Source organism: Streptococcus sp. CCH5-D3, from assembly GCF_001556435.1.
In the GTDB taxonomy this organism is placed as follows: domain Bacteria; phylum Bacillota; class Bacilli; order Lactobacillales; family Streptococcaceae; genus Streptococcus.
On record NZ_LSIW01000129.1, the window covers coordinates 1 to 48312 of the forward strand.

The 48312-nt window shown below is 41.6% G+C and carries 36 protein-coding genes, 18 tRNA genes and 3 rRNA genes; 4 read left to right on the forward strand and 53 right to left on the reverse strand.

The features are described from left to right. Positions 1-227: 227 nt before the first annotated feature. From spx to AX662_RS07895, 8 genes are all read right to left on the reverse strand, one after another. Positions 228-626, reverse strand: coding sequence for a transcriptional regulator Spx (gene spx, locus AX662_RS07860; RefSeq protein WP_002886328.1), 399 nt, complete (start codon positions 624-626; stop codon positions 228-230). Between the two features lie 168 nt (positions 627-794). Further along, positions 795-1934: a recombinase RecA gene (gene recA / locus AX662_RS07865; protein ID WP_002889600.1), complete on the reverse strand. Its 1140-nt coding sequence runs from the start codon at positions 1932-1934 to the stop codon at positions 795-797. Positions 1935-1974: 40 nt separating this feature from the next. Continuing rightward, the gene (locus AX662_RS07870) at positions 1975-3240 is read right to left on the reverse strand and encodes a competence/damage-inducible protein A (RefSeq protein ID WP_060972115.1); all 1266 of its coding nucleotides are present in this window, start codon (positions 3238-3240) and stop codon (positions 1975-1977) included. 96 nt (positions 3241-3336) lie between these two features. Beyond that, the gene (locus tag AX662_RS07875; RefSeq protein ID WP_060972116.1) at positions 3337-3891 is read right to left on the reverse strand and encodes a DNA-3-methyladenine glycosylase I; all 555 of its coding nucleotides are present in this window, start codon (positions 3889-3891) and stop codon (positions 3337-3339) included. Positions 3892-3899: 8 nt separating this feature from the next. Continuing rightward, complete coding sequence (ruvA, locus tag AX662_RS07880) at positions 3900-4490, reverse strand: Holliday junction branch migration protein RuvA (protein ID WP_013989915.1); 591 nt, start codon at positions 4488-4490, stop codon at positions 3900-3902. A 157-nt stretch (positions 4491-4647) separates the two neighbouring features. Further along, positions 4648-4869, reverse strand: a complete 222-nt coding sequence (locus AX662_RS07885) for a hypothetical protein (protein WP_013989914.1) — start codon at positions 4867-4869, stop codon at positions 4648-4650. A 130-nt stretch (positions 4870-4999) separates the two neighbouring features. Then, positions 5000-6937 carry a DNA mismatch repair endonuclease MutL gene (mutL, locus tag AX662_RS07890; RefSeq protein ID WP_060972117.1) on the reverse strand — a complete coding sequence of 646 codons (1938 nt, stop codon included), beginning with the start codon at positions 6935-6937 and terminating at the stop codon, positions 5000-5002. Positions 6938-6988: 51 nt separating this feature from the next. Continuing rightward, positions 6989-7294 carry a hypothetical protein gene (locus tag AX662_RS07895; RefSeq protein ID WP_060972118.1) on the reverse strand — a complete coding sequence of 102 codons (306 nt, stop codon included), beginning with the start codon at positions 7292-7294 and terminating at the stop codon, positions 6989-6991. Positions 7295-7472: 178 nt separating this feature from the next. On the opposite strand from AX662_RS07895, the gene AX662_RS07900 reads away from it, so the two are divergent. Together AX662_RS07900 and AX662_RS07905 are read left to right on the forward strand one after the other, a co-directional pair. Continuing rightward, positions 7473-7910, forward strand: a complete 438-nt coding sequence (locus AX662_RS07900; protein WP_060972119.1) for a LytTR family DNA-binding domain-containing protein — start codon at positions 7473-7475, stop codon at positions 7908-7910. Then, complete coding sequence (locus AX662_RS07905) at positions 7907-8362, forward strand: DUF3021 domain-containing protein (protein ID WP_060972120.1); 456 nt, start codon at positions 7907-7909, stop codon at positions 8360-8362. The genes AX662_RS07900 and AX662_RS07905 overlap by 4 nt, the downstream gene beginning before the upstream one ends. A 33-nt stretch (positions 8363-8395) precedes the next feature. Here the strand turns inward: AX662_RS07905 and mutS are convergent, their stop codons facing one another. Genes mutS through argR form a run of 3 tightly spaced genes read right to left on the reverse strand, consistent with a single transcriptional unit; the run spans position 8396 to position 11734 of the window. Next, the gene (mutS, locus tag AX662_RS07910; RefSeq protein WP_060972121.1) at positions 8396-10954 is read right to left on the reverse strand and encodes a DNA mismatch repair protein MutS; all 2559 of its coding nucleotides are present in this window, start codon (positions 10952-10954) and stop codon (positions 8396-8398) included. Beyond that, positions 10947-11306: a YlbF family regulator gene (locus tag AX662_RS07915; protein WP_049545554.1), complete on the reverse strand. Its 360-nt coding sequence runs from the start codon at positions 11304-11306 to the stop codon at positions 10947-10949. Before AX662_RS07915 ends, mutS begins: the two co-directional genes overlap by 8 nt. After that, positions 11306-11734: an arginine repressor gene (argR, locus tag AX662_RS07920; protein WP_171963598.1), complete on the reverse strand. Its 429-nt coding sequence runs from the start codon at positions 11732-11734 to the stop codon at positions 11306-11308. Before argR ends, AX662_RS07915 begins: the two co-directional genes overlap by 1 nt. A 154-nt stretch (positions 11735-11888) precedes the next feature. Between argR and argS the strand changes: the two genes are divergently transcribed. Then, positions 11889-13580, forward strand: a complete 1692-nt coding sequence (gene argS / locus AX662_RS07925; protein WP_045772358.1) for an arginine--tRNA ligase — start codon at positions 11889-11891, stop codon at positions 13578-13580. Positions 13581-14454: 874 nt separating this feature from the next. Here argS and purB read toward each other — a convergent pair. The 7 genes from purB to purD all read right to left on the reverse strand — a co-directional run bounded on the left by purB (position 14455) and on the right by purD (position 22970). Beyond that, complete coding sequence (purB, locus tag AX662_RS07930; protein WP_060972122.1) at positions 14455-15753, reverse strand: adenylosuccinate lyase; 1299 nt, start codon at positions 15751-15753, stop codon at positions 14455-14457. After that, a complete protein-coding gene (locus AX662_RS07935) occupies positions 15750-17489 on the reverse strand; it encodes a KAP family P-loop NTPase fold protein (RefSeq protein ID WP_060972123.1) in 1740 nt (579 codons plus the stop codon). The genes purB and AX662_RS07935 overlap by 4 nt, the downstream gene beginning before the upstream one ends. 216 nt (positions 17490-17705) lie before the next feature. Then, positions 17706-18275: a hypothetical protein gene (locus tag AX662_RS10780; RefSeq protein ID WP_197414693.1), complete on the reverse strand. Its 570-nt coding sequence runs from the start codon at positions 18273-18275 to the stop codon at positions 17706-17708. Positions 18276-18891: 616 nt separating this feature from the next. Then, positions 18892-19842, reverse strand: coding sequence for a ketopantoate reductase family protein (locus tag AX662_RS07945; protein WP_060972125.1), 951 nt, complete (start codon positions 19840-19842; stop codon positions 18892-18894). Next, positions 19843-20934: a 5-(carboxyamino)imidazole ribonucleotide synthase gene (gene purK, locus AX662_RS07950; RefSeq protein ID WP_060972126.1), complete on the reverse strand. Its 1092-nt coding sequence runs from the start codon at positions 20932-20934 to the stop codon at positions 19843-19845. After that, complete coding sequence (gene purE, locus AX662_RS07955) at positions 20921-21412, reverse strand: 5-(carboxyamino)imidazole ribonucleotide mutase (protein WP_006150912.1); 492 nt, start codon at positions 21410-21412, stop codon at positions 20921-20923. The genes purK and purE overlap by 14 nt, the downstream gene beginning before the upstream one ends. Before the next feature lie 295 nt (positions 21413-21707). After that, a complete protein-coding gene (purD, locus tag AX662_RS07960; RefSeq protein ID WP_060972127.1) occupies positions 21708-22970 on the reverse strand; it encodes a phosphoribosylamine--glycine ligase in 1263 nt (420 codons plus the stop codon). A gap of 306 nt (positions 22971-23276) precedes the next feature. On the opposite strand from purD, the gene AX662_RS07965 reads away from it, so the two are divergent. Next, positions 23277-24116, forward strand: a complete 840-nt coding sequence (locus AX662_RS07965) for a CHAP domain-containing protein (RefSeq protein ID WP_060972128.1) — start codon at positions 23277-23279, stop codon at positions 24114-24116. Between the two features lie 192 nt (positions 24117-24308). On the opposite strand, the gene purH is transcribed toward AX662_RS07965, so the two are convergent. The 35 genes from purH to AX662_RS08140 all read right to left on the reverse strand — a co-directional run bounded on the left by purH (position 24309) and on the right by AX662_RS08140 (position 48141). Next, complete coding sequence (purH, locus tag AX662_RS07970; protein ID WP_060972129.1) at positions 24309-25856, reverse strand: bifunctional phosphoribosylaminoimidazolecarboxamide formyltransferase/IMP cyclohydrolase; 1548 nt, start codon at positions 25854-25856, stop codon at positions 24309-24311. 75 nt (positions 25857-25931) lie between these two features. After that, positions 25932-26486: a phosphoribosylglycinamide formyltransferase gene (gene purN / locus AX662_RS07975; protein WP_060972130.1), complete on the reverse strand. Its 555-nt coding sequence runs from the start codon at positions 26484-26486 to the stop codon at positions 25932-25934. Continuing rightward, entirely contained in the window at positions 26486-27508 is a 1023-nt protein-coding gene (gene purM / locus AX662_RS07980; RefSeq protein WP_060972131.1) for a phosphoribosylformylglycinamidine cyclo-ligase, read from the reverse strand. The genes purN and purM overlap by 1 nt, the downstream gene beginning before the upstream one ends. A gap of 211 nt (positions 27509-27719) precedes the next feature. Then, positions 27720-29159, reverse strand: coding sequence for an amidophosphoribosyltransferase (gene purF, locus AX662_RS07985; RefSeq protein ID WP_060972132.1), 1440 nt, complete (start codon positions 29157-29159; stop codon positions 27720-27722). Between the two features lie 154 nt (positions 29160-29313). Beyond that, positions 29314-33039 (reverse strand): phosphoribosylformylglycinamidine synthase, encoded by a 3726-nt coding sequence (locus tag AX662_RS07990; RefSeq protein WP_060972133.1) that lies wholly within the window; start codon positions 33037-33039, stop codon positions 29314-29316. Positions 33040-33105: 66 nt separating this feature from the next. After that, entirely contained in the window at positions 33106-33813 is a 708-nt protein-coding gene (gene purC, locus AX662_RS07995) for a phosphoribosylaminoimidazolesuccinocarboxamide synthase (protein ID WP_037599463.1), read from the reverse strand. 262 nt (positions 33814-34075) lie between these two features. Further along, a complete protein-coding gene (locus AX662_RS08000) occupies positions 34076-34321 on the reverse strand; it encodes a phosphopantetheine-binding protein (protein WP_060972134.1) in 246 nt (81 codons plus the stop codon). Then, positions 34321-35325 (reverse strand): phosphate acyltransferase PlsX, encoded by a 1005-nt coding sequence (gene plsX, locus AX662_RS08005; RefSeq protein WP_060972135.1) that lies wholly within the window; start codon positions 35323-35325, stop codon positions 34321-34323. The genes AX662_RS08000 and plsX overlap by 1 nt, the downstream gene beginning before the upstream one ends. 211 nt (positions 35326-35536) lie before the next feature. Then, on the reverse strand, positions 35537-36310 hold the full coding sequence (recO, locus tag AX662_RS08010; RefSeq protein ID WP_060972136.1) for a DNA repair protein RecO: 774 nt from the start codon (positions 36308-36310) through the stop codon (positions 35537-35539). Beyond that, the gene (locus AX662_RS08015) at positions 36297-37472 is read right to left on the reverse strand and encodes a pyridoxal phosphate-dependent aminotransferase (RefSeq protein ID WP_060972137.1); all 1176 of its coding nucleotides are present in this window, start codon (positions 37470-37472) and stop codon (positions 36297-36299) included. The genes recO and AX662_RS08015 overlap by 14 nt, the downstream gene beginning before the upstream one ends. Positions 37473-37563: 91 nt before the next feature. Further along, positions 37564-38529 (reverse strand): ribose-phosphate diphosphokinase, encoded by a 966-nt coding sequence (locus AX662_RS08020; RefSeq protein WP_002886286.1) that lies wholly within the window; start codon positions 38527-38529, stop codon positions 37564-37566. Positions 38530-38740: 211 nt separating this feature from the next. Continuing rightward, entirely contained in the window at positions 38741-40252 is a 1512-nt protein-coding gene (locus AX662_RS08025) for a PcsB-like coiled-coil domain-containing protein (RefSeq protein ID WP_037599470.1), read from the reverse strand. An 84-nt stretch (positions 40253-40336) separates the two neighbouring features. After that, positions 40337-40861, reverse strand: a complete 525-nt coding sequence (gene mreD / locus AX662_RS08030) for a rod shape-determining protein MreD (protein WP_060972138.1) — start codon at positions 40859-40861, stop codon at positions 40337-40339. Position 40862: 1 nt separating this feature from the next. Next, the gene (mreC, locus tag AX662_RS08035; protein WP_060972139.1) at positions 40863-41693 is read right to left on the reverse strand and encodes a rod shape-determining protein MreC; all 831 of its coding nucleotides are present in this window, start codon (positions 41691-41693) and stop codon (positions 40863-40865) included. A gap of 58 nt (positions 41694-41751) precedes the next feature. After that, positions 41752-41839, reverse strand: a tRNA-Ser gene (locus AX662_RS08040). Positions 41840-41843: 4 nt separating this feature from the next. Further along, a tRNA-Ile gene (locus AX662_RS08045) sits at positions 41844-41917 on the reverse strand. Positions 41918-41949: 32 nt separating this feature from the next. Next, positions 41950-42020 (reverse strand) — tRNA-Gly (locus AX662_RS08050). A 9-nt stretch (positions 42021-42029) separates the two neighbouring features. Beyond that, a tRNA-Phe gene (locus AX662_RS08055) sits at positions 42030-42102 on the reverse strand. 3 nt (positions 42103-42105) lie between these two features. Then, positions 42106-42179: transfer RNA gene (locus AX662_RS08060), tRNA-Met, on the reverse strand. A 9-nt stretch (positions 42180-42188) separates the two neighbouring features. Then, a tRNA-Ser gene (locus tag AX662_RS08065) sits at positions 42189-42278 on the reverse strand. Between the two features lie 19 nt (positions 42279-42297). Beyond that, a tRNA-Ile gene (locus tag AX662_RS08070) sits at positions 42298-42371 on the reverse strand. Positions 42372-42387: 16 nt separating this feature from the next. Continuing rightward, positions 42388-42461 (reverse strand) — tRNA-Met (locus tag AX662_RS08075). A gap of 5 nt (positions 42462-42466) precedes the next feature. Then, positions 42467-42540 (reverse strand) — tRNA-Pro (locus tag AX662_RS08080). A gap of 6 nt (positions 42541-42546) precedes the next feature. Beyond that, positions 42547-42620, reverse strand: a tRNA-Arg gene (locus AX662_RS08085). 14 nt (positions 42621-42634) lie between these two features. After that, positions 42635-42720, reverse strand: a tRNA-Leu gene (locus AX662_RS08090). Between the two features lie 6 nt (positions 42721-42726). Further along, positions 42727-42798 (reverse strand) — tRNA-Gly (locus tag AX662_RS08095). Between the two features lie 6 nt (positions 42799-42804). Then, positions 42805-42877, reverse strand: a tRNA-Thr gene (locus tag AX662_RS08100). A gap of 12 nt (positions 42878-42889) precedes the next feature. Beyond that, a tRNA-Leu gene (locus AX662_RS08105) sits at positions 42890-42971 on the reverse strand. A gap of 5 nt (positions 42972-42976) precedes the next feature. After that, positions 42977-43049 (reverse strand) — tRNA-Lys (locus AX662_RS08110). A gap of 19 nt (positions 43050-43068) precedes the next feature. Then, positions 43069-43141, reverse strand: a tRNA-Asp gene (locus AX662_RS08115). Positions 43142-43143: 2 nt separating this feature from the next. Beyond that, positions 43144-43216 (reverse strand) — tRNA-Val (locus tag AX662_RS08120). 5 nt (positions 43217-43221) lie between these two features. Beyond that, positions 43222-43337 (reverse strand): 5S ribosomal RNA (rrf, locus tag AX662_RS08125). Between the two features lie 83 nt (positions 43338-43420). Further along, positions 43421-46320: ribosomal RNA gene (locus AX662_RS08130) — 23S ribosomal RNA — on the reverse strand. Positions 46321-46466: 146 nt separating this feature from the next. After that, positions 46467-46539, reverse strand: a tRNA-Ala gene (locus AX662_RS08135). Positions 46540-46593: 54 nt separating this feature from the next. Further along, a 16S ribosomal RNA gene (locus tag AX662_RS08140) occupies positions 46594-48141 on the reverse strand. The 16S, 23S and 5S rRNA genes sit together here with 18 tRNA genes alongside, the layout of an rRNA operon. Between the last annotated feature and the right edge of the window lie 171 nt (positions 48142-48312).

A 48312-nucleotide genomic window follows, 5' to 3' on the forward strand; every position in this document is an offset into this window, starting at 1 on the left:
TTACTTCTCGTGTTCGCCGCCCCTTCCGAAACAGCTTATTTATAATATCATCTCTCACTTGTCTTGTCAATAACTTTTTTAAAGTTTTTTTCAATCTTTTCCAGTTACTGAACAATTTCCTTGAGACTTTATTAGTCTATCAAGTTTGTGAGCCAATGTCAATACTTATTTTCTATGCAATAAGTGAAAACAAAAAGAAGATCTCTAGTATCTCCTTTTTTCATTTTTTATAGAGCTGCTCGCATGCGAGCTTGTGAATTTTCGACATTTCGTATTGAGCGCGGTAAGAACGCACGGATGTCGTCTTCTTTATAACCCACTTGCAATCTCTTATCATCAATTAAGATTGGACTTTTCAAGATTCTTGGGTTTTCTTGAATCAAATCAATCACTTCACTAACACTGAGCTCGTCGATATCACAATTTAGAGCTTTAGCATAGCGATTTTTTGATGAAACAATGCTCTCAACACCATTCTCTGTTTTTGATAGGATGTTTAAGATTTCTTCTTTTGTAAGTGGTTCTTTACCAAGGTTTTGTTCTTTATAAGGAAGTTGATGGTTGTTCAACCATGTTTTTGCTTTTTTACAACTTGTACAACTTGAGATTGTATAAATCTTAATCATGTTAATTCTCTCTTTCTGTCACATGATACTATTATCTTATCATTGTCCTTAGTTTAAGAAATCGGTCTAGCGACCTATTTTGAATCTAAGGGGACTTTTTCAATTATCATAGATTTTTTTTGCTTAGATTAAATCAAAGAGAAAAAGAGCTCTTCGGCTCTTTTACACTTATTCTTCAATTTCAATGGTTGAATCAAGGTCCAAAACAAGTTCATCAGACGTTTCTTCAACTTGTGCTTCTTCAACACTATCCTCTTCATCTGGTTCAATCAAACCATAGTGTACACGTACTTTATGATCAATTTCTTCAAAAATATCTGGATGATCTGCCAAATATTTTTTAGCATTTTCAGATCCTTGACCAATCTTCTCTCCATTATATGAGAACCATGCTCCGGCTTTTTGAATAATTCCTAAATCACTAGCGATTTTTACAAGCTCACCTGTTTGTGAAATCCCTTCACCATACATAATTTCGACAAAGGCTTCTTTAAATGGTGGGGCAACCTTGTTTTTGACAACCTTGATTTTAGTTTCCTTACCAACATTTTGATCTTTTTTATCACCAGTCCCTTTGATTTGCGTATTTCCACGTACATCAAGACGTACTGATGCATAGAATTTCAGAGCACGTCCACCAGGGGTCGTTTCTGGATTACCAAACATAATACCAACTTTTTCACGCAATTGGTTAATAAAGATAGCAATTGTTTTTGTTTTATTAATAGATGCAGATAGCTTACGCATGGCTTGACTCATCATACGCGCTTGAAGCCCAACATGACTGTCACCAATATCTCCATCAATTTCTGCACGAGGTACCAAGGCTGCAACTGAGTCAACAACAACCAAATCAACTGCACCAGAGTCAATCAGCTTACCAGCAATTTCGAGACCTTGTTCACCTGAATCAGGTTGTGATAAAAGAAGCTCATCGATATTAACACCTAGGGCTGCCGCATAAGCAGGGTCAAGGGCATGTTCTGCATCGATAAAGGCAGCAATTCCACCTTCTTTTTGTGTCTGAGCAACAGCATGGAGGGCTACAGTTGTTTTACCTGATGATTCTGGTCCGTAAATTTCGATAATACGACCTTTAGGATAACCACCTGCACCAAGAGCAATATCCAAAGCTAGCGAGCCTGAGCTCATAACCTGAACCTTCTGCTCTGCACGCTCACCAAGACGCATAACCGCACCCTTACCAAAATCTTTTTCAATATTCTTCAAAGCATCATCAAGTGCTTTACGACGCTCATCTCCAAATTTCTTTGTAATTTCTTCTGTTTTCTTTGTTTTCTTAGCCACTTATTTTCCTCTTCTTTCTATAGTTAAAGACAAACTTAAATCAAGTTGTCTCTTGTAATAAAGCTTGGCGAACTAGGTTAAAGGCATAGAGGGTACTAATATATCTAACGTCAGAACGACTTCTTCCACCTATAACAACCTTGATTGACCTTACTTGATTCCTATCAGCAATACCAATAAATACTGTACCTGCTGGGTGTCCTTCTAATGAATCTGGTCCAGCTACTCCGGTAAGTGCAATTCCGTAATCGCTATCTGTTTTAGCTCGGGCACCTTCAGCCATTTTTTCTGCAGTAAAATGACTGACAACACCATGTTTTTCTAGTTGCGACAAGGGAATATCCAACATTTTAGATTTTTCTTCAATGCTGTAAGTAACAAAGCCGCCTTTAAATACTTGTGAGGCTCCTGAAAAATCAGCAATACTAGCCTGAAATAAACCTGCTGTTAGGCTTTCAGCTGCAGTGATAGTCTTGCCATGGTTCTTAAGCAAACGAAAAGCTTCAAAGGCTAAACTATTAGACTCTCCATACCCATAAATAAAATCAGATAAGGATTTGCCATCTAGAGTTTTAGTAGAACGAATTTGTTTTTCTAAAACATCTAGTTTTTGATCCGCTTCTTCTCGTGAAGAAGCCTTTGTTGACAAGCGAAGTGTTACTTCTCCCACTTTAGCGTATGGAGCTATGGTTGGATCTGTTTGGTTAACAATAAAATCCTTCAGAATAGTCACCAATTGACTTTCTCCAACGCCAAAGAATCTTAGGACTCTCGAATAAAGACTTGCGTGATTCCCAGTAAGTGCTGGAACAAGTTCCTGATTCACCATAGGTTTAAGTTCACTTGGTGGCCCAGGTAGGACTACATAGGTCACCCCTTGAGTAGTAATGACACCTCCAACTGCAAGACCTGTAGGATTTTGCAAGGGGATAGCCCCCTCAACAATTTGCGCTTGACGTTCATTATTAGGCGTTCGTGTGTGTTTAGGACGAGTAGCAAAGAAACTGTCCAATTTTTTACTTGCCTCTTCATCAAAAACGAGTTCTTTGCCTAAAAACTTAGCCAGTGTTTGCTTGGTTAAGTCATCCTCAGTAGGACCAAGTCCTCCACAAAGTATGACTAAATCACTACGTTTACTAGCTTGTTCTAGAACTGAGAGTAGGCGGTTTTCATTGTCTCCTACTGCTGTGTGAAAATACACATCGATTCCTAATTCAGCTAGTTTCTCAGATAAAAATTGGGCATTGGTATTGGTGATTTGCCCGGTTAGGATTTCGGTTCCTACTGCAATCAATTCAGCTTTCATTGGTTCACCTATATTACTATTCGTAAAATAATCTCAAAAACATGTTCGTTTATAAACTAACATGTTTTTCTCGTCTTGTCAATCAAATCTACTCATTTATTTGAAGTCACAGTTATTTTCATGATCATTCACAAATCCTGCGGCTTGTAAAAATGAATATATAGTAGTTGGTCCTAAAAATTTGAACCCTCTCTTTTTTAGATTTTTGGCAATCTGTTGGGATAAATCAGTTGATGATGGGACGTCCCTATATGTTGGAACATTATTTATCAAGAGCTTTCCGTCAAAGAACTGCCAAAAATAATGGGACAGGGAGCCAAATTCATCTTGGAGTTTTAGTACTTGTTTGGCATTATTTACGGTTGCTTCTAGCTTAAGTTTGTGACGAATAATATCCGGATTTTGAAGCGCTTCTTCAAGTTCACTTAGTCTAAACTGGGCAACACGCTCAATATCATAGTTATGAAAAACACGATTAAAGGCCTGACGTTTATTTAAAACAGTTAACCAAGAAAGCCCTGACTGATAACTTTCTAAGCAAAGTAGCTCAAAAAGTTTTTGATCGTCACCAATAGGCTTTCCCCACTCCTTGTCATGATAATCACAATATAATTTATTGTTTGTTGGAACCCAACGACAACGATTGACCATTGCTTACTTCATTTCATCAACATCTTAAGAGCTGATTTAATGTATTGCTCTGCCGTTTCATTAGTACCTTCGAAGAAGGCTTTGATTTTCTTAAGTTCTGCAGCTTTATAACCAAGAGCAAGCAAGGCTTCCATAGCCTCATCCAACTGATGATTCCCTTCAGGTTGACTTGGTATCGTCTTGGTCGTTTCTGTTGGTAACTCTGCAAATTTCCCTGCCAAGTCTAGAACCATTTGCTGGGCTGTCTTTTTACCAATCTTTGGAAACTTCATCAAGTACTTGATGTCACTATTATCAATGGCAGCAACCAAGCCTTGATTATCATCTACAGCAACAATGGCTAGAGCAGTCGTCGGACCTATTCCAGAAACTGAAATAAGCTTAAGGAAGACCTCTTTTTCATCTTCAGTATGGAAACCAAAAAGAAGGTGGGCGTCATCCCTAATAACCTGATGAAGGTAGACTTGGATAGTCTGATTCATCTGGTCAGAAAAACTATATGGGTTCGCTACAGTAACAATATAGCCTAAGCCGTTTGCTTCTATAACAATATACTTGGCGGTAATTTTCACTAGAGTTCCCTTGATGTAATCATACATAGCGTGTGATTTCCTTTCTCGTTCGTATCTTCAACGGATTGCTTTGTTATTTTATACTTATAAGATAGTTGTCTTGAGTGTTTATTTTGTCACCTCAAGCACTGCTGTACTATTGTAACAAAAAATCCACTCGAAAGTGGATTCTGTTTGCTCTATTTTAAGGATGACTACTCGTCTTTAAAGTATCTGTAATCATCTTTAGACCTAATAGAATATATGTTACAACGCCTAAAGTAAAGGCAATGCTAGAAACATTTACTAGGGTATTCTCCAAACTTGGTCGACCTAACCAAGCCAAAATATAGAAAATCAAGCTAGTCGCTAAAAACGTTAAGCCAACAAGTAAAAAGTGTTTATTAGTTGTTGTTAGGTGTCTCATCACTCTACCTCCTAACTTAAAAATCAGTCAACTATCCTACAATGATGTGCTAAAACATTAGAAGATTCCTTGTCTTCATCACTATTATAAATCTAACGTTCCTATTCGTAAAGTAAGACGAAAAAAAGTTTTAATACTTCCCTAAGTCACGTAGACTAGTATGATTTTCTTGAATTCGACGGAACATTTTTTCCATATCAGACTTTGTAAAATTGACAAGTACAGGACGTCCGTGAGGGCAATTGTAGGGGTTTTTACACTGTGCAAGCTGTACTAGAAGGTCACGCGCAGAGTAATCATCGAGAGCATGATTGGCCTTGATTGAACGTTTACAACTCATCATGATGGCTAACTCAGCACGGTAGGTCTTAACAGACACTTCATTCGTCAAAAGAAGCATGTCGCACATCTCATAGACTGCAGATTCAATCTCTTCTTCCTTCATCCAGATAGGATGTTCACGAAGAATGAAGGTGTTATTCCCATAAGGCTCTAAATAGATACCAACCTGATTAAGAAGAGGCATTTTTTCTTGTAAACTAATGTAATCCGAACCTGAAAATTCAAAGAGATAGGGAACCAAAAGCTGTTGTAAACTACTGTCAACCTCACCAATATTTTCGCGATAGTACTCATACTTGACACGTTCTTGGGCAGCATGCTGGTCAATGATGTAAAGTCCACCTTGTCCTTGAGCAAAGAGATAGGTTCCATGCATTTGACCAAAAAACTCCAACTCAGGGAAGGTTGAGGTTTCCTCATTGTCCAGATTTTCAAGCATGCGCTTCATTTTCGACTTGTTTTTATAATCAAGTTTTTCGTGTTCACTATCACTGTCATCTGCTAAACGTTGTGCTTGTTTAACAGAAGGTTGCGGTTTGTTTTCTACCGATGAAACTGGAGACTCTGACACGAGTGGTTTGATATCCTCTTGGACTGTCTCTGGTTTGACAAAGAAATCATTACGACTGCTATCATAATAAAGATTGGTTTGTTTGAGTGGAAGACTGGTTTGAACCGGCTTAGTTGCACCTCTAGTACTAGACTTGGCTAGATTTTCAAGGGCATCCGGAATCAAATCCTGCTCTCTAAGGCTTTGAGCAATGGCAGAGCTGATGAGGGCCATAAGCTCCTTTTCTTTAGAGATACGTACTTCCTGCTTTGTTGGGTGAACATTGACATCAGCCAAATAAGGATCAATCTGAATATCAATAACCGCAATAGGGAAGCGCCCTACCATAAGTTTAGAACCATAACCATCAAAAATAGCACGGTTAAGTAGGAAGTTTTTTATATAACGTCCGTTAATGAGAATCGTGATGTAGTTACGATTCGCACGGGTCAACTCAGGGAGACTAACATAGCCAGAAACTTCAAAATCAAGATCAGAATTTGAAATTTCCACCATTTTTTTAGCCGTTGTCAAACCATAAATCCCGGCAATCGCTTGGCGGAGGTCTCCAGTACCTGAGGTCTGTGTCAACTGACGACCGTCATTAAGCAAGGTGAAGGCAACTTCGGGATGAGCTAGACTCAGACGATTGACAACATCAACAATATGAGCCAACTCAGCCTGTAAACTCTTCATATACTTGAGACGAGCTGGGGTGTTATAAAATAAGTTTTCAACGGTAATCTTTGTTCCAACTGGTGTTGAAATAGGATCCTGACTCTCAATTTCCCCACCCTTGGCAACCAGTTTAGTCCCATAGGCTTCTCCATCAGCCGCCGTCACAATGGTAAGATGACTGATAGAAGCTATTGATGGCAGGGCCTCACCTCGAAAACCAAGAGTTCGAATACGAAAGAGGTCTCCTTGATTTTTGATTTTACTTGTTGCATGACGGCGCAAACTCATAGCTACATCAGATTGAGCCATTCCTTCACCATTGTCTGTGATTTGAATTTTTGAGAGGCCTGATTCTTCAACTTCAATGGTAATCTGGGTGCTACCTGCATCAATAGCATTTTCCACCAACTCTTTGACAACACTGGCTGGGCGCTCTACGACCTCTCCAGCAGCAATCTGGTTGGCTAGAACTTCAGGCAATTCGATGATTTTTGGCATAATTATTTTTTCTCCCTTCTAAAAGGTTGATAAATTCACTGGTGCTGACTGTTACTGATGCTTCCTATACAACCATAACTCACACACAACTGTTAGCCAAGATAAGGCTGTGGCTATAACAATCATATCCCCATGACGAAGGTTGAAGCAAATGAGCCCAGAAAAAATCAAGAGGTAGATGATTTGGAAAATCCATTGGTAGGTTTTAGGCGAGCTTGTAGAATCCATAAACTGCTTAACAAAGAAATAAAACAAGAGCAGGTTCAGTGTTAGTGCCTTTTCAAAAGGTGTAAAAAGACTCAAAATCAGACTGCAGGCAAGAAAAATTCCTGCTAACCATTTCATTATAGATTTCATGTGATTACCTCGTCAGTACGTTTTCATTAAGTATAGGGGTTTTCTAAAATATTTTCAACCACTTAAACACCATATAGGACCACATAGACAAGTGCTATTGCTGTGGGCTAGTAAATAGTGTTTAATAAAGGTGTGAAAGGGAGGAGGCCTCCTCAATTACAAACAAGAAAGGATAGTTATGAAAATAAAAGTTCATATTGACTCGGTATTTCAAGAAGAGACGTTGCAGATTCAGGCACCTAGTCGGACGCCAAAGATTCAGCAAGTCGTCGAGTTTGTCGAAAGTTTGGATGACAACCACCGACTCAAAGGAAAAAAAGATGGAGAAACTTATCTTATCGAACCCAAAGCTATTTCCAGAATTTACATCGAAAATCGACAAGTTCTAGCTGAAACTATTCAAGGAGAGTACCCCTTAGGCTTACGTCTCTATCAAGTTTTAGAAAAACTGCCATCTTACTTTATCAAAATTTCACAATCAGAGATTGTCAACCTCAAAGAAATTGAACGCTTCAACATCACCCCTAACGGCCTCGTAGAAATTCACCTTAAAAACAAGGAAACTACCTACTCATCACGTCGTTACCTCAAAGCAATAAAGGAGAAATTACAATGAAAAAACAATTTTTTAAATCAGGCACAAGTGGCATCCTTATTGGATTAGCTGTATCTATGATTATGTCCCTTATCTGGGCACCAAGCTACATGCCTCTAAATCCTCACTCAGCCATTGGACAATGGATGACGTCACATCAGGTTCACGGATCTATAGTATTGGCCTACTGCCTCATCACTTGGTTTGCTATCGGTATTCTTTTTGAAATCGCTAGTTATATTTTCCGTAAAGCTGAATGGAGTTTGCTTCGTGCAACCCTCACTCACTACGCCTTGACCTGTCTAGGTTTCATTCCACTAGCTACCCTCAGCGGATGGTTCCCTCTACGTTTAACTTTCTACTTGGAGCTAGTCATTGAATTCAGCCTTATCTATCTCCTCGTTTGGGTCTTCTCTTATTGGAAAATGAAAAAGGATATTGAACAACTCAACCAAGAATTGAAACACCTATAAAAGACAAGAAGCCTGTCAATTGACAAGCTTCTTTTATAGTTTCTGTTTTAAATCTGCTACAGCCATCATGACCTGCATAGGTGTCATGTTGTAAATATCTAAATCACGCAACTCTTGAAGAACTGGATTTTCAGTAAAATCATCAAAGAGAGAGATTTGCTCGTTGACATGCGTTTCTGTGGCAGATTTCTCTTGAGGCGATACCTTTTCCTGAGGTTGGATGGTAACTGTATCGCCCTCTAGTTGTGTCAAGATGGTGTCAGCACGTTCCAGTAAATCTGCTGGTAAACCTGCAATCTTAGCTACATGAATACCATAAGATTTGTCGGCTGGTCCATCGACAATCTTGTGAAGGAAAGTCACTTCACCGTCCTTTTCAAGTGTCGCCACATGAACGTTTACAAGGTGTGTCAAACTGTTTGACAGGGCTGTCAACTCATGATAATGGGTAGCAAACATGGTCTTAGCCCCCACCTTGTCATGAATAAACTCAATAATAGACTGAGCTAAGGCCATACCATCATAGGTAGCTGTCCCACGTCCCAACTCATCAAAAATAATCAAGGAATTAGGTGTCGCCCGCTTAATGGCCTGATTAGCCTCCATCATCTCAACCATGAAGGTCGACTGACCTGAAATCAGATCATCTGCAGCACCAATACGTGTATAGATAGCATCAAAAACTGGCAAGTCAATACTATCTGCTGGCACGTAAGACCCCATCTGAGCCATAACTACTGACAAGGCTAACTGACGCATATAGGTGGATTTACCACTCATATTTGGTCCTGTGATGAGCTGAATATTGGTCTGACTGTCAAAGGTAATGGTGTTTGGAATGTATTCTTGAACGCCCATAACCTTCTCAACCACTGCATGACGGCCTTGATCAATAACAATACGATGCTCATCATTGAACACAGGACGAACATAATGATTAGTCTCTGCTACAACAGCTAGACTCTGAAGCACATCGACTGTCGCAATAGCCTTAGCCAAAGATTGCAAACGGTCAATATAGCGTTCAACCTGCTCACGGACACGCATGAAAATATCATATTCCAGCGTTGATGATTTTTCACGCGCCTCAAGCATTTCACCTTCTATCTTAGCCAACTCAGCAGTTCCAAAGCGCTCTGAATTTTTCAGGGTTGCCTTGCGGAAGAAATGGTCAGGAACCAAGCTAAGGTTAGAGTTGGTCACATGGAAGTAATAACCATCTTTACGGTTATAATCAATCTTTAGTGTTGTAATACCAGACGCTTCACGTTCCTTGGCTTCGATATCTGCGATCCATGAGGTTCCCTCACTCATCACCTTGCGATACTTGTCCAAGGTCTCATCAAAACCAGCACGGATAATGCCACCTTCTGTAATGGTTGCAGGGGCATCAGGATCAATAGCCGACCGAATCAAACTCTCTAATTCTGGCAGAGCATCTAACTCTTGTAAAAGACGTGACAAGGCATCGTCATTAAAAGACTCCAAAATCGCCTTAATCACCGGTACTTGAGCCAAAGTATGACATAGCTGAATCAAATCTTTTGGATTAGCCTTGCCAAAGGAAACACGACTGGCCAGGCGCTCAATATCGTAAACACCTTTTAGACTCTCAGTCAAGTCACTACGCTCAAAGAAATTGTCCAAGAAAACTTGGATAATATTCTGACGCTCGGTGATAGTGGCTTGATTCACTAAAGGACGATCAATCCAAGTTCGCAAGAGACGCATTCCCATAGCTGTCTTGGTTTCATCCAAGAGCCAGAAAAGAGATCCGTGTTTCTTGCCCGTTCTAGCATTTTCAAGTAAATCCAAACTTGACTTGGTCGCATAGGACATCTGCAAGTAATCCTTAATCTCATAGTGCTGAGCCTTTTGTAAATGACTAAGCTCACGCATCTGAGTACGGTGCACATACTGGAGAAGTTTACCAGCCACACTGCTTTCCAAATCTGTCAAACTAGTGTCAATCAAGTGGACATCATTGTAAACCTCTGTTTCCTTGGAGAGAAGCAGGTTGAGTTGCTTCACCAAAACTTGTTCATCAGCTTCAGGTAAATCATACCCAACGACTACTTCACGTGCCTTAAGATTCTGAATTTCACTGCAAACTGAACTAAAATCATCCAACTCTGTCGCAAAAAATTCACCCGTTGATACATCCATATAGGCTAGGCCGAATCGACTTCCAACCTTGTCAATGGCTACTAAGAAATTGTTGGCATTATCAGGTTTAGAGCTGTCAACCACTGTCCCTGGCGTGATAACCTGAACTACCTCACGCTTAACCACGCCAACAGCCTGTTTAGGGTCCTCCATCTGCTCAGCAATGGCTACTTTGTAGCCCATCTCAACCAAGACATCAATATAGGCTTGAGCCGAATGATAAGGAACACCTGCCATAGGAATGGGATTATCTGCGTTCTTATTACGACTGGTTAGGCTAATTTCCAAAATTTGAGCAGCCTTAACGGCATCATCGTAAAATAATTCGTAAAAATCCCCCATCCGAAACAGCAAAAAAGCATCTGGATAATTTTCCTTGATATCCAAATACTGCTGCATTCCTGGAGATATTTTTTCCTTAGCCATGTCTTAACTCCTCGTTAATCTTTTCTTCGATTGACTTGGTCACATATTGAATCAAGTCACTGGCATCTTGCATCTTTTGACGGTAATCCTGAACAATGGGCAAATTTTCCAACTCATTCTGAATCAAATCTGCCTGCTCACCTGCCTCCTCATAGGCACGTTGTTTCTCAATTTTTTGAAAAAGCACCGCTTCTTGTTGATAGGCCTTCATCTGTCCAGCCAGAGAACTAATCTGAGGGATCTGTCCAATAGCTTTCTCAGCCTCTTGAAAAGCAAGAACCGCCTCATGGTGTTTGAGGAGGTCGATTAACTCTTCTTTGGCTTTTTGGAAATCCTGATGGGGAGTCTTCATCAGTGAAACTCACTTTCCAATCTTTCAGCAACCACTGCGTCCTTACAGATTACCAATAGGGTATCTGCGCCAGCAACGGTTCCTAAAATTTCAGGATTGCCGTCACTATCAATCAGGTTAGCCAAAACATCTGCTTCACCCAATTCTGTATGGAGAACCAGCATAAACTGGGCACGGGAAACTGATTTGACATAGTCCTTAACCGTAGGATCCAAACTTGAAAGCACATGCTCAGACAAACTATAGTAAAGTTTACCTTCCTCATCACGAAGCTTCAACAGGCCAATCTCACGCAAATCACGTGACAAGGTAGCCTGTGTAACCGTGATACCTTCCGCCTCTAGGCGTTGCTTAATTTCCTCTTGTGTCCCAATCTTATCTCTTGAAATCATCTGTTTGATAACAGCTTGACGATCTCTCTTCATTATCTTTCCTCTTTTTATGTATATTCCTTGCATATTATAACAGAATTTTTGTATTTTTTCATGAAATACTTCCTAATAGATGCTTTCTTGTCCCTACCCTATTAACTAAAATAATGGTAAAATAGGTATGAATGACAAGATTTGAAATGGAGTACCTATGAATACTAAAGAACTCATTGCAGCAGAAATTGCCAAAGTTGTTCCCGAATTGGAGCAAGAAAACATTCAAAATCTGCTTGAAACCCCTAAAAATGCTGACATGGGGGACCTTGCCTTCCCTGCCTTCTCATTGGCAAAAGTCTTGCGCAAGGCCCCTCAAATGATTGCAGCAGACATCGCTGAAAAAATTGATGCTTCAAACTTTGAAAAAGTTGAAGCTGTTGGTCCTTACATCAACTTCTTCCTTGATAAATCAAAAATCTCGGCGGACGTTCTTGGACAAGTCATCGCTCAAGGCAGCCACTACGCTGACCAAAACATCGGTCACGGACGTAACATTGCCTTTGATATGTCTAGTCCTAACATCGCTAAACCTTTCTCTATCGGTCACTTGCGTTCAACAGTTATCGCTGACGCTCTTGCCAACATCGTGGCTAAACAAGGCTACAAACCAGTCCGCATCAATCACTTGGGTGACTGGGGTAAACAGTTTGGTATGCTTATTGTTGCCTATAAGAAATGGGGTAGCGAGGAAGCTGTCAAAGCCAACCCTATCAATGAACTTCTTCAACTTTATGTGCGTATCAATGCTGAAGCTGAAGAAGACCCTTCTGTAGACGAAGAAGCTCGTGAATGGTTCCGTAAATTGGAAGCTGGTGACGAGGAAGCAACTGCCCTCTGGCAATGGTTCCGTGACGAAAGCTTAGTAGAATTCAACCGTCTCTATGATGAACTTGGTGTTTCATTTGATAGCTACAACGGTGAAGCTTTCTACAATGATAAGATGGATGAAGTCGTTGACATCTTGACAGAAAAAGGACTTCTCCAAGAATCTCAAGGTGCCCAAGTGGTTAACCTTGAAAAATACGGTATCGAACACCCAGCCCTCATCAAAAAATCAGATGGTGCAACTCTTTACATCACACGTGACTTGGCTGCTGCCCTCTACCGTAAACGTACTTACGACTTTGCCAAAGCCATCTATGTGGTTGGTAATGAACAATCTGCCCACTTCAAACAGTTGAAAGCTGTTCTTAAAGAAATGGGTTACGACTGGTCTGACGACATGACTCACGTTGCCTTTGGTCTAGTAACTAAGAACGGTAAGAAATTGTCAACTCGTAAGGGTAACGTTATCTTACTTGAGCCAACTATCGCTGAAGCTGTTAACCGTGCTCAAGCTCAAATCGAAGCTAAGAATCCAAACTTGCCTAACAAGGAAGCTGTTGCCCACGCTGTTGGTGTCGGAGCTATCAAGTTCTACGACCTTAAAACAGACCGCATGAATGGTTATGACTTCGACCTTGATGCCATGGTATCCTTCGAGGGAGAAACTGGACCTTACGTACAGTATGCTCACGCTCGTATCCAATCTATCTTGCGCAAGGCTGACTTCACGCCATCTGCAGATGCCACATACAGCTTAAACGACGTTGAAAGCTGGGAAATCATCAAACTCATCCAAGACTTCCCACGTATCATCAACCGTGCATCAGATAACTTTGAACCATCTATCGTTGCTAAATTTGCTATCAGCTTGGCCCAAGCTTTCAACAAATACTACGCGCACACACGTATCTTGGACGAAAGCCCAGAACGTGACAGCCGTTTGGCTCTTTGCTACGCAACAGCAACAGTCCTCAAAGAAGCCCTTCGCCTTCTCGGTGTTGAAGCTCCAGACGAGATGTAAGCCATATTTAAAACGCCTAAGGGCGTTTTTTTAGTAACCAAAAAAAGAACCCAACACATGGTGTTGAGCTCTTTTGGAGATTATGAAAAAGAAAAGTTCGTTGTTCACAAAAAGTGTAAGCCAACGAGACTTACTGAACAAGGTTCAGTAAAAGTTATTTAGGAGACTTAAAGTATAACCTCCCTACCTTAAAGAAACCTTAAATCGCAGAAAAAAATCCCCAAAGGGATTTTCACAGCAGCCCAGAGACCACTGAAAAGATACGATTGTACAGGCTTTCCAACCTCTTCTTCCTAATCCTCCAAGGTGACCGCTTGTCCAATAGAATCTTTATATAACTATATTACCTTGTTTTGGAAGGGTTTTCAAGTATTTTCTTAAAATATCCTAATAAAACCTCAAAAAAGAAGAAAAAAGCCTAGATTTCTAGACTTTCTTCGGGGAGATTTGTTATGAAAAGTTTTGTTTACTGCTAGCTCACCAAAGCTAGCTGCTTTATTAGGATGGTTATAATATACCTTAATAAGCTTAAAGGTAACTTAAGAAATTATTATCTTACATCACTTTTTAAAATAATAAGTAAAATAAGTAACAGTAAGGAACCACTAGGAATATCCATATCTAAAAACCAAGAGGGGGCTTTGATACTTCCAAAATCATTCATGATACGGATGATACTATAAGCAATGCCTACTATTAGGAGGCTTAGTTCCGGTAAATAGTTAAATCGTCCTTTTAAGATGGCTAACTTCTCCTTCCTGACAGTTTTCTAGCGATGACTCTATTATACGGCTGAAAAGAGAACAAAAATAGTGACATAAATGTCACCATCAAAAAAAGCAGGTCTGCCCTGCTTTTTGCTATTTTGTTTAGATTAGTCACCCAAACCGATGCGTTCGAAGATCTCATCAACACGTTTAGTGTAGTAAACAGGGTTGAAAATCTCGTCGATTTCTTCTTGAGTGAGACGTGAAGTTACTTCTGGATCTGCTTCAAGAAGCGGTTTGAAGTCTACTTGGTTATCCCATGATTGGGCAGTCTTTGGTTGAACAAGGTCGTAAGCTTGCTCACGCGTCATGCCTTTTTCAATCAAAGTAAGCATCGCACGTTGACTGAAAATCAAACCAAACGTAGAGTTCATGTTGCGGATCATGTTTTCTGGGAAGACTGTCAAGTTCTTAACGATGTTTCCAAATCGGTTGAGCATGTAGTCAATCAAGATGGTTGTGTCTGGTGTGATGATACGCTCCGCTGATGAGTGAGAGATATCACGTTCATGCCAGAGTGAGACATTTTCATAAGCTGTTACCATGTGACCACGGATAACACGTGCAAGACCTGTCATATTTTCAGAACCGATAGGGTTACGTTTGTGAGGCATTGCTGAAGACCCTTTTTGACCTTTGGCAAAGAACTCTTCCACTTCACGTTGTTCTGATTTTTGAAGACCACGGATCTCAGTCGCCATACGCTCGATAGAAGTTGCGATGCTAGCAAGAACTGCAAAGTACTCAGCGTGAAGGTCACGAGGAAGTACCTGTGTTGAGATTTCTTGAGCACGGATACCAAGTTTGTCGCAGACGTATTTTTCAACGAATGGTGGGATGTTGGCAAAGTTACCAACCGCACCAGAAATCTTACCAGCTTCCACACCAACAGCAGCATGCTCGAAACGCTCGATGTTACGTTTCATTTCGCTGTACCAAGTCGCCAATTTAAGACCAAAAGTTGTCGGCTCAGCGTGCACACCGTGGGTACGACCCATCATGATAGTGAACTTGTGTTCTTTCGCTTTGTCAGCGATGATGTTGAGGAAGTTTTCAAGGTCCTTGCGGATGATGTCGTTAGCTTGTTTGTAGAGGTAACCATAGGCAGTATCTACCACGTCAGTAGATGTCAACCCATAGTGAACCCACTTACGCTCTTCACCAAGAGTCTCAGAAACCGCACGTGTGAAGGCAACCACATCGTGACGAGTTTGCTGCTCGATTTCAAGAATACGGTCGATATCAAAGTCCGCTTTTTCACGAATCAAAGCCACATCTTCCTTAGGAATTTCTCCCAACTCAGCCCATGCCTCGTCAGCTAAGATTTCCACCTCAAGCCAAGCACGGTATTTATTTTCTTCACTCCAAATGTTCGCCATTTCTGGGCGAGAGTAACGTTCGATCATTGTTGTTTCTCCTTTAATTCATTAATATACTTTACTACAGTCATTAAAGTTGTATAGAACCACTCGTAAATTAATTCATAATTGCTATACCCACCAATACCTAATCTATTGTTAGTTATAGTCACTCCAGGAATACGATTATAATTATTTTTAGGATCATTTTTCCAATCACGGATACTGACTATATCATCTATAAATTTAGATTTAATTTCATCCTCTTTATGTCTTAAATACTCATTTAACTTTTCATCTTTTACATCACCATAAACTAATCCTATAGAATTTTTATTTACTCTAAACTCACAATGCAGTTTTGAAGATTCTGTACTAATAACCCTATAATATTTTGAAGAAACCTTATTTCCACTATGTCTAAATTCGAAATTATCACGATTCTTTAGATATTGAGAAAAACCACTCCAAAAATCGATATATTTAGAGTCACTATCCTCTTCTTTTTTACCGCTTGATACAGCTTCAGATATATTTAGACTTAATTTTAAGGCCTCTGAATTTAAAATATTATCGTCCTCAAAAATTTTCTGGAACTCATTCATAAAATCATCGAAACCTTCTGGTTTGTCTATCTCTCCTTCTGCAAATGATTCAGAAGTCTCCTTCAAGCTATTAAATCTTTCTGTTATATTCTCAGCATCACTTTCACTCAAAAAGAAAAACACTTCTTTATAACTTGTCTGAAGACACAATACTGCCAGCAATCTTTCTCTAGATACTTTTTTATTGGAGTCTTGAATACGAAGAAGTAGGCTGAATGAATTGAGAAGTCTCTTTATATTTCGGGGGTGTTTACCTACTGATTTTAAAATAATTGGGAGTACAGAAGAACTAAAGCTATCAGTATTTTGGTTATCATTATTTTGGTTATCTTTACCAACAATAATCAGATTATCCAATAATTTTTCAATATAATTCTCGATGTCATAATTATGCACTGGTACAGTAAAAGGAACTTGAATTAGTTTTTCAAAAAAATAATCTCCTTTTTCATCATCTATCTCGCCATTATACTTATTTTTTATACCTTTAACAACTACATTATAATCAATCGCTAGAACAAAAACACAGTACTCGCTTTCTAGAAATAATTTTAACACTTCGAGAACCTCTACTGCTTTAGAAGGGTGTAGGCGATCAAGATCATCAATAAAGAAAACAATTCTATCTATCTCTTCTGTCTCAATAACTTTTTTTACTAAATCTCTAAAAGATTGATTCAATTCTCTCAATGAGATAATACCATCATAACTAAATCTTCCATTTGCTTTATTTTTTATTTTTTCCGAGACACCTTCTAAATTTATAAAACCTGACGTTGCATTTTCAAGTATCGTAGCAGTCACTCCAATAGCAATATTTGAAATTAAGCCAAAAGTTTTGCTTAACAACTCTCTATTTTCTGCCTTTTCTGGCAATAAACTAGCTAAAAACGTTACCAACTCTGTTATTAAAGCAATTGTTAAATCATTATCAGAATTAAATTGAGAATACTGCCACGTGTTAAAAAATATACTTTTAATTTTTTCAGAGTCTAATTTTGATTCAACTTGCTTCATAATACTGGTTTTACCAGTTCCCCAATTTCCTTGAATTGAAATTGTCATAGGTGTCTTACATTCACTAATAAAACTTGTTAGTCCACCTACATAGTTTTTTATATTGAATAAATCTTCCTCTGCTGGACTATCAATTAAAGTTCCATAGATAGGATTTGTCATCTAAAATTCTATTCCTTTCACAAACTCAACCATATTATCTGGAAAATCACTGAAACAAAGTTGCACAAACAATTATACTACGCCCTACTTCTAGTTATATATATGCAAAAGCAAAGACTTAAATCTTCTGGTATATATCACTCTGCAACTTCTGTTAGCTAATTAGTTATGTAGCCCACAATATCGATAATACGATTTCCCCTGTTTCTTTCTTTTTTATTCATCCTGCTTTATATTATCTAGCTCGATTAACTCAATGGCTACTTCTTTCTTAAAGTTTTTTGTTATCCACTCAGTTTTCTTCCTATTAACAATAAATTGATAGATAAGTATAATAACAATTAAGATAAAGAATATGGATGCCGATATAAAAAATCTAGCTAACCAATTTTGTTTTTCAAAAAAGTAGACACTTATCCCCATTGATGTAACAACCAAGCCAAGTATAAGCTGTAACATTTTTGAATTATTTATTATTCTAGGTTTGAAGTCATCTTCAGATATCTTTAAATCCCTAATAAATAGACTTGCTCTATGAACTGGATTAACAAACCATGTAAGTACAGCTACCACTGTACCTACAACTGTAAATGTACTCTTATTTATAGCTGAAAAAATGAAAAGAATCGTGATTGGAATTAACAAACCTGCTACTTTCCATAAAAAACGCATAACTTTATCTTTCCAAGATAAGTCAACCTTCTGATATTTCTGAGGAACCACAATATTTAACATCATAGAAAACGCTATGAAACCTGGGATAAAGGCCCCAGAACGAGCTACCATCTCAAAACTATTAACCATTTTTGAATATAATTGACTATACTTTTCAAGATAAACTAGGATAGTTCTTATCCCCTCGTAAGATGGAGAGAGGTTGTTAAACAATATGGTAACATTTAAAAAAGTAAAACCTAGCCAGAACACTGTTGCTTGCAAGAACGCTATGAACAGGTAAAAAATTATTAATATAAAGGCTATCTTTCTTTGTCTTATAGCCTTCAAAAACTTTCTTATAACAATATATAATATATACCCATTTATTACTAAAAGTACTAAGGAAACAAAAAATAATAGTAATACACTATGATATGCCCGAGAAATATATAACAACCATATATATCCTAGTTTATTTATAATAAATGGCGCTCCCCAACATAAACTATAAATTATTAAAATAGTATGTTCTATGTCAATGTTACCGTTTTTAAAATAAGCTTTATATTTCTCCACCAAGGTCTACCTTTTAACTTTTCTTAATTGTAATTACTTCATTCACTAATTTAGGAAAATTATAATCAACTCGCTTTTCTTTTTCATAACAATGACGTTTTAAAGAAGAATAGCGAAGATATAAACTAAATAAATACTATTAACAGTAATAGTTGAATCATAAAACCTCCTACAGCGAAATCCCCTTCATATTTGCTTCAAGAATGGGCATCTCAACACCTAACTCCTGACCTGTCTGATAGACACTTTGACAACAGTAGAAAATATCCTGTTTATCATTGTGTAAGGTCATAATTTTTCGAGTCAGCTCATTTTTCGCAAACATGACTTTCATGGCTTTTCCTGCAATCCAAGCGGGAATTTTGTATGGCAAGAGTTCTGCCTTATAAAGCTTCAAATTTACGCCACGCGCTTCTACGACTTTCAAAGCCTCTCGAATGGCCTTGATGGCCAATGACAATTCCGAAGAACTATTCATCAAATTCAGAGCCAGCTGTTCTGGATTTTCCAAATTTCCTGAACGAGCAGCTGTCGAAGTAACACCCGCATTAATCGCCATGTGAATCCAAATCCACTCGACCATATCATGAGGAACTTCCCACTTCAAATCTGCAGAAGTCAATAAATCTGTCAGATCAGCATAGTTAGAAATGTCTGCTTTTTGCTCACCTTCTAGCATTAAATGGTCGAACAAGACACCATCCAAATGGTCCTCATGCATATGACCGCCCGCTGTCGGAAAAGCCAGAATATAGTCGTAATCTCCTGCCCACTCTTGAACCTCTTTTCGTGTATTCCAGAAATTGCAGAAGAAAACGAGGGTGCCTTTGATATTATTTTTTCGCAAGGTTTCCACAGCTTCTTTGACAAAGCCATGACGAACACTCAGAAAAATGAAATCATATTCCGAATCAGCTTCTGCCAAACGAACCTCATAGGTGTCGTGTTTGTTTTCACCTTTGGAATGATAGCGACCATCTAGCAAATCAACCGAGAGTTTTTGGGGAACATTGTTTTTCTTACTGTCTCTCAGTACGTGTTCTACTTTATGACCTACTTTTTGAAAAGCGTAGGCGTAAGTGGTCCCGATAACTCCGAGTCCTAGGATTGCTATTCTCACCTAAAAATCAATTCCTTTCCCAAACTCAACCACACTATCTGGTTCATCACTAAACAAAGTCACATGCCCCATTTTGCGGTTGTGCTTCGCTTCTAGTTTACCATACATGTGGAGGTGGGCGCTTGGATTTTCTGTGACATAACGCTCAGCTGCTTCGACGTGTTGGCCGAGGACGTTGAGCATGACAGCTGGCGCATGGAGGTTGATTGCTGGAAGTGGTGCTCCGAGAACGCCCAAGATATGCGTGTCAAACTGTGAAAAGTCACAGGCTTCGATTGAGTAGTGCCCTGAATTGTGTGGACGGGGTGCGATTTCGTTGACGATGATGTCATCAGCTGTCGCAAACATTTCCACACAGAGGGTACCAGAGAGGTTAAGTTGCTCAGCAATCTTCACTGCCATAGCTTTAGCTTTCTCAGCTAGACTGTCAGGAATGCGAGCAGGAACGATGGTTTTAGAGAGGATATTGTTGCGATGGATATTTTCCTGAACTGGGAAAACCGTCACATCCTTGCCATTACCAGACACGATGACCGAAATCTCAAGGTCGAAGTTAACGAACTCTTCTAAGACACACTCGGCCGAGTTAGCAAGGGCATTTGCCTCTTCCAAATCGTCGGCTGATGTGATGACTTTTTGACCGTGGCCATCGTAACCACCTGTCGCTGTCTTGAGGACGTATTTTTTAGAAAGGTCAATATCTTCCAAATCAAGGCTAGATGTCACAACCTTGTAAGGAGCAACTCTCACTTGAGCCTTGTTTGAGAGGAAGTCTTTCTCAAAGATACGGTTTTGCGAAATGCGAAGCAGGTCTGTTCCTTGTGGGAGCTGGCCGTCTTTGATAACAGCGTCAAGGCCGTCAGCGTCGACATTTTCAAACTCATAAGTGAGAACATCACAGCGGTCCGCCAACTGGCGAAGGGCGTCTACGTCATCGTAGGGTGCCACGATGACCTCAGACACACGAGAAGATGGACAATCTGCTGCAGGATCAAGGGTAATAACCTTGTGGCCCATGTAGATAGCTGAGATAGCCATCATCTGACCGAGTTGGCCACCACCGATGATACCAATGGTTTTAGTTGAGCTCATTTGTAGACTCCTCTGCGATTTTTCCTTGTTCTTCAGCAAAGTTAGCAAGTGCATCTGCAATGGCCTTGTCTTCTACTGAGAGGAGACGGAGGGCAAAGAGGGCAGCGTTAGTCGCACCAGCTTCACCGATAGCCATGGTTGCGACAGGTACACCACCCGGCATCTGAACGATAGAATAGAGCGAATCTACACCGCTAAGAGCACGTGATTTGACTGGCACTCCGATGACTGGAAGGGTTGTTTTAGCAGCAACCATACCTGGCAAGTGAGCAGCGCCACCAGCACCAGCGATGATGACCTTGATGCCACGGCTACGTGCTTCTTCGGCATGTTTGAACATGAGGTCCGGCGTCCGGTGTGCGGAAACAACTTTCTTTTCGTAAGCGACGCCGAAGTTGTCGAGGACTTCAGCGGCTTTTTGCATGGTTGCCCAGTCGGATTTTGAGCCCATGATGATGGAAATTACTGGTTTAGTCATAATTTTTCCTTTTCTTTTTTGATAATGGTCTTAGGTGGTGGGGACGGAAGCAAACCTTCGGTTTCATTCCTAAACTTTGAGCCTAAGGTCTCAAAATTTCCCCCGACCAGAACAGATGCTGTTCTGGTCTTTTCACCACGGCGACCATTATCGGATTGGCGACTTCGTCGCCTAAAATAGCATTGATATTCGAAAACTCAAAGAAAATCATAGAGTGACAAGGCAAAGCGACGAAGATAGAACTAAAGTTCATCAAGGAGCTTTAACACAGTCAATCGAAGGTTTTCAAAGAGTTTTATTTATTCGCCTTGCTACCGATATCCGTACGGTAGAAGAGGCCTTCTGTGTTTTGTTTGTTGAGTTCGTTGTAGATGATGTTTTGGCCGTCTTTGACGGTGTCTGCTGTTGTGACCAACATGTAAACACGTCCTCCGTTTGAGAGGAGGTCTTGGCCATTTTCAGCGAATTTGGCACCGGCATAGTAAGTGATGATGTCACCCTCTGTCTTGGCCGGCAACTTAACACCTTTTTCATAATCCAATGGGTAGCCGTTTGAGGCTACAACCACACCCAGTGTCACACCCTTATCCGTCCAAGTGATAGTTGGCTCTTTACCATCCAAAATGTCAGTGATATTTTGCGCAAAATCAGAAGTCAAACGAGGCAAAATGATTTGCGTTTCAGGATCGCCAAAACGTGAGTTGAACTCGATGACTTTAGGGCCGTCAGCTGTCAAGATAAGACCAGCGTAAAGGACACCAGTGTAAGGACGACCTTCTTTAATCATACCTTCAAGGACTGGCTTGACAATGGTGTCAACCGCTGTGTCAACCACGCTCTGTGACAAGTGAGGAACCGGCGCATAGGCACCCATCCCACCAGTGTTAGGGCCCTTGTCCCCATCATAAGCACGTTTGTGGTCCTGAGCCGTTGGCATAATGTAGAATTTATCTCCATTGACAAAGGCAAAGAGAGAAAACTCTTCCCCGTCAAGAAATTCCTCGATGACCACTCGCGCACCTGAATCACCGAATTTATTGTCCAAAAGCATCTCGTGAGCAGCTTCGACGGCTTGATCAACCGTTTCAGCAACGACGACACCTTTACCTAGGGCCAATCCGTCTGCCTTGACGACGATTGGAGCACCTTTTCCCTCGATGTAGGCCTTGGCTTCCTCGAAATCTGAAAATGTGCCATAGGCTGCTGTCGGAACGTCGTATTTGACCATGATTTCCTTAGCGAAATCCTTAGACCACTCCAGCTCAGCCGCAGCCTTGGTCGGACCAAAGGCTTTGAGTCCTGCCGCATTGAAATCATCCACGATACCAGCCGAAAGCGCATCATCTGGACCGATAAAGGTCCAAGCAATATCGTTCGCTTTTGCAAAGTCAATCAGCTTAGAATGTTCGGAAATTCCGATATTGATCAAATCAAGACCGTCCAATGTCATCCCGTCATTACCAGGAGCTACGAAAACTTGCTCAACGTCTTTAGACTCCAATAATTTCTTGGCAATCGCATGTTCACGACCACCAGAACCAACAACCAAAAGTTTCATTTGAAAGATACCTCAATATCAAATAAGACTAGGGGCAAATGCCCGTTAACGACAATCATTCGGAAAAATTAGCAATTTTCACGAATTATACATAACCATTATAACATATTTGTTCGGAGATATGGGTGTGTATCCAAATTTGGACATAAAAAAGGCGGCCACTTGGACCACCTATTGGGAGATTATGAAAATGAAAAAAGTTATTTAGGATTGATGATAGTATATCCTGAGCAACTTAAGGGAGGCTTAAACGCAAAAATATCTTCATTTTCCTGAAAAACTGCGAATAGGTAGGTGGAGGTTAAAATGAAGAAAAAATTACTAAATTGTCTCTTACCGCTAGCCTGTCTAGCGACTGTTTCGGTTTCGTGTGGCAGCTCTGCTCAGGCGGCTGTCCTCGGAGATGACTATCCTTCCTCTTGGAAATACGGTGGCTTCGGTGTCGATCCATGGACCATGTACTGGCGTCAGTGCACATCCTTTGCGGCCTATCGCCTCAGTAACACCAACGGTTTCACCCTACCAGTAGGTTATGGAAATGCCATCACTTGGGGCAGTATCGCACGTGCCAATGGTCACCGTGTGGACATGAATCCTGCTGTGGGGAGCATCGCCTGGTTCTCAGCTGGTGTCAATGGAGCTGGTCATATGGGGCATGTCGCTTGGGTTGCGGAAGTTCATGGTGATCAGGTGACCATTGAAGAGTACAACTACGATGCGGGTCAAGGTCCTGAGAAATACCACAAACGTAGCTTCCATAAGAGTCAAGTGTCTGGCTATATCCATTTTAAAGACCTCGAACCAGGAGCTCAAAATGGAAATCCTACTAACCCTTCTATCAAAGTTGGCGATACCGTCCGCTTCACAGGAACCTTCCGTGTCACATCTGTGTCAGGAAATACCATCACCAGTCAAGATTTAGCTGGAGGTACACCAACTAAACACAATATCGTTGATCCTGGACCGGTTCTTGAAGTTGATGGACAAGGCAATCCAACTTCAGACCAGTACCTCAATCCTGGTGAAACTTTTACCATTCCAGGTAACTTCAAAGTGCTTGCCATTGACCCACCAAGCGATGGTATCCTTGTTCAAATCGGCAATCGCAAGACTTGGGTAACTCAGTCTGTCATTGAAAAGGTTTAAATCTATTGAACAATCGTGAGAACGGTTGTTTTTTTGATGGTATGAAACAAAAAAGCCCAGCCAGTGCTGAGCTCTTAGGAGATTTATGAAAAAGAAAAGTTTTTTAGGATGGTATTAGTATAGCTTGGGTAGCTTAAAGGAAACTTAAGGAATCTAAAAAACATCCAATTTCTTGGATGTTTTTGCAAATTCTTAATGACGGAAGTGACGAACGCCTGTAAAGATCATTGTCAAACCATGTTTATCAGCCGCTTCGATTGACTCTTGGTCACGGACTGAGCCACCTGGTTGGATGATAGCCTTGATACCTGCTTTAGCAATTTCTTCCACGTTATCTGCAAATGGGAAGAAGGCATCTGAGGCAAGAACAGCACCATCAAGACGGTCTTTAGCTTGCTCAATGGCGATACGGACTGAAGCCACACGGTTAGTTTGACCAGGGCCAACACCAAGTGTCATATGGTCGTTAGTCACGATGATACCATTTGATTTGACGTACTTGATAGCTTTCCAAGCAAACTCAAGAGCTGTCGCTTCTGTTTCAGTTGGTTGGCGTTTCGTAACTACTTGCCAGTCAGCTGGACTTTCTTTAACAACGTCTTGGTTTTGAACGAGAAGTCCACCGACAACACCAGTGTATTCTGCTTCCACTTCGCTAGCATCTTGAGCGTCAAATGGCAACTCAAGGATACGCAAGTTTTTCTTCTTGGTTGTCAAGATTTCAAGCGCATCGTCTGTGTAGCTTGGTGCAATGATGATTTCAAGGAAGACACCATGCATTTTCTTAGCTGTCGCAACATCCACTTCACGGTTGAGGACTACGATTCCACCGAAGATTGACACTGGGTCGGCTTCATAAGCGTAATCCCAAGCTGTTTCGATGTCGTCAGCTTGACCGATACCACATGGGTTCATGTGTTTCAAAGCCACAACTGTTGGACGGTCTTTAAAATCACGGATGATACGGATAGCAGCATCAGCATCACGGATATTGTTGAATGACAATTCTTTACCGTTAAGCTGTTTAGCTGAAGCAATTGAGTAAGCCGTTGGCAAACCTTTTTGGTAGAAGTCTGCGTCTTGTTGAGGGTTTTCACCGTAACGCATTGGTTGCTTAAGGTCATAAGTCAAAGTGAGTTTTTCAGGTTTTGTTTCACCCACTTGAGCTGTGAAGTATTCCGCAATCAAAGCGTCGTATGAAGCTGTGTGACGGTATACTTTTGCTGCCAAACGTTGGCGAGTTTCGTAGCTTGTTTCGCCGTTCGCTGACAATTCGTCAAGCACAACCGCATAGTCAGCAGGGTCTACCACAACTGTTACGCTAGCGTGGTTTTTAGCTGCTGAACGAAGCATTGATGGACCACCAATATCGATGTTTTCAACCGCATCAGCGTAAGTCACGTCTGGTTTGAGGATAGTTTCCTTGAATGGGTAAAGGTTGACCACAACAAGGTCGATCAATTCGATATTATTGTCCTTAGCCGCTTGAAGATGGCTATCAAGGTCACGACGAGCGAGAAGACCACCGTGGATATTTGGATGAAGAGTCTTCACACGACCGTCCATCATTTCTGGGAAACCAGTCACATCGTCAATGGCAATGGTGTCAACACCGGCATTGTCAAGGGCAACTTTGGTACCACCTGTTGAGATGATATCCCAACCAAGTTTTTTGAGTTCTTGGGCAAATTCAACGATGCCCGCTTTGTCTGAGACTGAAATAAGTGCTCGTTTAGTCATTTTCTTTCTTTTCCTTTTTTAAAAAAGTTCTTTATCTGCTACAGTCGAAAATTTTCTTTCAGCTCTAGCACTTCCTTATTTTCGTGTAACTCCCAAACTATCCAACACTTCTGGATAGAGCTTGTACTCTGTTTCATGGATGCGAGTTTCGAAAGTATCAAGGGTATCACCTTCAAGGCGTGGCACACGGACTTGTTTGATAACCTTACCAGTGTCCACACCAGAATCCACCCAGTGAATGGTCACACCAGACTGGTCAACATCTGCATTCCAAGCATCCTCAATACCATGAGCACCTGGAAATTCTGGAAGGTAAGCCGGGTGAATATTGATGATACGGCCTTCATAAGCTGCTAGCAAGGTTGGGCCAACGATTTTCATATAACCCGCCAAACAAACCAAATCAATCTGGTGTTCATCCAAGAGTTTGACAATAGCTTCTTCGTAAGCTGCTTTATTGTCAAATTCCTTGAGTTCAAAGGCATAGCTAGCTACACCTAGATTTTTGGCACGTTCTAAGACATAGGCATCACGGTGATCTGAAAAGACAAATTCTACTGGAAATTGTTCCGCAATCACCTGGAAGTTTGAGCCGTTGCCAGAGGCAAACACAGCAATCCTTTTAGCCATTATTTAATCACCACACTTGCGCCATCTTTCTTCACAATTCGACCGATTTCATAAACAGGTTCGTCAAGAAGTTCTTTGACACGTTCCACATTTTCTGGTTTCACCGCAAGCATGAGACCAATACCCATATTAAAGATTTCAAACATTTCTTCGTGTTTGATGTCACCATATTTTTCAAGGGCTTTGAAAATTGGAAGTACTGGGACCTTGCTTTCGTCAATTTCAGCAGCCAAGTCATCTGAGAACATACGTGGTACATTTTCGATGAAACCACCACCTGTGATGTGGGCAATACCGTTAACCAATTCTTCTTTAATCAATGGCAAAGCTGCTTTGACGTAGATACGAGTTGGTTCAAGAAGAACGTCTTTAAGTTTTTTGCCTTCAAGTTCTGGGAGGACTTCTTCACCTGTGTAATCAGCAAAGACACGACGAACGAGTGAGTAACCATTTGAGTGGATACCGCTTGAGGCAAGTCCAAGAAGCACATCACCTTCAGCTACTTTTGAACCGTCGATGATTTGTGATTTTTCAGCGACACCTACCGCGAAACCTGCCAAATCATAGTCGTCTTCTCCATACATACCAGGCATTTCAGCAGTTTCACCACCAATGAGGGCAGCACCAGCTTGCACACAACCTTCAGCCACACCAGCAACGACCTGTTCCAATTTAGCTGGTTCATTTTTACCAGTTGCTACGTAGTCAAGGAAGTAAAGGGGTTCAGCTCCTGCAGCGATGATATCGTTAACACACATAGCTACACAGTCTTGACCGATAGTATCGTGTTTGTCGTACTTGATAGCAAGCATGAGTTTAGTACCGACACCATCTGTACCTGAAATCAAAACGGGCTCTTTGACACCTGTTTTTGAAAGGTCAAACATACCACCGAAGCCACCGAGAGCTCCCATGACACCTGCACGCTCTGTACGGGCAACGTGTTTTTTGATACGTTCAACAACTTCATAACCTGCTTCAACATCCACACCCGATTGAGCGTAAGCATTTTTATTTGTCATTTTATTTATTCCTTTTCTTTTTTCGAGAAAGAGTGCGACGTATTTTTAGATGAACCATCTTTTTATCTAAAAATACTAGTCAGGTCTCTAGCTTTGACCCCATAGGGCAAAGTGTCTACTGACAAATGCTTTAGCTTTTAGTCAGTAGTGAGACGTGGAGCGTAAGCATTTTTAGACATAATTTTTTCCTCTTTTTTCTTCTGCACTGCTCTTAATAGAAAGAAGTGTGTTCTTTCAAACTTTCCAAATAGCGTTCTTCGTAATCGTACAATGGTGTTGGATATTTACCATCGAAGTAAGCCACACAAAGGCCACCGTTCGGTGCATCTGTGTCAATTCCAATAGAATCAATCAAGCCATCAATAGACAAGTAAGTCAAGCTATCCGCACCAATGATTTCGCGTGTTTCCTCAACTGTATGATTGGCCGCAATCAATTCCTTACGTGTTTGAATATCGATACCGTAGAAACATGGATAGGCAAGGGCTGGACTACCGATTGCTACGTGAACCTCTGTTGCTCCTGCTTCTTTTAGCAAATTAACGATACGACGTGAGGTCGTCCCACGTACAATAGAATCGTCAATCATAACCACACGTTTGCCTTTAACAACACCTGATACGGCAGAGAGTTTCATACGAACCCCTTGCTCACGTAATTCTTGTGTTGGTTGGATAAAGGTACGTTGAGTGTATTGGTTTTTAATCAAGCCCATTTCATTTGGCAAGCCTGATTCTTCTGCAAATCCCATGGCTGCGCTAAGTGATGAATTAGGCACACCAACTACAATATCTGCTTCATGTTTGAATTCACGTGCCAATTGAGCACCCATACGTTTACGAGCTGTATGGACATTGACCCCTTGGATATTTGAATCAGGACGGGCAAAGTAAATATACTCCATTGAGCAAACAGCCAATTGGGTGTCCGTTGTATAGTTATCGTAAGTAATGCCATTATCATCGATGATAACAACCTCACCTGGATTCACATCGCGAATCCACTCTGCTCCAACCACTTCAAAGGCACAGGTTTCAGATGAAACCACAATAGCTCCATTGCCCATCTTACCAATAGAAAGGGGACGGAAACCATTTGGATCCAAGGCTGCAATGAGCTTGTCCTCAAGCATGAGGAGGTAAGCAAATCCACCTTTAACAGTGTTCAAGGCTTCTTTCACCTTACCCATGAAGGATGGGTTATGGCTACGACGAATCAAGTGGGCCAAAATTTCTGAGTCAGAAGTCGAGTTAAAGATTGCACCATTTTTTTCCAACTCACGTCTAAGTGACTCTGCATTAGTCAAGTTCCCGTTGTGGGCAAGTCCAAACTGATTGTCATAAAACTTAAACAAGAAAGGTTGAATATTGTCTACAGAAGCTTCACCAGCAGTCGCATAACGAACATGACCGATAGCAGCTGTTCCAGTTAGCTTGTCCAAGTTGGCTGGATCACGAAAAACTTCTGAGAGAAGCCCCATATCACGATGACGCTTCAATTGACCCGCATCATTTGAGAGAATTCCTGCTCCCTCTTGACCACGGTGTTGGAGACTGTGAAGTCCGAAATAAGTTAATTTGGCAGCATCTGGGTGACCCCAGATACCAAAAACACCACATTCTTCATTAAGAGATTTAACTTCGTATGTCATTTTTTATACCTTTTATTTTTGATATTTTCCTTATGCAAGGCGAACGAAAAACTGTTTCTAGCCTCTCATTCCACTAATGTGAACTCAAGTTTTCAAGCTCTTTATAACCACTGCATATCGAAAAATATCATTGCTGAGTGCACTTGGCACTCTATTATTTTCCAGTAAAGTATTTAACCGCTGACGCAAAGAGGTGTTGGTCTTTATTTCCTGGAATATTTTGGAAGAGACCGTCTTCGAAACGTTCTGAGTGACCCATCTTCCCAATAATTTGACCATTCTTGCTTGTGATACCTTCGATAGCATTCACAGATCCGTTAGGATTGTATTTTGAATCCATGCTTGGTTTACCTTCGAAGTCAACATATTGGGTAAAGATTTGACCATTGTCACGAAGCTCTGCAAATTCCTCAGCTGTCACGACAAATTTACCTTCACCATGTGATACTGGGATGGCATGGATGTCACCAACTTCTACTCCGGCAAGCCATGGTGAGTTCGTGTTGGCAATACGTGTTTCAACCATCTTAGCCACGTGTTGGTTGGCATCATTGTAGAAGAGGGTTGGACTAGTACTGCTTGCATCTTCAAAGTTACCATATGGAAGAAGACCTGATTTGACAAGAGCTTGGAATCCGTTACAGATACCGATAATCAAACCACCACGTTCGATGAAGCTATCGATGGCTGCACGTACTTTTTCATTGAGCAAGATATTAACGATAAATTTAGCTGATCCATCTGGTTCATCGGCTGCTGAGAAGCCACCTGCAAAGAAGATAATGTTAGCTTTTTCGATATTGTCAACCATGGTGTCAACAGACTTGACAATGGCCTCTTCGTTAAGTGTTACAAATGGTACTAAGTTGACTTTTGCACCTTCTTTTTCAAAGGCCTTAGCTGAATCGTACTCAGAGTTAGTACCTGGGAACACTGGGATGTAAACCACTGGTGTCTCAACTGTTTCTTTAGCTTTGATAACAGCATCTGATGCCACAGCAGGTACTTCTTCCAACTCAGTTGCTTGTGCAAATTCCGTCGGATAAACCTCTTCCAATTTACCTTGGAAGGCACTGTCAAGTTTGTGTCCATCAAGCGTTACACCATTGACAGTAAGTGTAAAGTCAGCTGCTGTTTGTCCAATCTTGGCAACGCCTGCAATTTCTTCAGGCGATGTGAAGATGAATCCGCCCAATTGGGCTGTCAAGCTGGTGTCAAGGTCAGCTAATTCGACGTTAGCACCGATATGGTTCCCAAATGTTGCAAGGGCAAGAGCTTCAACCACACCACCATATTTGACAGCGGATGCAGATGTGACTTTATGATTAGCTTGGATGGCTTCAAATTGAGCAAAGTTAGACTTGATGAGACCGAAGTCGATTTCTTGTGCTAAAGCTTGACCTGGAATATAGTAAATATTTTCACCAGCAGTTTTAAATTCTGGAGAAAGAACTTTACGGCTATCTGCTGTTGTCACACCAAAAGCAACCAAGGTTGGTGGTACTGTTAATTCTTCAAAGGTACCAGACATAGAGTCCTTCCCACCGATAGATGGCAACCCAAGTTGAATCTGAGCTTCAATGGATCCAAGAAGAGCTGATACTGGTTGACCAAACCGCTCTGCTTGTTTATCCATACGCTCGAAGTATTCTTGATAAGAGAAACGAGCCTTAGACCAGTTTGCACCAGCAGCAACCAAACGAGCGGTTGCTTCGATGACCGCATAAGCCGCACCATGATATGGAGACCATTCTGCTACATAAGGGTTGAACCCTTGCGCCATAACAGAAGCAGTTGTTGTCACACCATGTTGGACTGGCAATTTCTGTACAGAAGCTTCAGTTGGTGTAATTTGGTAGCGACCACCAAGGGGGTGATTGACTGTTGAACGACCAACTGAGCTATCAAAGATCGTTTGCAACCCTTTTTGACTGGCATGGTTAAGGTCAGCCAAGACTTCAAGAGTATCAGCTTCAAGGTTTTCGGCAGATGTTTGGCGTTCTTCTGGAAGTTTGACATCCTTGTCAACTACCTTAGCATCCACAACTACACGTACACCGTTTGTATCAAGGAAACGACGTTCCAAATCAACGATGGTTTTGCCATTCCAGTGCATAACAAGATTTGGTTTTTCAGTCACTGTCGCAACGACAACAGCATCAATATTTTCTTTATTACATTCAGCAACGAAGGCGTCTACATCATCTGGACGAACCACTACAGCCATACGTTCCTGAGATTCAGAAATGGCAATTTCTGTACCGTTCAAGCCTTGATATTTCAATGGCACTTTGTCTAGATCAATTTCAAGACCATCTGCCAATTCACCGATAGCCACACAGACACCACCAGCACCAAAGTCATTTGATTTCTTGATAAGACGTGTCACTTCCCCATTACGGAAAAGACGTTGAATCTTACGCTCTTCGATGGCATTCCCTTTTTGAACCTCAGCACCAGCTGTTTCAACTGATTCAACCGTTTGAACTTTAGAAGAACCTGTCGCACCACCGACACCGTCACGTCCAGTCTTACCACCGAGCAAGATAATTACATCACCAGCTTCAGGTTTTTCACGAACAACATTTTCCTTAGGAGCCGCACCGACCACAGCACCTAGCTCCATACGCTTAGCAACGAAACCTGGGTGGAAGTATTCACGAACATAGGTTGTTGCAAGACCAATTTGGTTACCGTATGAAGAATAACCGTGAGCTGCTGTTTTAGAAATCACTTGTTGTGGTAATTTACCAGCACGAGTTTCAGCAATTGGTGTTGTAATATCACCAGCACCTGAGATACGCATGGCTTGGTAAACGTATGAACGTCCTGACAATGGGTCACGAATGGCCCCACCGATACAAGTAGCAGCCCCACCAAATGGTTCGATCTCCGTTGGGTGGTTATGGGTTTCGTTCTTGAACATGAGAAGCCATGGTTCTTTGACACCATTGACATCTACTTCAATTTCAACTGAGCAGGCATTGATTTCATCAGACACTTCCATGTCATCCAAACGACCATTAGCACGCTCATAACGACCAAAAATAGTCGCCATATCCATCAAGGTTTGAGGTTTTTCCGTACGTCCCAACTCATCACGCATGGCGATATACTTGTCATAAGTCGCTTGCAATTGTTTTTCAAATTTAGAAGCAGAGAAGTCGATGTTTTTCAACTCAGTCTCGAAAGTTGTGTGACGACAGTGGTCAGACCAGTAAGTATCCAACACCTTAAGCTCAGTCTCAGTTGGCACACGACCAATAGACTTGAAGTATTCTTGAATGAATAGAAGGTCATCCACTTCCATTGCCAAGCCTTGCTCTGCCTTATACTTAGCAAAATCTTCTGCCGTATAAGTTTCAAAGAAATCCAAACTTGGAATGGTCTTGTCAGACTCAGAGAAATCCTGTTTAGCAATGCCAACAGTGATGTCTTTGAAACGAGAATCCACTGGGTTCAAGAGGTAGTTTTTGACAGCTTCCAACTCATTCGCATCAAGATCCTTGTTAACCAAGTAAAGTTGCGCTGTGTTCACCGTTACATCATTTGAACTACCAAGCAAAAGCAAAGCTTCCTGTGAAGATGCCGCACGTTGATCAAATTGACCAGGCAAACTTTCGATAGCAAAGAAAGCATACTTCTCAAGATCAGCCTTAACCGCAGCTTCATCCAAAACAGTATCGGTCACTTGCTCAGAGAAGATGTGTTTTTCCGCACGCGCAAACAAGTCCTCTGCCAAATTAAAGACATCGTAAACTTGAACAATACGAAGATCATTCAAAGTTTTCAACTGAAGATTATGCTTTAATTCTTTTACTAAAGAGTGAGATTTCACACGAAAATCAGCTTTTTTCTCAACGAAAATACGTTTATCCATTTTATTTCCTTTATCTATTTCTACTTAAAGATTGTAGTGAAGACCAAGTATTCTATTTGTAAAAGGCTACTTCAATCCTTGCAATTTTTCCAATACAACTTCATAAACATCTGTCAAGCTACCAAGATCACGACGGAAGACATCCTTGTCCATATGGTGCCCCTCAGCATCCCAAAGGCGGCAGTTATCTGGTGAAAATTCATCTGCCAAGATAATTTTGCCATCCTTATCAAAACCGAATTCCAATTTGAAGTCAATCAAACGAAGACCAATTTGTGCAAACCAATCTTTCAGCAATTCATTGATACGACGCGTTTCTTCCTTGATATAAGCAATTTGTTCATCATTGGCAATATCCAAGAACTTCACATGCTCATCATTGATGAATGGATCATCCAAATCATCGTTCTTATAGTAAAATTCAACGATAGGAGTTTTTAAGTCCAAACCTTCTTCCACGCCAAAACGTTTAGAAAAAGAACCCGCAGTCACGTTACGAAGAACAACCTCCAAAGGAATAATTTTCACTTTCTTGTTGAGTTGTTCTGTGTCAGAAATACGTTCGATAAAGTGAGTAGCTACACCCGCAGCATTCAATTTTTCAAAAATAAGAGACGAAATCTGATTATTTAGCACACCCTTTCCCTTAATAGTCTCCTTACGAGCACCATTAAGCATAGTTGCTTGGTCCTTATAGACCGACTTAATCACATTTTCGTCTTCTGTACTATAAATATCTTTAGCTTTACCTGTATAAATTAGTTGGTTTGACATGGTATTGTTCGCCTTTCAAGTTTTTTCTTCTTCATTATACCATACAAAAAACCAAAAACCAACATATAACAAACTTTATTACTTTAGTAAAAAAACAACGTTCGTCTTTTGATTGTTTTTTAGAGTTTCCTAATAAAAAATGTATAGAAAAAAGGAGTGTGACAGAACTAAATCCATATAACATTTAGTTTCTTGCCTCACTCCCACAAAATAACAATCATATAATACACAACTATTATACTCTTATCTATCTCTAGCTTTCTTATTCTTTATTCAATTCCTCAGACAAATAGTCCAACAAATCAGCTACCTTAACCATATGGTCAATAGTATCATCGGAAATCTCAAGAGCAAACTCATCCTCCAAATTAATAATGAATTCCATAAGCTCTATTGAATCTACACCCAAGTCATCTAATTTGGTTTCTTCGACTAAAACAATATCCTCTTTACCCATCTGCTCTTGAATCACGAGCTGCATTTTCTGAAGAATTTCTACTCTACTCATCAGTTAGCCTCCTCTTTCGGACTAAAGGCTTCAACTAGCTGCTCAACAACCTTAGTATCAAGCATCGTACGAACCTGCTTAATGGTGTAGTAAACTGCCTTAGCATCACTAGATCCATGACATTTTACTACGGGAGTTTTAAGACCAAAGAGAACCGCACCTCCGGCGCTAGAGTAATCCATAGTCTCTTTCATACCTTTTAGACTATCCTTCAATAGGAAGGCACCTAACTTAGCTTTAAGACCACCATTCATGATAGCTGACTTAAGAGTCTTCATGGCACCAAGTCCCGTTCCTTCAATTGCCTTAAGAACTGCATTTCCTGTGAAACCATCAGCGACTACTACATCAGCAGCTCCAGACATAATTTCACGCGCCTCAACATTACCAACAAAGTTAATACTTGGCTCCTTAGATAAGAGCTCAAAAGCCTCCTTACGAAGACTATCCCCCTTTGTTTCCTCAGTCCCATTATTAAGGAGACCTACACGAGGGTTGGCAATTCCACGCACATTTTTAGCATAGAAAGATCCTAAAATAGCATATTGATGCAAATGACTAGCTGTATTTTCCGCATTAGCACCCAAATCAAGCATATCAAAGGGTTGACCAGTAAAACTTGGCATTGTTGACATAAGACCTGGACGCTCAACTCCCTTAATACGTCCGACCACAAAGAGACCTGCAGCCAGAAGGGCACCTGTATTTCCCGCAGAAATCACGGCACCTGCTTTTTTCTCCTTAACAGCCTGTGCACCTAAGACCATTGAAGCTTTTTTCTTCTTACGAATGGCTTTAGCTGGCTCATCATCCGAATTTATCTTTTCATCAGTATGCACAATGCTCACACGTTCATTCGCTGTCAAATAGGTCTTAATTTTAGCTTCATCACCATAAAGCTGGATTTCAATATCTTTGAAATCTGCTATAGCTTGGTTGACACCCTCTACAATTGCTTGTGGCGCATTATCGCCACCCATAGCATCTACTGCAATTACATGCATAGCATTCTCCCTCTTGTCCTCTGCCATAAAACATAAACTCAGATTTCTATCAATAAAATATTATGTAACTAAAATAGACTAGTTCCCTGTTTCTAGCAGAGTCTTTCAGCTTATTATCTTCTTATTATAGCACGAACTGACTTGCATTTTAACCCCTGAGACTGAAAACCATTACTTTCCTGTTTCACGTGAAACAAAAAGAAGATAATGTCTAGTCAGCACTATCTTCTTTATTCATAATATGACCCCAAGAATTTAGATTATCAATAAACTTCTTACTTTTAAGATGTATTCCAACATAATTATCATAGAGGTCATCAATAAAATGTCGTAGCTTTCGTTTCATGTCATCCTTAACAGATATGCTTCTCAATTCCTCAAAAGAAAGCCCCTGAAAACAATCTAAAAGATAAGGTACATTAGGATCTAAGTGACTACGCCTTTCATCCTCTGCATAATGATTTGGACAAAGTAGCCCCGAGAACTTATACGAAAAATCAAAAGGAAGGCCCACACGATGGCAAAAGACACACTCGTGAAAATTCAATCGTACACCGAAACGGTATAAAACCTGAATCTCAAAGATATTAGTCAAGATTTCATAATCCAAGCCTTCTTCCATTAATTCAAGCGTCTTCTCCAAGAATGCAAATAATTGTGCATCTGCTACACCGTCAGCAATAGCAGCATCTGTCAATGCAGCCAAATAAGTCGCATAAGACAGCTTGAAAATATCGCCTGTAATTTCCTTGAAGGACTCTGCCTGGCTATAATCTTCTATGAAAGATAGACCTTCATCATTTACAGTCATCATGAATTCAGCGATGGTCAAAGGTTGAATGACAGCACTTAATTTACCTGCCCCACCACCTCTAACAAAAAACATCCGTTTACCAGCTTGCTCGGTAAAAATTTTAACTAGTTTATCATTCTCACGATAATTACGATTGAAGAGGACAAGCCCTCTACTCTCAAGCTTCTGCATGTTCTTCCATAAACTCTTTCAAACGAGTCATAGCTGTTTCAATAGTATCCATGCTAGCCGCATACGACAAGCGAACAAAGCCTTCGCCATACTTCCCGAAAGCGACCCCTGGGATAATCGCAATAGCTTTTTCACGAGCAAAGTCTTGGCAGAACTTAAAGGAGTCTTGAGTATACCCTTCTGGAATCTTAGCAAAGATGTAGAAAGCACCATCAGGTTTAATAATTCTGAAACCAAGTTCAGTCATTTTTTCAAGAATATAATCGCGACGCTTCAAGTACTCAACTTTCATTGGTTGGGCATCACCCTTACCAGCAGATAAGGCTTCAATAGCTGCAAATTGTGCCATTGTTGCTGCAGCTGTTACCAAATATTGGTGACTCTTAATCAACTGAGCCGTCAAGACTGCAGGTGCGAAAATCAAACCAATACGCCACCCTGTCATCGCATGAGATTTAGACAAACCATTAATCAAAATCGTTTGTTCCGGCAAATACTCAGCAATAGATACATGGTGATCCACATAAGTTAGTTCAGAGTAAACTTCATCACTAACAACAAAAATATCGTATTTTTTCAGAACTTCAGCCAGATCTTTAATCTGTTGACGTGAGTAGGTCACACCGGTTGGGTTGGTTGGGTAGTTAAGCAAAACGGCTTTAAGCTTATCTCCCTGCTCCAAAATTGCCTTTTCTAACATCTCCGGAGTCAAAACAAAATCATTAGCTGTTGTATCAATTTCGACAATTTCAGCACCAACTAGATTTGCAATCGGCTCATATCCAGGATAGGCTGGTGCAGGTAAAAGAATCGTATCACCTGGCTCCAAAATCGCTGTCAAAGTTGCAGAAAGAGCTTCTGTAGCTCCAATAGTCACCAATATTTCATTTTCTGGGTTATAAGTAAGATTGTATTTTTCCTTAACAAACTCCGCAGCTGCTTGACGCAAAGCAGGAAGCCCTGCCATACCTGTATAGTGCGACTGGTTAGCATCGATAGCAGCTTTAGCAGCCTCTTTTACATGATCTGGAGTTGTAAAATCAGGTTCACCAAGCGTCAACTTTTTGATCCCTGGTACATCTGAAATTGATTGGTCAAACTGACGAATCATTGAAACTTCAATCTTATCTAAATTTTTATTAAAACGTTGTGTTAAATCCATCACGGTCACCTCTTTGCAATTATGCCTTACATTATATCAAAAACTCAAAGGCATTTAAACACCAAAAAAGCTAGCCTAGGCTAGCTTTAGTCTATTTATGGCCCATTTCAAACAAAGGTGACAATGGACGTTTTTCATGAATACGAATAATTGCCTCTGAAATCAAATCAGCAATTGAAATTTGTTCAATTTTATCAATCAAACGTTCTTCTGGAAGATAAATCGTGTCCAATACGACAAGCTTCTCAATAGCAGATTTTTGAATATTATCAAGTGCTGGACCTGACAATACAGGGTGAGTACATGAGGCATAAACATGAGTTGCACCAGCTTCAGCAAGCGCATCCGCCGCATGACAGATTGTACCCGCAGTATCAATCATATCATCAATCAAGATACATGTTTTACCTTCAACGTTACCAATAATATTCATAACCTCAGAAGTGTTCATTTTATCAACACTACGACGTTTATCAATGATTGCGATTGGTGTTTTCAAACATTGAGCAAGTTTTCGCGCACGAGTCACACCACCATGGTCTGGAGAAACAACAACAACATCATCTCCAGTAAGACCAGCACGATCAAAATAATCTGCGATAAGTGGCGCACCCATCAAATGGTCTACAGGAATATCAAAGAATCCTTGAATTTGAGAAGCATGGAGGTCAACTGTCAAAAGTCGATCAACACCTGCAACCTCAAGCATATTAGCAACCAACTTAGATGTGATTGGTTCACGTGAACGTGCCTTACGGTCTTGACGTGCATAACCATAATAAGGCATAACAACACTGATTGTTTCCGCACTTGCACGTTTTAGCGCATCAACCATAATCAAGATTTCCATCAAGTTATCATTTACAGGAGAGCTTGTAGATTGAAGAATAAAAACGTGATGACCACGGATAGATTCTTCAATATTAACTTGAATCTCACCATCTGAAAATTCACGAACACTTGATTTTCCGAGTTCAATACCCATTTTATCAGCAACTTTTGCTGCTAATTCCTGGTTAGACGACAAAGCAAACAACTTCAAATTCGTATAAGACATGATTTCCTCCAAAATATCTACTAAACCATTCTACCTTTTTTTAGATTGATTTTCAATGCAAAATAAATGGTGTCACAGTAACTTAACAAGACTAAAAAGATTTAACCTTAACCTCGACATTTTCCCGTCTAAAAGCAGTTCCAGAAAGTAAAGACATTTTGCCATAAAATAAAAACGATTCGAGAAAATTCGAATCGCCTTTTTGTATTCATTATGGGTAAATATAGTATACAGAACCACCATGAGCTGATGACGTTGGATCAAATGTACCACGGTAGTTACCGATTGACATGTTACCAGCATAGTTTGATTCCATAACTTGAATTGAATTTGCACCTGATGCTGATGTTACGTAAGCTACGTGACCATAACCACCACCATCATTTGGCCAAACCGCAATTGCACCGGCTACAGGAGTCGTACCAACTGAGTGACCAGCTGCTTGTGCGCTAGCAATCCAGTTTTTAGCATTACCCCAGTAATTACCAACCCATGAAGCTAATGATTTAGCACCCCAAGTACATTGACCAACTGGATATGTATTAGGAGTTGATGCTGCTGATACTTTAGGTGTTTCAGCAGCAGGAGCTGGTGCTTCTGAAGCTGCAGGTGCTTGACTTGCTGGTGCTTCAGATGTTGCCGCAGGTGCTTCGCTAGCAGGAGCTTCTGAAGCTGCTGGAGCAGCTGATTCTGGTTGTGCTTCTGATGTTACTGGGGCAGCAGGCTCTTGTTGTGCCTCTGACGCAGCTGATTCTGGCTGTGCTTCAGATGTTGCTGGAGTAGCAGGCTCTTGTGTTGCTTCTGAAGTTGCAACAGTTGGCTCTTGAGTAGTTTCTGAAGTTTCTGATGAAACCGGTTCTTGTGCTACTTCTGAGGCTGTCGCTGTTTCTGAAACAGTAGCTTCAGAAGGTTGAGCTACAGCTTCTGAAGTTGCTGCCGCCTCTGATTGAGCTACAAATGCTGCCGCTTCTGAAGATGCTACTGCTTGTGCTGCTGCCTCTGATTCTGCAATTGCTTGAGACTGAGCAACTGAGGCTGCAGTTGAAGCTGCCACAGCTTCTGCAGTTGATTTAGCAGAAACAAGTGATGTTTTTTCATCTTGTGCTGTAGCCAATTCTGCAGCCAAAGTAACTTGTGCTGCTTCTAGTTCAGCTTGTTGAGTTGTCAAACCAGCTTCTGTTGTTTCAAGCTCAGCTTTATTAGTTGCAATTTCATTAATAGCAGCTTGGTTTTGTTCTTGCTTTGCAGCAAGCTCTTTTTGATCAGACTCTTGTTTTGTCAACATGTCATTATTAGCCGTAACAACTTTTGAAATAGCTGTGATACGAGTAATAGCTTCAGAGATTGACTTAGAGTTCAAGATAGAGTTGATGTAGCTAGTCGCAGTATTATTTTGTTGAGCACTACGAGCTTGTTTCGCCAAAGAATCTTGACGAGCTACAATTTTACTTGATAATTCTTGAATTTCAGATTCCAAATCTGCTGATACTTTTTCAAGTTCAGCATTTTTAGTTTCCAAATCTGATTTTTGTGTTCTAAGTGTAGATACTTGAGATTGGATTGTAGCAACTTGCGCTTGTGCAGTCTCTTGTTGAGAAGCAAGGTTACTAATTGCGTTATCTGCAGCAGCGATTTGCGAATCATAATCCTCTGCATGTACTGATGCAGCTGCTGATAAGGTTACACCACTTACCAACACTGCTGAAAGAATACGTTTTTTCATAATATAAAATACTACTCCTTTTCGATAAGACCTTCTTATTGTATCAAAAAATGGCGCAAACTTTGTTACGCCAATATTACAGTTCTATTTAAATCTATCAACTGACAGATACAAAAATAATTTTTCAAGAATAGGTTTAATAAAGATAAAGATCAAAAGATTAAACACTATACTAGGACTTAGTTGATAAATAATAAAATCCGTCACAGACTCATTGGAGAAACCATAGAATAAGGCAAAGCCAAAATTTATGGTATCAAAGAGAAATAAGAATAAAAACATTAACAAAAAATCAACATAGGTATTTCTCTTAACAATTCGACCTAGCTGAGTTAACAGATAGCATAACAGTGGCAGAGTTAGAATCACTATACCAACTGTTTTGAAATAATAGGTATCATAAAGAAATCCAAAACAAATAAGGTAAAGAAATGCATACTTATTTGGAAAATCAAGAGTTAAGATGAAAATATAAATAATAAAAAGATGAGATGATAGAAAAAATTCAGGGGATAAATAATGATTAAGTATCATAGAAATATGACCATCCCATAGAAAAGAGACAATACTCAGTAAGAAAGGAATAATAGAATACTTGGATAATTTCATATTATTTACCATCTCCAACTAAAGTAACATAAGAAATTTTATCAAAATCAGCATAAGGTTTTACCAAAATCGTACGATTTCCTTCATAATCAATAATAGAGTCTACAGTACCAATTGGAACATCCTTTACTGATACATCATCAAGACCACTTGTGACTACTTCAGTGCCGACCTTAACGTTAGAAGATGAATTAAGTTGTGTCATCTCTAATAGCTTCTTTTTATTATCATAACGTGATATAATCCCGAAAATCTGATTATCGTCCTCTGATTTAACACTAGATGCAAGGTAACTATCACTAGAACTACTAGAAAGTAAAGAAATAGTTGTTGTATCATCATAAACTTTAGTTACAAAGCCAATAACTCCACCATTAGAAGTTGCTAGCATAGATTTACTGACATTCTTAGACTTACCCACATTAATAGTTAACTCTTTTAACCAAGTCACAGAAGGTCTCATAGAAACTTCAGCAGTGAGAACATTATCACGACTTAGCTTGTCCGAAAGATTAAGCGATGCTCTTAAAGAATCATTCTCTTCTTGCAAGTTAGAAATAATAGCCGATTGATTCTCTAAATTTGATAAAGATTTTTTTAAATCACGATTCTCAGAATAAGTTGATAAAAGATCAGAAAGAACATTGTGAGATTTTGATAGTGCAGTAAATGGAACAGAAACCACAGAGTCTACTTTTGTAACTAAACCAGATACATTAAAAGAGATATCCTTCGTTAATTTTTTATTAGTAAAGACAAAAGAAAAAAGCATTACAAAAAATAGAATAATAATAAACCCATAAAGAAGAAATCGATAAAAACTATTTTTCATTTTGTCACCTCAAAAAAAAGAAAACGAATTATCTAAAAGATAATTCGTCATAATACTACGGAGAATGGGGGATTCGAACCCCCGCGCCAGTTACCCGACCTAACGATTTAGCAAACCGTCCTCTTCAGCCTCTTGAGTAATTCTCCAATATGGGCACGAGTGGAATCGAACCACCGACCTCACGCTTATCAGGCGTGCGCTCTAACCATCTGAGCTACGCGCCCAAGCTAATGCTTGGTTATTTGTTTCCAAATAAAGCGGGTGACGAGAATCGAACTCGCGACAACAGCTTGGAAGGCTGTAGTTTTACCACTAAACTACACCCGCTTAATAAAATGGCGCGAGACGGAATCGAACCGCCGACACATGGAGCTTCAATCCATTGCTCTACCAACTGAGCTACCGAGCCATATTGCGGGAGCAGGATTTGAACCTACGACCTTCGGGTTATGAGCCCGACGAGCTACCTAGCTGCTCCATCCCGCGTTAGTTATAAGGAGGATGTGGGATTCGAACCCACGCACGCTTTTACACGCCTGACGGTTTTCAAGACCGTTCCCTTCAGCCGGACTTGGGTAATCCTCCAAATATTATAATTAATATATGGACCTTGTAGGACTCGAACCTACGACCGCTCGGTTATGAGCCGAGTGCTCTAACCAGTTGAGCTAAAGGTCCAAGAAATCCATATATATAGCGGCGAAGGGGATCGAACCCCCGACCTCCCGGGTATGAACCGGACGCTCTAGCCAGCTGAGCTACACCGCCATAAATCGGGAAGACAGGATTCGAACCTGCGACCCCTTGGTCCCAAACCAAGTGCTCTACCAAGCTGAGCTACTTCCCGATAAAATGCACCCTAGAGGAGTCGAACCTCTAACCGCCTGATTCGTAGTCAGGTACTCTATCCAGTTGAGCTAAGGGTGCTCATTATTTTATTATGCCGAGGACCGGGATCGAACCGGTACGAAAGTTTCCTTTCGCAGGATTTTAAGTCCTGTGCGTCTGCCAGTTCCGCCACCCCGGCTCCTCAAGCGAACGACGGGATTCGAACCCGCGACCCCCACCTTGGCAAGGTGATGTTCTACCACTGAACTACGTTCGCATTTTATGCCGGCTACATGACTTGAACACGCGACCCTCTGATTACAAATCAGATGCTCTACCAACTGAGCTAAGCCGGCTAACTTTTCTAATGCGGGTGAAGGGACTTGAACCCCCACGCCGTTAAGCGCCAGATCCTAAATCTGGTGCGTCTGCCAATTCCGCCACACCCGCATATATGACCCGTACTGGGCTCGAACCAGTGACCCATTGATTAAAAGTCAATTGCTCTACCAACTGAGCTAACGAGTCTCAAATATTTCTACTTGAACGGTCCCGACGGGAATCGAACCCGCGATCTTCGCCGTGACAGGGCGACGTGATAACCGCTACACCACGGGACCTATGGGAGTTAACGGGATCGAACCGCTGACCCTCTGCTTGTAAGGCAGATGCTCTCCCAGCTGAGCTAAACTCCCTTTGTGCTAAGCGACTACCGTATCTAACAGGGGGCAACCCCCAACTACATCAGGCGTACTAGGGCTTAACTTCTGTGTTCGGCATGGGAACAGGTGTATCTCCTAGGCTATCGTCACTTAACTCTGAGTATTCTCAACTCAAAATTGAATATCTATACTGTATCAAGAAACCAAATCGTTGTCAATATGTCTCAGTTACTTTCTTTGGATAAGTCCTCGAGCTATTAGTATTAGTCCGCTACATGTGTCACCACACTTCCACTTCTAACCTATCAACCTGATCATCTCTCAGGGCTCTTACTGATATAAAATCATGGGAAATCTCATCTTGAGGTGGGCTTCACACTTAGATGCTTTCAGCGTTTATCCCTTCCCTACATAGCTACCCAGCGATGCTCTTGGCAGAACAACTGGTACACCAGCGGTAAGTCCACTCTGGTCCTCTCGTACTAGGAGCAGATCCTCTCAAATTTCCTACGCCCGCGACGGATAGGGACCGAACTGTCTCACGACGTTCTGAACCCAGCTCGCGTGCCGCTTTAATGGGCGAACAGCCCAACCCTTGGGACCGACTACAGCCCCAGGATGCGACGAGCCGACATCGAGGTGCCAAACCTCCCCGTCGATGTGAACTCTTGGGGGAGATAAGCCTGTTATCCCCAGGGTAGCTTTTATCCGTTGAGCGATGGCCCTTCCATGCGGAACCACCGGATCACTAAGCCCGACTTTCGTCCCTGCTCGAGTTGTAGCTCTCGCAGTCAAGCTCCCTTATACCTTTACACTCTGCGAATGATTTCCAACCATTCTGAGGGAACCTTTGGGCGCCTCCGTTACCTTTTAGGAGGCGACCGCCCCAGTCAAACTGCCCGTCAGACACTGTCTCCGATAGGGATAACCTATCTGGGTTAGAGTAGCCATAACACAAGGGTAGTATCCCAACAACGCCTCACTCGAAACTGGCGTCCCGAGGTCATAGGCTCCTACCTATCCTGTACATGTGGTACAGATACTCAATATCAAACTGCAGTAAAGCTCCATGGGGTCTTTCCGTCCTGTCGCGGGTAACCTGCATCTTCACAGGTACTAAAATTTCACCGAGTCTCTCGTTGAGACAGTGCCCAAATCATTACGCCTTTCGTGCGGGTCGGAACTTACCCGACAAGGAATTTCGCTACCTTAGGACCGTTATAGTTACGGCCGCCGTTTACTGGGGCTTCAATTCATACCTTCGCTTACGCTAAGCACTCCTCTTAACCTTCCAGCACCGGGCAGGCGTCACCCCCTATACATCATCTTACGATTTAGCAGAGAGCTGTGTTTTTGATAAACAGTTGCTTGGGCCTATTCACTGCGGCTGACCATAAGTCAGCGCCCCTTCTCCCGAAGTTACGGGGCCATTTTGCCGAGTTCCTTAACGAGAGTTCTCTCGCTCACCTGAGGCTACTCGCCTCGACTACCTGTGTCGGTTTGCGGTACGGGTAGAGTATAATTAACGCTAGAAGCTTTTCTTGGCAGTGTGACATCACTAACTTCGCTACTAAACTTCGCTCCCCATCACAGCTCAATGTTATAGATATAAGCATTTGACTCATATCACACCTCACTGCTTGGCCAGACACTTCCAATCGTCTGGTTTAGTTAGCCTACTGCGTCCCTCCATCACTATATACTCTAGTACAGGAATATCAACCTGTTGTCCATCGGATACACCTTTCGGTCTCTCCTTAGGTCCCGACTAACCCAGGGCGGACGAGCCTTCCCCTGGAAACCTTAGTCTTACGGTGGACAGGATTCTCACCTGTCTTTCGCTACTCATACCGGCATTCTCACTTCTATGCGCTCCAGCACTCCTCACGGTACACCTTCTTCGCACATAGAACGCTCTCCTACCATACCTATAAAGGTATCCACAGCTTCGGTAATATGTTTTAGCCCCGGTACATTTTCGGCGCAGGGTCACTCGACTAGTGAGCTATTACGCACTCTTTGAATGAATAGCTGCTTCTAAGCTAACATCCTAGTTGTCTGTGCAACCCCACATCCTTTTCCACTTAACATATATTTTGGGACCTTAGCTGGTGGTCTGGGCTGTTTCCCTTTCGACTACGGATCTTAGCACTCGCAGTCTGACTGCCGATTATATCTCGTTGGCATTCGGAGTTTATCTGAGATTGGTAATCCGGGATGGACCCCTCACCCAAACAGTGCTCTACCTCCAAGAGACTTAACATCGACGCTAGCCCTAAAGCTATTTCGGAGAGAACCAGCTATCTCCAAGTTCGTTTGGAATTTCTCCGCTACCCACAAGTCATCCAAGCACTTTTCAACGTGCCCTGGTTCGGTCCTCCAGTGAGTTTTACCTCACCTTCAACCTGCTCATGGGTAGGTCACATGGTTTCGGGTCTACGACATGATACTAATGCGCCCTATTAAGACTCGGTTTCCCTACGGCTCCGTCTCTTCAACTTAACCTCGCATCATATCGTAACTCGCCGGTTCATTCTACAAAAGGCACGCTCTCACCCATTAACGGGCTCGAACTTGTTGTAGGCACACGGTTTCAGGTTCTATTTCACTCCCCTCCCGGGGTGCTTTTCACCTTTCCCTCACGGTACTGGTTCACTATCGGTCACTAGAGAGTATTTAGGGTTGGGAGATGGTCCTCCCAGATTCCGACGAGATTTCTCGTGTCTCGCCGTACTCAGGATACTGCTAGGTATAAAGACTATTTCGAATACGAGGCTATTACTCTCTTTGGCCTACCTTCCCAGGTAGTTCTTCTATAATCTTTAAGTCCACGTTGCAGTCCTACAACCCCGAAGAGTAAACTCTTCGGTTTGCCCTCTTGCCGTTTCGCTCGCCGCTACTAAGGCAATCGCTTTTGCTTTCTCTTCCTGCAGCTACTTAGATGTTTCAGTTCACTGCGTCTTCCTCTACATTACCTTAACAGTAATGAGTGACAGGCATTACCTGCCGGGTTCCCCCATTCGGACATCTCTGGATCATTGCTCACTTACAGCTCCCCAAAGCATTTCGTCGTTAGTCACGTCCTTCATCGGCTTCTAGTGCCAAGGCATCCACCGTGCGCCCTTATTAACTTAACCTTATTTTGGTCTTGCGACCTAACTCATTAAATATTCACAGCGTTTCGGTTTATTTTCTTGTTACTATCTATATGTAATTAATTACATATGGAATTTGATATAGATATTCAATTTTCAATGGACAATACTTGAATCTTTCGATTCAATGGAGCCTAGCGGGATCGAACCGCTGACCTCCTGCGTGCAAAGCAGGCGCTCTCCCAGCTGAGCTAAGGCCCCACAAGACCTCTCAAAACTAAATAAGAAACTCAAGTACATTCCGTTTTTCCTTAGAAAGGAGGTGATCCAGCCGCACCTTCCGATACGGCTACCTTGTTACGACTTCACCCCAATCATCTATCCCACCTTAGGCGGCTGGCTCCAAAAGGTTACCTCACCGACTTCGGGTGTTACAAACTCTCGTGGTGTGACGGGCGGTGTGTACAAGGCCCGGGAACGTATTCACCGCGGCGTGCTGATCCGCGATTACTAGCGATTCCGACTTCATGTAGGCGAGTTGCAGCCTACAATCCGAACTGAGATTGGCTTTAAGAGATTAGCTTGCCGTCACCGACTCGCAACTCGTTGTACCAACCATTGTAGCACGTGTGTAGCCCAGGTCATAAGGGGCATGATGATTTGACGTCATCCCCACCTTCCTCCGGTTTATTACCGGCAGTCTCGCTAGAGTGCCCAACTGAATGATGGCAACTAACAATAGGGGTTGCGCTCGTTGCGGGACTTAACCCAACATCTCACGACACGAGCTGACGACAACCATGCACCACCTGTCACCGATGTACCGAAGTAACTTTCTATCTCTAGAAATAGCATCGGGATGTCAAGACCTGGTAAGGTTCTTCGCGTTGCTTCGAATTAAACCACATGCTCCACCGCTTGTGCGGGCCCCCGTCAATTCCTTTGAGTTTCAACCTTGCGGTCGTACTCCCCAGGCGGAGTGCTTAATGCGTTAGCTGCGGCACTGAATCCCGGAAAGGATCCAACACCTAGCACTCATCGTTTACGGCGTGGACTACCAGGGTATCTAATCCTGTTCGCTCCCCACGCTTTCGAGCCTCAGCGTCAGTTACAGACCAGAGAGCCGCTTTCGCCACCGGTGTTCCTCCATATATCTACGCATTTCACCGCTACACATGGAATTCCACTCTCCCCTTCTGCACTCAAGTTTGACAGTTTCCAAAGCGAACTATGGTTGAGCCACAGCCTTTAACTTCAGACTTATCAAACCGCCTGCGCTCGCTTTACGCCCAATAAATCCGGACAACGCTCGGGACCTACGTATTACCGCGGCTGCTGGCACGTAGTTAGCCGTCCCTTTCTGGTAAGCTACCGTCACAGTGTGAACTTTCCACTCTCACACTCGTTCTTGACTTACAACAGAGCTTTACGATCCGAAAACCTTCTTCACTCACGCGGCGTTGCTCGGTCAGGGTTGCCCCCATTGCCGAAGATTCCCTACTGCTGCCTCCCGTAGGAGTCTGGGCCGTGTCTCAGTCCCAGTGTGGCCGATCACCCTCTCAGGTCGGCTATGTATCGTCGCCTAGGTGAGCCGTTACCTCACCTACTAGCTAATACAACGCAGGTCCATCTTGTAGTGGAGCAATTGCCCCTTTCAAATAAATGACATGTGTCATCCATTGTTATGCGGTATTAGCTATCGTTTCCAATAGTTATCCCCCGCTACAAGGCAGGTTACCTACGCGTTACTCACCCGTTCGCAACTCATCCAAGAAGAGCAAGCTCCTCTCTTCAGCGTTCTACTTGCATGTATTAGGCACGCCGCCAGCGTTCGTCCTGAGCCAGGATCAAACTCTCATTAAAATCTTTAATAATTGTTCGAGCGTTAACTCATTACCGTCATCTGACGATTTATTCTTGTAAATTGACAGGTTATAATTTCTTCTATCATAACCCTGCACTTGGTTTCTTATTCAGTTCTCAAAGGTCTTTGTATCTCTTAAGACAACTCCTATATTCTAGCAAATCTAGAAT

What these genes read in the sequence shown, in the direction of transcription:
- spx (WP_002886328.1), bottom strand. Translation starts at nt 626, where the DNA reads ATGATTAAGATTTATACAATCTCAAGTTGTACAAGTTGTAAAAAAGCA.
- AX662_RS07870 (WP_060972115.1), bottom strand. Translation starts at nt 3,240, where the DNA reads ATGAAAGCTGAATTGATTGCAGTAGGAACCGAAATCCTAACCGGGCAA.
- AX662_RS07875 (WP_060972116.1), bottom strand. Translation starts at nt 3,891, where the DNA reads ATGGTCAATCGTTGTCGTTGGGTTCCAACAAACAATAAATTATATTGT.
- ruvA (WP_013989915.1), bottom strand. Translation starts at nt 4,490, where the DNA reads ATGTATGATTACATCAAGGGAACTCTAGTGAAAATTACCGCCAAGTAT.
- AX662_RS07885 (WP_013989914.1), bottom strand. Translation starts at nt 4,869, where the DNA reads ATGAGACACCTAACAACAACTAATAAACACTTTTTACTTGTTGGCTTA.
- mutL (WP_060972117.1), bottom strand. Translation starts at nt 6,937, where the DNA reads ATGCCAAAAATCATCGAATTGCCTGAAGTTCTAGCCAACCAGATTGCT.
- AX662_RS07895 (WP_060972118.1), bottom strand. Translation starts at nt 7,294, where the DNA reads ATGAAATCTATAATGAAATGGTTAGCAGGAATTTTTCTTGCCTGCAGT.
- AX662_RS07900 (WP_060972119.1), top strand. Translation starts at nt 7,473, where the DNA reads ATGAAAATAAAAGTTCATATTGACTCGGTATTTCAAGAAGAGACGTTG.
- AX662_RS07905 (WP_060972120.1), top strand. Translation starts at nt 7,907, where the DNA reads ATGAAAAAACAATTTTTTAAATCAGGCACAAGTGGCATCCTTATTGGA.
- mutS (WP_060972121.1), bottom strand. Translation starts at nt 10,954, where the DNA reads ATGGCTAAGGAAAAAATATCTCCAGGAATGCAGCAGTATTTGGATATC.
- AX662_RS07915 (WP_049545554.1), bottom strand. Translation starts at nt 11,306, where the DNA reads ATGAAGACTCCCCATCAGGATTTCCAAAAAGCCAAAGAAGAGTTAATC.
- argS (WP_045772358.1), top strand. Translation starts at nt 11,889, where the DNA reads ATGAATACTAAAGAACTCATTGCAGCAGAAATTGCCAAAGTTGTTCCC.
- purB (WP_060972122.1), bottom strand. Translation starts at nt 15,753, where the DNA reads ATGATCGAACGTTACTCTCGCCCAGAAATGGCGAACATTTGGAGTGAA.
- AX662_RS07935 (WP_060972123.1), bottom strand. Translation starts at nt 17,489, where the DNA reads ATGACAAATCCTATCTATGGAACTTTAATTGATAGTCCAGCAGAGGAA.
- AX662_RS10780 (WP_197414693.1), bottom strand. Translation starts at nt 18,275, where the DNA reads ATGGTAGCTCGTTCTGGGGCCTTTATCCCAGGTTTCATAGCGTTTTCT.
- purK (WP_060972126.1), bottom strand. Translation starts at nt 20,934, where the DNA reads ATGAGCTCAACTAAAACCATTGGTATCATCGGTGGTGGCCAACTCGGT.
- purE (WP_006150912.1), bottom strand. Translation starts at nt 21,412, where the DNA reads ATGACTAAACCAGTAATTTCCATCATCATGGGCTCAAAATCCGACTGG.
- purD (WP_060972127.1), bottom strand. Translation starts at nt 22,970, where the DNA reads ATGAAACTTTTGGTTGTTGGTTCTGGTGGTCGTGAACATGCGATTGCC.
- AX662_RS07965 (WP_060972128.1), top strand. Translation starts at nt 23,277, where the DNA reads ATGAAGAAAAAATTACTAAATTGTCTCTTACCGCTAGCCTGTCTAGCG.
- purH (WP_060972129.1), bottom strand. Translation starts at nt 25,856, where the DNA reads ATGACTAAACGAGCACTTATTTCAGTCTCAGACAAAGCGGGCATCGTT.
- purN (WP_060972130.1), bottom strand. Translation starts at nt 26,486, where the DNA reads ATGGCTAAAAGGATTGCTGTGTTTGCCTCTGGCAACGGCTCAAACTTC.
- purM (WP_060972131.1), bottom strand. Translation starts at nt 27,508, where the DNA reads ATGACAAATAAAAATGCTTACGCTCAATCGGGTGTGGATGTTGAAGCA.
- purF (WP_060972132.1), bottom strand. Translation starts at nt 29,159, where the DNA reads ATGACATACGAAGTTAAATCTCTTAATGAAGAATGTGGTGTTTTTGGT.
- AX662_RS07990 (WP_060972133.1), bottom strand. Translation starts at nt 33,039, where the DNA reads ATGGATAAACGTATTTTCGTTGAGAAAAAAGCTGATTTTCGTGTGAAA.
- purC (WP_037599463.1), bottom strand. Translation starts at nt 33,813, where the DNA reads ATGTCAAACCAACTAATTTATACAGGTAAAGCTAAAGATATTTATAGT.
- AX662_RS08000 (WP_060972134.1), bottom strand. Translation starts at nt 34,321, where the DNA reads ATGAGTAGAGTAGAAATTCTTCAGAAAATGCAGCTCGTGATTCAAGAG.
- plsX (WP_060972135.1), bottom strand. Translation starts at nt 35,325, where the DNA reads ATGCATGTAATTGCAGTAGATGCTATGGGTGGCGATAATGCGCCACAA.
- recO (WP_060972136.1), bottom strand. Translation starts at nt 36,310, where the DNA reads ATGCAGAAGCTTGAGAGTAGAGGGCTTGTCCTCTTCAATCGTAATTAT.
- AX662_RS08015 (WP_060972137.1), bottom strand. Translation starts at nt 37,472, where the DNA reads ATGGATTTAACACAACGTTTTAATAAAAATTTAGATAAGATTGAAGTT.
- AX662_RS08020 (WP_002886286.1), bottom strand. Translation starts at nt 38,529, where the DNA reads ATGTCTTATACGAATTTGAAGTTGTTTGCTTTGTCGTCTAACCAGGAA.
- AX662_RS08025 (WP_037599470.1), bottom strand. Translation starts at nt 40,252, where the DNA reads ATGAAAAAACGTATTCTTTCAGCAGTGTTGGTAAGTGGTGTAACCTTA.
- mreD (WP_060972138.1), bottom strand. Translation starts at nt 40,861, where the DNA reads ATGAAATTATCCAAGTATTCTATTATTCCTTTCTTACTGAGTATTGTC.
- mreC (WP_060972139.1), bottom strand. Translation starts at nt 41,693, where the DNA reads ATGAAAAATAGTTTTTATCGATTTCTTCTTTATGGGTTTATTATTATT.